The 55,311-nt window shown below is 71.9% G+C and carries 53 protein-coding genes and 5 pseudogenes (1 of these 58 only partly in view); 32 read left to right on the forward strand and 26 right to left on the reverse strand.

The features are described from left to right. The 4 genes and pseudogenes from GTW40_RS29450 to GTW40_RS29465 all read right to left on the reverse strand — a co-directional run. On the reverse strand, positions 1-1,103 hold a 1,103-nt coding region (locus GTW40_RS29450), incomplete at its 3' end, for a gala protein (RefSeq protein WP_161183181.1). Between the two features lie 73 nt (positions 1,104-1,176). Then, positions 1,177-1,249, reverse strand: a pseudogene (locus GTW40_RS29455). A gap of 62 nt (positions 1,250-1,311) precedes the next feature. Continuing rightward, on the reverse strand, positions 1,312-2,220 hold the full coding sequence (locus tag GTW40_RS29460) for a hypothetical protein (RefSeq protein WP_161183182.1): 909 nt from the start codon (positions 2,218-2,220) through the stop codon (positions 1,312-1,314). Continuing rightward, positions 2,217-2,696, reverse strand: a complete 480-nt coding sequence (locus tag GTW40_RS29465; protein WP_161183183.1) for a hypothetical protein — start codon at positions 2,694-2,696, stop codon at positions 2,217-2,219. Before GTW40_RS29465 ends, GTW40_RS29460 begins: the two co-directional genes overlap by 4 nt. A gap of 155 nt (positions 2,697-2,851) precedes the next feature. On the opposite strand from GTW40_RS29465, the gene GTW40_RS29470 reads away from it, so the two are divergent. Next, complete coding sequence (locus tag GTW40_RS29470; RefSeq protein ID WP_237525815.1) at positions 2,852-6,226, forward strand: CHAT domain-containing protein; 3,375 nt, start codon at positions 2,852-2,854, stop codon at positions 6,224-6,226. 91 nt (positions 6,227-6,317) lie between these two features. Beyond that, entirely contained in the window at positions 6,318-7,475 is a 1,158-nt protein-coding gene (locus GTW40_RS29475; RefSeq protein WP_161183185.1) for a tetratricopeptide repeat protein, read from the forward strand. Between the two features lie 43 nt (positions 7,476-7,518). Here GTW40_RS29475 and GTW40_RS29480 read toward each other — a convergent pair whose 3' ends face one another. After that, the gene (locus tag GTW40_RS29480; RefSeq protein WP_237525817.1) at positions 7,519-8,988 is read right to left on the reverse strand and encodes an MFS transporter; all 1,470 of its coding nucleotides are present in this window, start codon (positions 8,986-8,988) and stop codon (positions 7,519-7,521) included. A gap of 81 nt (positions 8,989-9,069) precedes the next feature. On the opposite strand from GTW40_RS29480, the gene GTW40_RS29485 reads away from it, so the two are divergent. The 10 genes and pseudogenes from GTW40_RS29485 (at position 9,070) to GTW40_RS29530 (ending at position 16,302) form a co-directional block, all read left to right on the forward strand. Continuing rightward, positions 9,070-9,447, forward strand: a complete 378-nt coding sequence (locus GTW40_RS29485; protein ID WP_202486580.1) for a helix-turn-helix domain-containing protein — start codon at positions 9,070-9,072, stop codon at positions 9,445-9,447. A gap of 165 nt (positions 9,448-9,612) precedes the next feature. Continuing rightward, positions 9,613-10,014: a PPOX class F420-dependent oxidoreductase gene (locus tag GTW40_RS29490; RefSeq protein ID WP_161183186.1), complete on the forward strand. Its 402-nt coding sequence runs from the start codon at positions 9,613-9,615 to the stop codon at positions 10,012-10,014. Positions 10,015-10,138: 124 nt separating this feature from the next. Beyond that, entirely contained in the window at positions 10,139-10,483 is a 345-nt protein-coding gene (locus tag GTW40_RS29495; RefSeq protein ID WP_161183187.1) for a hypothetical protein, read from the forward strand. Between the two features lie 202 nt (positions 10,484-10,685). Further along, positions 10,686-11,060: a hypothetical protein gene (locus tag GTW40_RS29500; RefSeq protein ID WP_161183188.1), complete on the forward strand. Its 375-nt coding sequence runs from the start codon at positions 10,686-10,688 to the stop codon at positions 11,058-11,060. A gap of 204 nt (positions 11,061-11,264) precedes the next feature. Next, positions 11,265-11,639: a metalloregulator ArsR/SmtB family transcription factor gene (locus GTW40_RS29505; protein WP_161183189.1), complete on the forward strand. Its 375-nt coding sequence runs from the start codon at positions 11,265-11,267 to the stop codon at positions 11,637-11,639. A gap of 95 nt (positions 11,640-11,734) precedes the next feature. Beyond that, a pseudogene (locus GTW40_RS29515) lies at positions 11,735-13,008 on the forward strand (ABC transporter transmembrane domain-containing protein); the annotation flags it as partial. 134 nt (positions 13,009-13,142) lie between these two features. Then, a pseudogene (locus tag GTW40_RS33790) lies at positions 13,143-13,440 on the forward strand (iron-siderophore ABC transporter substrate-binding protein); the annotation flags it as partial. 68 nt (positions 13,441-13,508) lie between these two features. After that, on the forward strand, positions 13,509-14,093 hold the full coding sequence (locus GTW40_RS29520) for a TetR/AcrR family transcriptional regulator (protein WP_161183191.1): 585 nt from the start codon (positions 13,509-13,511) through the stop codon (positions 14,091-14,093). Positions 14,094-14,172: 79 nt separating this feature from the next. Next, positions 14,173-15,519, forward strand: coding sequence for an MFS transporter (locus GTW40_RS29525; protein ID WP_161183192.1), 1,347 nt, complete (start codon positions 14,173-14,175; stop codon positions 15,517-15,519). A gap of 24 nt (positions 15,520-15,543) precedes the next feature. Then, on the forward strand, positions 15,544-16,302 hold the full coding sequence (locus GTW40_RS29530; RefSeq protein WP_161183193.1) for an SDR family oxidoreductase: 759 nt from the start codon (positions 15,544-15,546) through the stop codon (positions 16,300-16,302). A 47-nt stretch (positions 16,303-16,349) separates the two neighbouring features. Here GTW40_RS29530 and GTW40_RS29535 read toward each other — a convergent pair. From GTW40_RS29535 to GTW40_RS29560, 6 genes and pseudogenes are all read right to left on the reverse strand, one after another. Further along, positions 16,350-16,552, reverse strand: a pseudogene (locus tag GTW40_RS29535) (MbtH family protein). Positions 16,553-16,669: 117 nt separating this feature from the next. After that, a pseudogene (locus GTW40_RS29540) lies at positions 16,670-17,527 on the reverse strand (amidohydrolase family protein); the annotation flags it as partial. 61 nt (positions 17,528-17,588) lie between these two features. Further along, on the reverse strand, positions 17,589-18,353 hold the full coding sequence (locus tag GTW40_RS29545; RefSeq protein ID WP_161183244.1) for an alpha/beta hydrolase: 765 nt from the start codon (positions 18,351-18,353) through the stop codon (positions 17,589-17,591). Positions 18,354-18,430: 77 nt separating this feature from the next. Then, the gene (locus GTW40_RS29550; protein ID WP_161183194.1) at positions 18,431-18,877 is read right to left on the reverse strand and encodes a response regulator; all 447 of its coding nucleotides are present in this window, start codon (positions 18,875-18,877) and stop codon (positions 18,431-18,433) included. Beyond that, complete coding sequence (locus GTW40_RS29555; RefSeq protein ID WP_161183245.1) at positions 18,874-20,418, reverse strand: CHASE3 domain-containing protein; 1,545 nt, start codon at positions 20,416-20,418, stop codon at positions 18,874-18,876. Before GTW40_RS29555 ends, GTW40_RS29550 begins: the two co-directional genes overlap by 4 nt. Before the next feature lie 101 nt (positions 20,419-20,519). Beyond that, the gene (locus GTW40_RS29560; protein WP_161183195.1) at positions 20,520-21,737 is read right to left on the reverse strand and encodes a fused response regulator/phosphatase; all 1,218 of its coding nucleotides are present in this window, start codon (positions 21,735-21,737) and stop codon (positions 20,520-20,522) included. Positions 21,738-21,997: 260 nt separating this feature from the next. Between GTW40_RS29560 and GTW40_RS29565 the strand changes: the two genes are divergently transcribed. Further along, a complete protein-coding gene (locus GTW40_RS29565) occupies positions 21,998-22,201 on the forward strand; it encodes a hypothetical protein (protein ID WP_161183196.1) in 204 nt (67 codons plus the stop codon). A 49-nt stretch (positions 22,202-22,250) separates the two neighbouring features. On the opposite strand, the gene GTW40_RS29570 is transcribed toward GTW40_RS29565, so the two are convergent. The 7 genes from GTW40_RS29570 to GTW40_RS29600 all read right to left on the reverse strand — a co-directional run bounded on the left by GTW40_RS29570 (position 22,251) and on the right by GTW40_RS29600 (position 29,834). Next, positions 22,251-22,958 carry a potassium-transporting ATPase subunit C gene (locus tag GTW40_RS29570; RefSeq protein WP_161183197.1) on the reverse strand — a complete coding sequence of 236 codons (708 nt, stop codon included), beginning with the start codon at positions 22,956-22,958 and terminating at the stop codon, positions 22,251-22,253. A 4-nt stretch (positions 22,959-22,962) separates the two neighbouring features. Beyond that, the gene (gene kdpB / locus GTW40_RS29575; protein WP_161183198.1) at positions 22,963-25,062 is read right to left on the reverse strand and encodes a potassium-transporting ATPase subunit KdpB; all 2,100 of its coding nucleotides are present in this window, start codon (positions 25,060-25,062) and stop codon (positions 22,963-22,965) included. A 32-nt stretch (positions 25,063-25,094) separates the two neighbouring features. After that, positions 25,095-26,756 carry a potassium-transporting ATPase subunit KdpA gene (gene kdpA, locus GTW40_RS29580; RefSeq protein ID WP_161183199.1) on the reverse strand — a complete coding sequence of 554 codons (1,662 nt, stop codon included), beginning with the start codon at positions 26,754-26,756 and terminating at the stop codon, positions 25,095-25,097. Between the two features lie 8 nt (positions 26,757-26,764). Beyond that, positions 26,765-26,854 carry a K(+)-transporting ATPase subunit F gene (gene kdpF / locus GTW40_RS29585; RefSeq protein ID WP_161183200.1) on the reverse strand — a complete coding sequence of 30 codons (90 nt, stop codon included), beginning with the start codon at positions 26,852-26,854 and terminating at the stop codon, positions 26,765-26,767. Between the two features lie 200 nt (positions 26,855-27,054). Then, the gene (locus GTW40_RS29590) at positions 27,055-27,939 is read right to left on the reverse strand and encodes a carbon-nitrogen hydrolase family protein (RefSeq protein ID WP_161183201.1); all 885 of its coding nucleotides are present in this window, start codon (positions 27,937-27,939) and stop codon (positions 27,055-27,057) included. A gap of 11 nt (positions 27,940-27,950) precedes the next feature. Further along, entirely contained in the window at positions 27,951-28,508 is a 558-nt protein-coding gene (locus tag GTW40_RS29595) for a hypothetical protein (RefSeq protein WP_202486582.1), read from the reverse strand. Between the two features lie 12 nt (positions 28,509-28,520). After that, the gene (locus GTW40_RS29600; RefSeq protein ID WP_237525820.1) at positions 28,521-29,834 is read right to left on the reverse strand and encodes an MFS transporter; all 1,314 of its coding nucleotides are present in this window, start codon (positions 29,832-29,834) and stop codon (positions 28,521-28,523) included. A 139-nt stretch (positions 29,835-29,973) separates the two neighbouring features. On the opposite strand from GTW40_RS29600, the gene GTW40_RS29605 reads away from it, so the two are divergent. Genes GTW40_RS29605 through GTW40_RS29625 form a run of 5 tightly spaced genes read left to right on the forward strand, consistent with a single transcriptional unit; the run spans position 29,974 to position 33,012 of the window. Beyond that, on the forward strand, positions 29,974-30,450 hold the full coding sequence (locus GTW40_RS29605) for an NUDIX domain-containing protein (RefSeq protein ID WP_161183202.1): 477 nt from the start codon (positions 29,974-29,976) through the stop codon (positions 30,448-30,450). A 37-nt stretch (positions 30,451-30,487) separates the two neighbouring features. Then, positions 30,488-31,057 (forward strand): NUDIX domain-containing protein, encoded by a 570-nt coding sequence (locus GTW40_RS29610; protein ID WP_161183203.1) that lies wholly within the window; start codon positions 30,488-30,490, stop codon positions 31,055-31,057. 5 nt (positions 31,058-31,062) lie between these two features. Further along, a complete protein-coding gene (locus tag GTW40_RS29615) occupies positions 31,063-31,578 on the forward strand; it encodes an NUDIX hydrolase (protein ID WP_161183246.1) in 516 nt (171 codons plus the stop codon). Beyond that, the gene (locus GTW40_RS29620) at positions 31,557-32,243 is read left to right on the forward strand and encodes a M15 family metallopeptidase (protein WP_161183204.1); all 687 of its coding nucleotides are present in this window, start codon (positions 31,557-31,559) and stop codon (positions 32,241-32,243) included. The genes GTW40_RS29615 and GTW40_RS29620 overlap by 22 nt, the downstream gene beginning before the upstream one ends. Before the next feature lie 4 nt (positions 32,244-32,247). Further along, positions 32,248-33,012 carry a PIG-L family deacetylase gene (locus GTW40_RS29625; protein WP_161183205.1) on the forward strand — a complete coding sequence of 255 codons (765 nt, stop codon included), beginning with the start codon at positions 32,248-32,250 and terminating at the stop codon, positions 33,010-33,012. A 40-nt stretch (positions 33,013-33,052) separates the two neighbouring features. Here GTW40_RS29625 and GTW40_RS29630 read toward each other — a convergent pair whose 3' ends face one another. Then, positions 33,053-33,772 carry an SDR family oxidoreductase gene (locus GTW40_RS29630; RefSeq protein ID WP_161183206.1) on the reverse strand — a complete coding sequence of 240 codons (720 nt, stop codon included), beginning with the start codon at positions 33,770-33,772 and terminating at the stop codon, positions 33,053-33,055. 83 nt (positions 33,773-33,855) lie between these two features. Between GTW40_RS29630 and GTW40_RS29635 the strand changes: the two genes are divergently transcribed. Further along, on the forward strand, positions 33,856-34,437 hold the full coding sequence (locus GTW40_RS29635; protein WP_237525822.1) for a TetR/AcrR family transcriptional regulator: 582 nt from the start codon (positions 33,856-33,858) through the stop codon (positions 34,435-34,437). Positions 34,438-34,446: 9 nt separating this feature from the next. Here the strand turns inward: GTW40_RS29635 and GTW40_RS29640 are convergent, their stop codons facing one another. Then, entirely contained in the window at positions 34,447-35,355 is a 909-nt protein-coding gene (locus GTW40_RS29640; protein ID WP_161183208.1) for a UTP--glucose-1-phosphate uridylyltransferase, read from the reverse strand. A 208-nt stretch (positions 35,356-35,563) separates the two neighbouring features. Between GTW40_RS29640 and GTW40_RS29645 the strand changes: the two genes are divergently transcribed. From GTW40_RS29645 to GTW40_RS29660, 4 genes are all read left to right on the forward strand, one after another. Continuing rightward, positions 35,564-37,096 carry a M1 family metallopeptidase gene (locus GTW40_RS29645; protein ID WP_202486583.1) on the forward strand — a complete coding sequence of 511 codons (1,533 nt, stop codon included), beginning with the start codon at positions 35,564-35,566 and terminating at the stop codon, positions 37,094-37,096. 253 nt (positions 37,097-37,349) lie between these two features. Beyond that, positions 37,350-39,278, forward strand: coding sequence for an N-acetylmuramoyl-L-alanine amidase (locus GTW40_RS29650; RefSeq protein WP_161183209.1), 1,929 nt, complete (start codon positions 37,350-37,352; stop codon positions 39,276-39,278). A 109-nt stretch (positions 39,279-39,387) separates the two neighbouring features. Beyond that, on the forward strand, positions 39,388-39,750 hold the full coding sequence (locus tag GTW40_RS29655) for a DUF779 domain-containing protein (RefSeq protein ID WP_161183210.1): 363 nt from the start codon (positions 39,388-39,390) through the stop codon (positions 39,748-39,750). Between the two features lie 169 nt (positions 39,751-39,919). Next, positions 39,920-41,116 carry a phosphodiester glycosidase family protein gene (locus GTW40_RS29660; RefSeq protein ID WP_343245820.1) on the forward strand — a complete coding sequence of 399 codons (1,197 nt, stop codon included), beginning with the start codon at positions 39,920-39,922 and terminating at the stop codon, positions 41,114-41,116. Between the two features lie 33 nt (positions 41,117-41,149). Here GTW40_RS29660 and GTW40_RS29665 read toward each other — a convergent pair whose 3' ends face one another. The 5 genes from GTW40_RS29665 to GTW40_RS29685 all read right to left on the reverse strand — a co-directional run bounded on the left by GTW40_RS29665 (position 41,150) and on the right by GTW40_RS29685 (position 45,490). Then, entirely contained in the window at positions 41,150-41,344 is a 195-nt protein-coding gene (locus tag GTW40_RS29665) for a hypothetical protein (protein WP_018546599.1), read from the reverse strand. Between the two features lie 135 nt (positions 41,345-41,479). After that, positions 41,480-42,592, reverse strand: coding sequence for an acyl-CoA dehydrogenase family protein (locus tag GTW40_RS29670; protein WP_161183212.1), 1,113 nt, complete (start codon positions 42,590-42,592; stop codon positions 41,480-41,482). After that, the gene (locus GTW40_RS29675) at positions 42,589-43,770 is read right to left on the reverse strand and encodes an acyl-CoA dehydrogenase family protein (RefSeq protein ID WP_161183213.1); all 1,182 of its coding nucleotides are present in this window, start codon (positions 43,768-43,770) and stop codon (positions 42,589-42,591) included. Before GTW40_RS29675 ends, GTW40_RS29670 begins: the two co-directional genes overlap by 4 nt. After that, the gene (locus GTW40_RS29680) at positions 43,767-44,738 is read right to left on the reverse strand and encodes an NADPH:quinone oxidoreductase family protein (RefSeq protein ID WP_161183214.1); all 972 of its coding nucleotides are present in this window, start codon (positions 44,736-44,738) and stop codon (positions 43,767-43,769) included. The genes GTW40_RS29675 and GTW40_RS29680 overlap by 4 nt, the downstream gene beginning before the upstream one ends. A 128-nt stretch (positions 44,739-44,866) precedes the next feature. Further along, on the reverse strand, positions 44,867-45,490 hold the full coding sequence (locus tag GTW40_RS29685) for an XRE family transcriptional regulator (protein ID WP_161183215.1): 624 nt from the start codon (positions 45,488-45,490) through the stop codon (positions 44,867-44,869). Between the two features lie 70 nt (positions 45,491-45,560). Here GTW40_RS29685 and GTW40_RS29690 point away from each other — a divergent pair, with 70 nt between their 5' ends. From GTW40_RS29690 to GTW40_RS29725, 8 genes are all read left to right on the forward strand, one after another. Then, entirely contained in the window at positions 45,561-46,586 is a 1,026-nt protein-coding gene (locus tag GTW40_RS29690) for an NAD(P)/FAD-dependent oxidoreductase (protein WP_343245821.1), read from the forward strand. A gap of 58 nt (positions 46,587-46,644) precedes the next feature. Continuing rightward, the gene (locus GTW40_RS29695) at positions 46,645-48,183 is read left to right on the forward strand and encodes an ATP-dependent DNA ligase (RefSeq protein ID WP_161183217.1); all 1,539 of its coding nucleotides are present in this window, start codon (positions 46,645-46,647) and stop codon (positions 48,181-48,183) included. After that, on the forward strand, positions 48,180-48,653 hold the full coding sequence (locus GTW40_RS29700) for an NUDIX domain-containing protein (protein WP_161183218.1): 474 nt from the start codon (positions 48,180-48,182) through the stop codon (positions 48,651-48,653). Before GTW40_RS29695 ends, GTW40_RS29700 begins: the two co-directional genes overlap by 4 nt. Before the next feature lie 74 nt (positions 48,654-48,727). Continuing rightward, on the forward strand, positions 48,728-50,113 hold the full coding sequence (locus tag GTW40_RS29705; protein ID WP_161183219.1) for an NADP-dependent succinic semialdehyde dehydrogenase: 1,386 nt from the start codon (positions 48,728-48,730) through the stop codon (positions 50,111-50,113). A gap of 25 nt (positions 50,114-50,138) precedes the next feature. Next, positions 50,139-50,369, forward strand: coding sequence for a DUF6213 family protein (locus tag GTW40_RS29710; protein ID WP_161183220.1), 231 nt, complete (start codon positions 50,139-50,141; stop codon positions 50,367-50,369). Positions 50,370-50,595: 226 nt separating this feature from the next. Next, positions 50,596-51,648, forward strand: a complete 1,053-nt coding sequence (locus GTW40_RS29715) for a type III polyketide synthase (RefSeq protein ID WP_161183221.1) — start codon at positions 50,596-50,598, stop codon at positions 51,646-51,648. An 11-nt stretch (positions 51,649-51,659) separates the two neighbouring features. Then, positions 51,660-52,874: a cytochrome P450 gene (locus tag GTW40_RS29720; RefSeq protein ID WP_161183222.1), complete on the forward strand. Its 1,215-nt coding sequence runs from the start codon at positions 51,660-51,662 to the stop codon at positions 52,872-52,874. Positions 52,875-52,881: 7 nt separating this feature from the next. Continuing rightward, positions 52,882-53,400, forward strand: a complete 519-nt coding sequence (locus GTW40_RS29725) for a cupin domain-containing protein (RefSeq protein ID WP_161183223.1) — start codon at positions 52,882-52,884, stop codon at positions 53,398-53,400. 86 nt (positions 53,401-53,486) lie between these two features. Here the strand turns inward: GTW40_RS29725 and GTW40_RS29730 are convergent, their stop codons facing one another. After that, positions 53,487-54,713 (reverse strand): acyl-CoA dehydrogenase family protein, encoded by a 1,227-nt coding sequence (locus GTW40_RS29730; RefSeq protein WP_161183224.1) that lies wholly within the window; start codon positions 54,711-54,713, stop codon positions 53,487-53,489. Positions 54,714-54,885: 172 nt separating this feature from the next. On the opposite strand from GTW40_RS29730, the gene GTW40_RS29735 reads away from it, so the two are divergent. Then, positions 54,886-55,311, forward strand: partial view of a TetR family transcriptional regulator gene (locus GTW40_RS29735; RefSeq protein ID WP_161183225.1) — the 5' portion only. The gene runs 219 nt beyond the window's last position; only the first 426 of its 645 coding nucleotides appear in the window; its start codon is at positions 54,886-54,888; the stop codon falls past the right edge of the window.

The raw sequence follows: 55,311 nt of genomic DNA on the forward strand, positions 1-55,311 counted from the left end.
GTCGGCCGGGCCGGGCACATCCGCTCGGCGAAGGAGCGCTTGACCCGGCGGGGCAGACCGGGGCCGAGGCCGACGTACTCCAGGCGGTGACCGTCGGGCAGGGCGGCGAGCAGGGTCTTGGCTCCCCGGCCGGTGATGCCGGTGTGGCGCAGTTCGAGTCGGCGCAGCGCGCTGCCGGGCAGGGCGTCGGCGAGGGCCTGGGCGCCTTCGTCGCCGGTCGCGTTGCCGGGGGCGCCGAGGCTGCGCTCGGACATGGCGCGTCCGAGGTCGAGGTGTTCGATGCCGTCGAGGGCGTCGGCGAGGGCGCGGGCGCCGCCGGGTCCGATGCCGTTGCCGCCGAGGCCCAGGCGCAGGGGGTGGGCGGGGTCTGCCGCGCGGGCGAGGACGGCGGTGCCCTCGTCGCCGAGGTGGTTGGCCGTCAGGTACAGCTCGCGCACGCCCGCGTCCCGGACGAGGGCAGCGAGCAGCGGGGCCTCGGCGGCGGTCAGACCGTTGCCCCCGAGGAAGAGCCGCTCCAGCGGGGCCGGGCGGTCCAGCAGGGCGTCCACGAGGAGGCGTACGCCTTCGGCGCCGATGCCGGAGTTGACCAGGTCGAGGGTGCGCAGCGTGGTGTTGCGGCGCAGGAGTGCGGCGAGGGTGCGGGCGCCGTCCGTCATGACGGGGTTGCGCTTGAGCCAGAGGGCGCGCAGGGCGGTGTCGTCGGCGAGGGCTCCGGCGAGGGCGGTCACGCCGTCCGGGCCGATGCGGTTGCAGCCGAGGTAGAGGGTGTGCACACCGTGGGCGGCGGTGTCGCTCAGGGCGGCGGCGACGGAGCGGGCACCTTGGTCGCCGAGGGCGTTGGTGCCAAGCAGCAGGTGGGCGGCGTGCGGGGAGGCGGCGGCCACGGGCAGCAGCCGGGCGGCGCCGTCGGGCCCGAGGCCCTGCTTGCACAGGTCCACCCGACCGTCGGCGCGCAGGGTGCCGAGCGGGAACGTCTCGTCGGCGACCGGGGAAACCGGGTCCGCGAGGCGGTCGAGCAGCGGGCCGAGCGCCGCGGGGTCGGCCAGTGGCAGGTCGGGGTGCTCGATCGCCGGGCAGCGTACGGGCGTCGTCGGCTGGGTCATCACACTCCACCGGTCCTTCGCCGGGGACCGGCGGTCCGCGTCGGCACCAGGCCGACATGAGAAGAAGTAGGTGCAAGACCGGTCGGATTCGAACCGACGTCCTCCAGCTTGATGCGTGGGCGCGACGACCTCTGCGCTACGGCCTTGCACGAGCGATCTTAGCCGTGCGAGAACAGATTTTCGATCACTGGTTCGAGTGAATCCCGCCTCAATCCGGCTTGCTCAGCAGCCGCGTCACACTGTCGCCCACCTCCGCCGTGATCCGCCCCTCGCACTCCAACCCGACCGCCGTCGCCAGATCCCTCCCGTGCAAGTCCGCCAGGGCTTCCGCGAGTTCCGCGAAGGACGCGGCGGCGGTGCGGCTACGGGACAGGCCCGTCAGGGCGCTCGCCACTCCGACGAACGCGGCGGGCCACCACCAGACGGCGAGCAGCAGGTAGGCCACGCCCCAGGCGCTCAGCCGGGCCGCCGTGCTCAACGCGCCTCGCGCGGTGCCGAGTTCCGTACGGGTGCTGTCGGGCGCGAGAAGCCACAGGTGCGGCCAGGCGGTCGAGAGGTCGAGGCGGTAGGCGCGCCAGACGCGCTGGTCGGGGGCCGCGACCCGGTCCCCCGTCCAGAACGGGTGGCGGGGCCGGACCAGGGCGATCCGGTTGCGTTCGGCGTAGCGCGCTTCCGCCTCGTCGGTCAGAGCATCGGCGTCGCCGCGGCCGCTCAGCCTGGCGCGTCCGGCGGCGACCAGCGCCGTACGGTAGTCGGCGTCGGCGGTGCGCCACTGGCGCAACCGGCGTGCGGCCAACAGGCGGGTCAGCGGGCCCCGGGGCGCCATGAGCCAGGTCCGCTCGATCAGAGCGCCGAGCCCCTGCGCGGCCGTGCCGGTCAGCGCGGCCCCGGCGAGAACGGCGACCGCCGCGACCGCGAGGGCGCCCGGACTGTGGGCGCCGGGAGCCTCCGCCAGGGAGTCCAGTCGGGTCCGCAGCCGCCCGGTGTCGTACCAGTGGCGCTGGCCCAGGGTCACCGCCGTGGCCAGCGCCACCAGGTACACCAGTCCGGGGATGGCCAGCAGGGCGAGCCAGCGTTCGGCCATCTTGCCGCTCAGCGCGCCGAGGAACGCGTTCACGGACGGCGCACCCTGAACTCGCGCAGCGTCTCGCCGAAGATCCGGCAGGCCGGACGACCGTCGCCCTCGGACGGCGGTACCTCGACCCGGGCGCAGTGGCCGCGCGGACAGACGAGTGCGTGGAGCAGCGGGTGTCCGGGGCCGCTGCCGGGGAAACTCCGGTACGGGGGCGGGGCGTCGGTGCGGTAGGAACCAAGTCCGGAGCTGAGCCCGGAGACGAGGAGCAGATCCTCCAACTCGTCGAAGTCTTCTTCCAGTTCCTCGGGCGGACGGCCGCCGCGCACCTCCGAGGTGATGTACTCCGTCAGAAGGCGCACCGGCGGATCGAGGTCCTCCGTCCCCGGGGAGGTGGCCAGCCAATGGCACAGGGCCGCCAGCCGCTCGTGCCCGAACCCGTCCGCTCCCCCGTCCATACCGTCACCGAACACGCCCGCGTCGGCGCCGAGTCCACCCGCGCCGTCGCCGAGTCCGCCCATCGCCGCACCTCCATGGATCAGCCGGTCGTCGCAAGCTCACCACAACGAGCGTGACAGCGGGGCTTCGTGGGTAAAATCGGGCTTCGGAGTTCCCGCCGCGCACTACGGTCGAGAGCCCACAGTCAGCCGCACGGGGGCGGGCGATGCCAGACGTCATGGGACCGGACAGGGAGTCCCTCGAACGGGTCGTCGCGCTGGTCGGACAGTTCCAGCGCACCGGTGACCGCCGTCCCCTGGACAGCGGTACCGAGATCTGCCGGGCGGTGCTGAGCACCGAGCCCGCGGCCCCGCACGTGCGGACCACCTGGGAGTCGACCCTGCGGCTGACCCTGGTCCTGCGCTGGGCGGCCTTCCGCGACCGGCGCGACCTGGACGAGTCGATCGAGCTGGGCCGCCGGCTGGTGGTGCGCCAGACCGTACGCGAACAGGATCTGCGACTGCTGGGCCGTATGCTCGCGGACCGCTTCGAACTCGACCGGGACCAGGCCGACATGGAGTCCGCGATCGAGGTATTACGGCGTGCAGCCGATATGCCCGAGGACGGGACGAACCAGCTCTCGGCGACGCTCGACACCCTGTCGTCCTTACTGCGCGAACGCGCCAGGATCACCGGCAGCACGGCCGATCTGGCCGAGGCGGAACGGTTGCAGCGCCATGCCCTCAATCTGCTGGCCGATGTTCCCGAGAACGCGCAGGACATCGAGACACATCGCAACAACCTGGCGGCCACGCTCCAACTCGCCCTCAAGTTCGACCCCTCCCCCGCCGTCGCGCATGAGGCGGTGCACCTGCTGCGGGCAGTCCTCGCGGCGATGCCCGCAGACGCTCCCCGGCACACGGCGGCCCTGTTCAATCTCGCCACGGCATCCTTCGTACGGGCCGAACTCACTGGTGACGCCGCCGACATCGAGGAGATGATCACGGCGTGCCGGGCCGCCCGCGCCGCCACGCCCCGAGGTCATCCGTCGCACGCGCGCGGCCTGGCCGAATTCGGCGTCGCCCTGCGCCTCGCGTCCGAACACACCGAGGACACCGAACTGCTGGAAGAGGCCGTGACGTTGTTGCGTGAGGCGGTCGCGGGCACCGTTCCGGGCAGCCCGTCACACCCGCAACGGCTGAACAGCCTCGGCAACGCCCTGCAACGACTGGGTGAACGCAGAGGCGACGCACTGCTGTTGGACCAGGCGGTGAAGACCCTGCGGGAAGCCGTCGGGGGGCCGTCCCCGGAACTCCCGGACCACTTCGGCCGCTTGACCAACCTGGCCGTCGCCCTGCGCGAGCGCCACCACCAGACCGGCGACCTCGCCGCCCTGCGCGAAGCGGCCCAACTGGCCCGGCTCGCCCCGAGCTTCCCCCACTTCCCGCGCGAGTCCGCCCAGCAGTTGGCCAACCTCGGTGTCGTCCTCCAGACCTGGCACGACCGTACGGCGGACCCCGGTGCCGCCGTCGAGGCCGTCGAAGTGGCCCGGCAGGCCCTCGCCCTCACCCACGAGGACTCCCCCGAGCACGCCTCGCGGCTGAACCATCTCGGCAACGCCCTGCACCAGCGGTTCCGGAGCGGCGGCGACCCGGCCGACCTGGACGAGTCCGTCGACGCGCTGAACCTCGCGGTGGCGGGCACGGCGTACGGCAGCCCGGAGCACGCGAGTTATCTGCACAACCTGGGCCTCACCCTGCTCACCGCGGCCCGTCTGGCCGAGGACCCGGCGCTCTTGGACCGGGCGGTTTCCACGCTCGGCCGTGCGGTATGGGCATCCGCCACCGGCACGGCCCACACCGCCGGATATCTCCAGTCCTACGCCTCGGGGTTGCGCACCCTGCACCTCGTGACCGAGAACCCCGCCATCCTGCGCGCGGCCGAGGACGCCTACCGACAGGTGGCCCGGATCGAGGCGCTTCCGGCCGCGCGGCGCGTCCTGGCCGCCTGCGACTGGGGTGCCGCAGCGGCCGACGGCAGCCGGTGGCAGGAGGCGCTCGAAGGGTTCGAACTCGCCCTCTCACTGCTGCCGTTCAGCATCACCCGGCGGCTCGCCCGCGACGATCAGGAGCACGAGCTCGTCAGTGTGCAGGGGCTCGCCGCCGACGCCGCCGCCTGCGCCGTACGGCTCGGCAGGCTCGACCACGCCGTACTGCTCCTGGAGCAGGGGCGCGGGGTACTGCTCGGCCAGGCGATCGCCGAGCGCGCCGAGTTGGAGCGGCTACGCGCCGAACACCCCCTGACCGCCGAGCGGTTCGTGCATCTGCGCCAGCTCATCGAGTCGACCGATTCCGACGCGCCCGACGACGGAAGCATCGCCGATCTGCGGCACACCCTCGCGGCCCGCTGGGAGCAACTGGTCACCGAGATCCGCACGCTGCCCGGCTTCGCGGGTTTCCTCGGGGCGCCCACGTACGCCGAGGTCCTGGCCTGCTCGGAGGACGGTCCCGTCGTGGTCGTGTACTCCAGCGTCTACCGGAGCGACGCCCTGATCGTGCGGCCGGACGGTGTGACACCGGTGCCGCTGCCCGGGGTGACTCCCGAGGTGCTGGAGAGGCAAGTGGCGCTGCTGCATGGCGCGTTGGCCGCCGCCGCGATGCCTGGACAGGAGCGGGAAGCTCAGGGCGCGGTCGCGGAGGTGCTGGGCTGGACGTGGGACCGTGTCGCGGAGCCGGTGCTCCGCGAGCTGGGCCTGCTCGACCCGCCCGCCGACGACGCGTGGCCCCGGCTGTGGTGGTCGTCGGGCGGCGCGCTCGCCGCGCTTCCGCTGCACGCGGCGGGCCACCACGAGGAGCCGCCGGACCCCCAGCCCCGGACGGCCCCCCGTTCTCAGGCGGACCCCCGGCCGCAGGCGGTGCTCGACCTCGTCGTCTCGTCCTACACGCCGACCATCCGCGCCCTGTCCTACGCCCGCGCCCGCGCGGCCGGCCGCACCCCGGCGGGCGGCCTGCTCGCGGTGGTCGTGCCCGACGCGCCCGGCACCCGGCCCCTCGGCGGCGTCCGCCGGGAGATGCGGGAGTTGCGCGCGCTGCTCCCGGTCCCCGGCGTGCTCGCGGGCCCGCGTGCGACGCGCGGCAACGTGCTGGGCGTCCTGTCCGCGCACCCGTATGTGCACTTCGCCTGCCACGGGGTGAGCGACCCGGAGAATCCGTCGCGGGCCCGGCTGCTCGTGCACGACCACCGGGAGCATCCCTTGACGGTGCGTCACATCTCGCGTCTCGACCTGCCGTACGCCCGGCTCGCGGTGCTGTCCGCGTGCGACACGGCGCGGGGTTCGGACCTGCTGGCGGACGAGGCGATCCACATCACCTCGGCCTTCCAGATCGCCGGATATCCGCACGCGATCGGCACGTTGTGGCCCGTGCACGACGCGGTGGCGGTGCGCATGACCAGAAGCCTCTACCGCCATCTGCGGACCGGCATACCGGCCGCGTCCCTCGCCCTCGACACGGACCGGGCCGCGCTCGCGCTGCACCACGCCGTACGACAGTGCCGTACCGCCTTCCGCAACAGCCCGAGCCTCTGGGCGGCCCATGTGCACTCCGGGGCGTGACCCGGCGGAAGAGCCCGAAGCCCGGCGGAAGAACCCGAACCCCGGCCGAAGATCCCGAAGAGGAAGCCGACGAGAAGGAGTTGGTCGCGACATGGCCCCCCTGTGGCGCAGGAAGCGCGACGACGAACCACCGCAGCGGCCACCCACGGCTCCCGCCGATCCGGACCAGCCCCGGGCGGCCGACCTGGTGGTGACGATGCTGAACGACGACGGCGGGGAGGAGGAGATCGTCCGGGTCGGCCTTCCCCCGCACGAGTTCTACGGCATGAAGGCCAACGCCGCCTACGAACGGCTCGGCCCCGAACACCCCGACACACTACTGGCGTTCCGCGACTACGCCCGCGCACTGGCGGGAATGGAAGGCCGCCGTGAGGAGGCTCTCGAACGCCTCATGGATCTGGTGCGCCTCCAGACGCAACTGCTCGGCTTCGTGCACGCGGACACCTTGACCACCGCCGCCGACATCGCCGATCTGCTGCAGAGCATGGGTGATCCCGGAAAGGCGGAGGAGGTCTGGCGCAGCGTCTGGACGGCCCGGTCCGAACTGCTCGGCCGCGACCACCCCGACACCCTGAGCAGTGCGAGCGGCCTGGCACGCGCACTGGAGCAACTCCGGCGCGAACCCGAGGCGGTGGGGCTCCGCCGGGACGTACTGGAACGCCGCAAGCGGCAGCTCGGGATTGACCATCCCACGGTGCTGCACGACACCGGGCAGCACGCGGCCGCGCTGATCAGATGCGGCCGCTGGGCCGAGGGGGAGGCGGAACTGCGCGCTCTTCTGGCCCTGTTGGAGCGGCGTGGCGAGCGCGACGGTGAGATCGGTCTCTCCGCCCAGGCCAACCTCGGGGCCGCGCTGTGCCGGCTGGAACGGCTCGACGAGGCCGAGGCGGTGATGCGTACCGTGCTCGCCACCCAGCAACGGACCAACGGCTCCGCGCACTCGGACACGCAGTCCACCCGGAACAACCTCGCGGCCGTCCTGCACGCCCGGGAACGGTACGGGGAGGCAGTCGTGATCCTCCGCGAGGTGCTGTCCGAGGCCGCCGCGAGGAAGGGGGACGGCCACCCCGACACCGTCCATGCCCGCGACAACCTGGCCAACGTCCTGATCGACGCGGGCGAACGCATCGAGGCCGCCGCACTACTGCGCCGCTGCCAGTCCGACTACACCCGCGTCTACGGCCAGGATCACCCCCTGACCCGGACGGCGGCCGAACGTCTGGCGTGGCTTCGGGACAACCCCACTTAGAGAAAACCCAGTTGGACATCCGAGGCGCAACCCTCGGGCGGATTCAGCGGGAGGCGCTCTCCGCGACCGGCTTCTCCTCGACCGCCGCACTACGTCGAGCCGTGCCACCCGATCGCGACAGACCGACGGCGAGGAGCAGGGCGACGGCGACGAGGCACGCGCCGATACGGAAGGCGAGCTGGTAACCGCCCGTGAGAGCCGAGGCGTTGCTCGCGCCGTCGTCCAACAGGGCATCCGTGTGCGCGATGGCGAGCGTGCTGAGGGCCGCGAGGCCGAAGGCGCTGCCGATCTGCTGCATCGTGTTGAACATGCCGGAGGCGATCCCGGAGTCCTGGGGCGTGGCCGCCGACATGGCGAGCGTGGCCAGGGACGGCATCGCGAGGCCGAAGCCGATACCGAGGGGCAGCAGCGCGGGGAGGACGTCCACGGCGTAGCTCCCGTCCACCGGTACGCGGCCGAGCGCGGCGAGACCTCCGGCGATGAGCGCGAGTCCGGGGAGGAGTACGAGACGGGGGCCGAAGCGCGCGATCAGCCGGGGCGCGAGGCCGAGGGACAGCGCGCCGATCGAGACGGAGACCGGGAAGATGCCGAGGCCGGTGCGCAGTTCGTCGAAGCCGAGCACCTTCTGCAGGTAGAGCACGCACAGGAACTGGAAGCTGAACATCCCGGCCACCATGAGGGCCTGGATGACCATCGCTCCCGAGACGTCACGCGAGCGGAACACCCGCAGCGGCAGGAGCGGGTGGGGTGCCTTCGCCTGGCGGGCGACGAAGGCCAGGAGCAGGGCGAGTGCGGCGGCGCCGAAGCTCAGGGTGTGGGCCGAGGTCCAGCCGTGGCCGGGGATCTCGACGATCGTGCAGACGCCGAGCATCAGCGCGGCGGTGACCAGGAGCGCGCCCGCGGCGTCGGTCCCCTTGCCGAGGCCGATTCCGGGCTCGGGTGCGAGCACACGTCCGGCCGCCAGCGCGGCCACGATGCCGATCGGGACGTTGACGAAGAAGATCCAGTGCCAGCCGACGGTCTGGGTCAGGGCGCCCCCGGCGAGGAGGCCCAGCGAGCCACCGGCGGACTGGACGAAGCTGTAGACGCCGATGGCCTTGGCCCGCTCCTTCGGCCGTGGGAACAGGGTCACGACCATGCCGAGCGTGACGGCGGAGGTCACCGCGCCGCCGATGCCCTGGACGAACCGGGCGGCGAACAGCGTCGCCGGGTCCTGGGCCAGACCGCACAGCAGCGAGGCGGCCGTGAAGACGCTCAGGCCGGTGACGAAGACGCGCTTGCGTCCGACGAGGTCGCCGAGCCGTCCGGAGAGCAGGAGCAGCCCGCCGAAGGGGACCAGGTAGGCGTTGACCACCCAGGCCAGGCCGGACGAGGAGTAGCCGAGGTCTTGCTGGATGGCGGGGAGTGCCACGCTCACGACGGTGCCGTCGAGGATGACCATCAGCTGTCCGGCGCAGAGCACGGCCAGGGCCGACCACTGTGATGTCCGTGCGGATGTGTGGGTTCGCCACATGGGGGTTCCTTCCAATGGTGCACGTCTTGTTACAGCGGTCATCGTCTGTAACCATGGCGCGCGGCGGAAGGAGGCACTTTCATGTCACGCAGTCACACCGATGTGTCCGACCAGGTCAGCAACGAGGCGTGCCCGCTCACCGAGGTAATCGACCACGTCGCGGGCAAGTGGAGCATCGGCATCCTCGTCGCCGCCGCGCACGGGCCGGTCCGGTTCACGGAGCTGGAGCGCGCCATCGCGGGCATCAGCCGACGGATGCTCACCCTGAACCTGCGCAAGCTGGAACGCGACGGCCTCCTCGTCCGGACCGTCTACCCCACCGTGCCGCCGAAGGTGGAGTACACCCTCACCCCCATGGCCCGCGAACTCCACGCGACGCTCACCGGTCTCGTCGGCTGGGCGGAACGGCACCGGGCGGACATCACCGCCGCGCGGGCCGCGTACGACGCCGGTTCCTAGCCGGGCCGTACGACGCCGGATCCCAGCCGGGCCGTACGACGCCGGTTCCAGCCGGACCGTCCCGCTCGGCGCGGGCATTCCCACCCCGAAGGCCGGGCCTTTGCGGCACGGAAGGCGGCCCCGGATACCGTGGCCCCTTCAGCGAACAGACCCGGGAGTATCCCCATGCCCGTCCCCCTCGGCCAGGACCTGGTGGCGCTGCTGCGCCGCCCCAGCACCTGTTACATCGCCACCACGATGCCCGACGGCTCGCCCCAGCTCACCCAGACCTGGGTGGACACCGACGGCGAGTACGTCCTGATCAACAGCGTCGAGTCGCACCAGAAGACCCGCAACATCGAGCGCGACCCCCGGGTGGCCGTCGCGGTCTCCGACCCCTCGGACCCGTCCAGCTACGTCCAGATCCGCGGCCGGGTCGTGAAGGTGACCAAGGAGGGCGCGGTCGACCACATCGAGGCGCTGTCCCAGAAGTACCTCGGCGGCCCGTACCCGTGGTTCGGCGGCCGCGACCAGGTCCGGGTGATCTACGTGATCCAGCCGGAGCGGATCAGCAGCCCGCGCGGCTGACACCACTGGGCCCCGCAGCCTGCCGCACGAGGCTGCGGGACGCCCGGCTCGCTGCGGGACGCTCGGCTCAGAGTCTGCTCAAGTCGCTTGGCCCCCGGCCCGGTTGCCCAGCACCATGATCCGTATGACGGGAATCAAGCACCTCAAGTACCTCACCGGCAAAGGTGAGTTCGCCCTGATGGTCCGGGACACGGACCTGGTGTCGGCGGCACTCCGGCAGGCGCTCGCCGACGCCGGTCCCAACGAACGACCGGGCCTGGAGCGGGCGTTGGAGGTCCTCGCGACGGTCGAGACCGCCGACGACGACCAGCTGTGCGCCCGCTGGTACCGGGACCGGCTGGCGGCCACCGGATTCACGGGAGACATCGGCTCGGTCTCGGCACTGAAGGCGCTGCGCCAGTCGGAGCGGGGTCTGAGTCTGCTGACCGCGGTACAGCTGCAGAAGGCGGCCGTGGCTCACCCCGAGTGACCGTCGAGTCTCCGCCACACGTTCAACATCTGTCACTGACAGCTCGATTGCGGTCGATGAGCGATCGACATTCGACTTCTCTCGGTCAACAACTCTCACTCCCGAAGACCTTCGTACCGGCGCCGGTGCGGCTCGCCTAGCGTGCGGGCACCGGGCGGATCAAGTCGCGCCGGTTCGGACGACGTTCAAGGGGAGGATCACCATGGCGAGTGTGGAAGTTTCGCTCAAGGAGATGATGGCCGGGGTCGAGGGTGCCATGGGAGCGGCGGTGGTCGACTACACCAGCGGCATGGCCCTGGGCACGCTGGGCGGGGGCAAGGATCTGGACCTGAACATCGCGGCGGCGGGGAACACGGACGTGATCCGCGCCAAGGTCCGCACGATGGAGGAGCTGGGCCTCAAGAGCCAGATCGAGGACGTGCTGATCACGCTCGGTGCGCAGTACCACCTGATGCGGCTGGTCACCGGGCGCAACGGCAACGGGCTCTTCCTCTACCTGGTGCTGGACAAGTCGCGTTCCAATCTCGCGATGGCCCGCCACCAGCTCAAGCGCGTCGAAGAGCAGCTTGAGGTCTGACGCCTTCTCAGGTGCCGGGCCGACGCATGCCCATGATGTGAAGACTTCTTCAAGTCGCGACATCAGCATGATCCCAACTCGCGGTTGCGCGCGGCCCGGGACGAGAAGGATCGCCCGTACAGGGCGTATGGCACGCGGCGGCGCCCTCGGGCCGCCGCCGCGTCCTGGACCGACCGTCCCCGACGCGGCAGGGAGCGAGCCCCGATGCAAGTCCCCCTCTATCAGGCCAAGGCGGAGTTCTTCCGGATGCTCGGGCACCCCGTGCGCATCAGGGTCCTCGAACTGCTCCAGCACGGCCCCGTGCCGGTGCGGGACCTGCTGGCGGACATAGAGATCGAGCCGTCCAGCCTCTCCCAACAGCTGGGTGTGCTGCGGCGGTCCGGGATCGTCGTGTCCATCCGCGAGGGATCGACGGTGAGTTACGCGCTCGCCGGTGGCGATGTGGCCGAACTGCTGCGCGCGGCCCGCCGCATCCTCACCGAACTCCTGGCCGGACAGAACGAACTCCTCGCGGAGCTGCGGCAGTCGGACGAGGCCGCCGCCGACCGGCCCGCGATGTCCTCGCGCACCGCGCACTAGCCCCGGCCCGGCGCCCACCACCCTGCCGAAAGCATTGACGCGACCACTCTTACTTAGAGTAGCCTTGCCTAAGTTGACCGGTTCCGGAGGGTGGGCTGGCGGGAACAGGCAAGCCGTCGGGGCGGGACGTCCTGACACACGCCGTCCGGAGCCAGGGGCGCCGCCTCACTCTCGCCGTCCTGCTCGGCGCGGGCCATCAGCTGGGCGAAGTGGCGGCGCCGGTGCTCATCGGTGTCGTCGTGGACCGCGCCGTGGCCCGGTCGGACGAGCGCCTGCTGCTCCTCTGGCTCGGCGTCCTCGCCGTGGTCTACGTGGCCCTGTCCTGGAGTTTCCGGCTGGGCGCCCGCGCCGGTGAACGTGCCGCCGAGGAGGCCGCGCACGATCTCCGGGTGGCCCTCGTACGCCGGGTCCTGGACTCCCGGGGCGGAGCGGAGACGGGACGGCTGCCCGGCGAGCTGGTCAGCATCGCCACCGAGGACGCCAAGCGGGTCGGTGCGGTCAACATGGCGATGATGAGCGGGATTTGGGCCTTCGTCGGAGTGACGGCGGGCGCGGTGGCGCTGCTGTTCGTGTCCGTGCCGAGTCCTGGCAGACCGGCCTCGTCCTCACCCTCACCGGTGTCTTCATCGCGCTCATCGCCCTGGCGGGCGGCCGACTGGCCCTGAGCGGCGCCATCTCACTGGGCCAGTTGGTCTCCGCCGTGGGTCTGGCCCTCTTTCTTCTGGAGCCACTTGAGGTGTTCGCCTGGGTCAACGCCGAACTCGCCCAGGGCCGCGCCTCCGCCAACCGCGTCGCCGGCGTCCTCGCGGCCGAGCCCGACGTGCCCTCGGGTGACGCCGCCCTGCCGCGCCCACTGCGCGGCGGCCTCCGGCTGCGGGACGTACGGCTCAGCAGTCTCGCCGGGATGGACCTCGACCTGCGCCCCGGCGAACTGACCGGCGTCGCCGTCACGGACCCCGCCGACGCCCAGGCCCTGCTCCACTGCCTCGCCCGCGAAACCGACCCCGAGTCGGGCACTGTCGAGCTGGACGGCGTACCGCCCACCTCCCTGGACCCGGCGCTGCTGCGCACGGCGGTGCTGGTCGCGGCCCACGACGCGGCCCTGTTCGAGGGCACGTTGGCGGAGAACCTGGGCTCCTGGGCGGACGCCGACCAGAGCGACTCGGAACACCACACCACCCGCGTCCCCACCGCCTCCCGCGCCGACGAAGTCATCCGCTCCCTCCCCCACGGCCCCGCCACCCTCGTCGGCGAAGGCGGCCGCTCCCTCTCCGGCGGCGCGCTGGTCACCCAGGAGGTGCACGTCTTCGCCGGGCCGCTCGCGGACGACCTGCGCCTGGCCCGCCCGGACGCGACCGACGGGGAGCTTCTTGAGGCACTGGCCGCCGTGGGCACGCTGGACCGGGCCGAGGCGCTGCCGGAGGGGCTCGCCACGGTGGTGGGCGACGGCGGGCACCGGCTGACCCCCGACCGCGCCCAGCAACTGGCGTTGGCCCGCCTGTGGTTGGCCGATCCACCGGTCGCCGTGCCGGACGAGGCGAAGCAGCTGGTCAAGGGCGTGCAGGACAAGTTCAGCGCGGCCAAGAAGGCGCACCCGGACTTCGCCGGGAAGACGGCCGTCATGGCGACTCCGTACCAGGGCGTCTTCGTCTTCGGCAGCCAGGACCCGCGCTCCCGCCTCCTCGCGGACCTCGGCTTCTCGCTGCCGAAGGACCTGGACAAGCTGATCGGCGACCAGTTCGGCGCGAACATCAGCAAGGAGCGGTACGACCTGCTCGACCAGGACGTGGCGGTGTGGATCGCGCTCCTGAAGTCGGAACAGCTCACCATTATTTGACCGATCGTTCTAGATATGGTTCTGTCTTCGACATGGCCAGAACCAAGGAATTCGATCCGGACGCCGCGCTGCAGTCGGCCCTTGAGCTGTTCTGGCAGCGCGGCTACGAAGCGACGTCGCTGACGGATCTGGTCGAGCACCTCGGCATCGGCCGCGCCAGCATCTACGCGACCTTCGGCAGCAAGCACGAGCTGTATCTGAAGGCCATGGACCGGTACGCCGAGACGCGCGACCCGGTTCTCCTCACCGAACTGTCCCAGCCGGGCCCCGCGCTGCCCGCGGTGCGGGCGGTGGTACGCCGGTTCGCCGCGGAGGCCACCGCCCCCGAGGGCCGACTGAACGGCTGTTTCGTCACCAACACCGCGGCCGAGCTGGCCCCCCACGACCCCGCGGCGGCCCGCCGGGTCGAGATCAGCTGGGAGCACGTCGAGACCCTGCTGCACTCCGCGCTCGTACGGGCGCGGGCCCAGGGCGAGCTGTCCGAGGACCGCGACCCGCGCGCCCTGGCCCGCATGCTGCTCGTCCTGCTCCAGGGGGTACGGATCGTCGGCAAGGCGTCGGACGATCCCGCCCGGGTGCGGGACGCGGCCGAGCAGGCCCTGGCCCTGCTGGACTGACGCGCATCCGTCGAACCCACCGGGCGCCCTGCCGCATGCCCGAATAATGAACCGATCAGTCAAATATCAAGGGGATGGCATGACCGCCACGGGCACCGCCGGCGTCGCCACTGTGCGGCAACGATGTGCCTTCGTCCTCCTTGGTGGCGTCCAGGCCACTCTGATTTTCACGCTCGCCGCTCTCGCCATACCGCTGCCCCTCATCGGGCGCGAGTTCGGCCTGGACCGCGCCCACTTGATCCTGCTCAGCGCTGCCTACGGGCTGACCTTCGCCGGGCTGCTGCTCTTCGGCGGACGCCTCGCGGACCGCTGTGGCGGGCGGCGTGCCTTCACCGCGGGTCTGGTTCTCTTCGCCGCCGCCTCCGCGGCCGCCCCGCTCGCCCACGGCATGGCGACACTGCTCGTAGCGCGCTTCGCGCAGGGGGCGGGGGCGGCGCTGATCGCGCCCGCTGCCATGGCGGTGCTGCGCGCCGTCTTCCCCTCCCCCACCATGTACGGCAGGGAGATGGCCACCTGGGGCGGGCTCTCGGTACTCGGCGCGACCGCGGGCAATCTGCTCTCCGGCGTCATCTCGGCACTGTTGTCCTGGCGTTGGACCTTTGCCGTACCGCTCGTGGTGGCCCTCGCGGCCCTCGCCCTCGCACCCCGGCTGCTGCCGGACACCACACCGAGCCGGAGCAGGACGCTCGACCTGCCGGGTGCTCTGCTCGCCACCGCCGGGATCACCCTCGCCAGTTACGGGTTCATCGTCACCGACACCCGCCCCTGGTCGTCGGCCGGTGTGCTCGCGCCACTGCTCAGCGGGGCCGCGCTGCTGGCCGCGTTCTGGTACGCCGAGCGCCACGCTCCCGACCCGTTGCTGCCGCCCGGCTTCCTACTCGACCGGCAGCGGGCCGTCGCTCTCGCGGCCATCGCACTGAGCGCCTGCGGAACCGCGATGACCTTCGTGCTCCTCTCGCTCCAACTCCAGCAAACGCGCGACTGGTCACAGCTGCGGACCTCGGCGGCGTTCGTACCGTTCGCCGTCGTGCTGATGGCCTCCAGCCGGGCAGCGGGACCGCTCATCGGCCGGTACGGGGCCCGAACCGTCACCGCCGCCGGGCTCGGTACCGGCGCGGCCGGGCTCACCGTCCTCGCGCTCACCGGGATCGACGCACATATCCCCTACGGGTACGGCCTGTTGCCAGGCCTCGTGCTGCTGCCGGCCGGTGCGGCGGCCTCCTTCGCGGGAGCCACCGTGCTCGCCACCGAAGGCGTACCGCAGCCGCAGACCGGGCTGGCGGGCGGCGTGCTGAACACCGCGATGGAATTCGGCCCGACCCTCCTGCTCGCGGTCCTGCTCGCACTCGGCGGCGACGCCTCGTCCCTGGCCGCGACAGGGGCCGCTCTCGGCGCCGTCGCCCTTCTGAACCACCGCACCAGGTAATCCGTCACTCAAGGGAGCCACCGCATGAACCGCTTCACCGGCAAGACCGTCCTCGTCACCGGCGCGGGCTCCGGCCTCGGCCGCGCGATCGCACGCGCCTTCGCCGCCGAGGGCGCGTCCGTGGTCGCCGCAGGACGCACCGCTGCCTCCCTGGACGAGACGGTCGCTCTCATCGAGGCCACCGGCGGCACGGCCACCGCCGTCACCGCCGATGTCACGGACTCCGGACAGCTTCAGAGCCTCGTACGCGAGAGTGTCGCCCGCTTCGGCGGACTGGACATCGCGGTCAACAACGCCGGGATACTCCGCGGCGTCGGAGCCGTCGGTGACGTGAGCGAGGAGGACTGGGACGCGGTGCTGCGCACCAATGTCACCGGTGTCTGGCTGGCCATGAAGCACGAGATCGCGTACATGAAGGCCAACGGTGGCGGCGTCATCGTCAACATCTCCTCCAACCTGGGCGCACACCTCCGCATCCCGAACCTCGCCGCGTACATCACCTCGAAGGCGGCGGTCTCCGCACTGACCCGCGCCGCCGCTCTCGACCACATCCACCAGGGCATCCGCATCAACGCCGTCAGCCCCGGCGCCTCCGCCGCTCCCATGTCGCTGCGGCCCGGCGAGACCGAGGCCGACCGTGCCGAGCGGGTGAAGGCGGAAAACCCGCTCGGCCGGGTCGCGGAAGCCGAGGAAGTGGCGGCCTCGGTGCTCTATCTCGCCTCGCCCGCAGCCGGTTCAGTGGTCGGCGCCGACCTGGTCGTCGACTGTGGGTCCTCGGCCTGACGGTTCGCAGGCTTCGCCCCCCCCTTCCCCGACAAGAGACTTGACCCTCAGGACCGCTCGACCAGACTCTTGGGCCGCATGTCCGCCCAGTGGGTCTCCACGTAGTCCAGGCACTCCTGGCGTCCGGCCGGACCGTGCGCGACCGCCAGCCGGCCGGTACGTCGGCGAAGTCGGGCCAAAGGCTGTGCTGGCCCTCGTCGTTGACGAGGACGGTGTAGACGCCGTCGGGGTTCTCGAACGGGTTGGTCATGGGATGCCTTTCCGGGTCCGGGTCAGGGGGTCTCGGTGCGGGCCTCGGCCCGTCGTGCGAGGGCTTCCAGGGCGCGGAACCAGGTCCGGGCGAGGTCGTCCACCGCCTCTTCGACAGGGCGGTACGGGTGTTGAGCGAGCCGTCCGTGAACAGCTTGAGCGGGCCGACGCGCACGATTCCGGCGCCCCCGTCGACGGCGGAACCGGTGTGCAGCCCGCGCTCGATCGCCGCGTCGAGGTACGACGGGTAGACGGCGGCCGCCACCCGGACGAGCGGCCGCCCGGCCTCGCTCCGCCGCGCCCACTCCGCGACCGTGTCGCCGGACTGGAAGTCGATGATCCCGGTGACCCCGCGCGCGGCGGCCGCCCGGCAGGCCTCCTCGATCCGGCGGTCCTCGGTCTCGACGGGCGCCTTGGGCAGCACGGCGAGGGCCTCCAGACACTCGTGCTCGCGCAGCAGGCCGCTGAGATGCTCCGCACGGCCGATCAGCGCGAGGCAGGCCGAGTTGAGCCACGCGGTGTGCAAGTCCTGGCTGACCAGCGCCACGGGGACATGCGGGACGACCGCGTCGAGCACATCCTTGTGCGGGGCGTCGGGCCAGAGCCCGTCCCGGAAACCGAATCCGGTCAACACCCCGTCGTCCAGCGGTGCTTGAGCACGCTCGCGTACGGCCTCGGCGACCGCGCGGGCCGAGTCGAGCCCGGACACGTCGAGCCGGGTGCGGGCGACGGCCCACTCCCCCAGGTGCACATGGGCGTCCCACAGGCCGGGCAGCACGGTCCGCCCGGCCAGGTCGAACACGGGCTCGCCGGAACCGAGTTGGATGTCCTTCCCGGCCCGGATCCCGGTGATCCGGCCGCCCGCCACCCGGATGTGCGCGAGCGGTCCCCCGGCGCCGAGCCGTACCCGGGCGAGCCACAGCGGCGCCGCCCCCGTGCCGTCTGTCGCGGTGGACACGGCGGCAGTGCTCGTCATGGCGGGCTCCAGCGGAGAGACGGGGCGTCCGGCCACCGCACTCTACTTAGGCATACCTAACTCACGCCAGGGCGGCGGCCGTCTCGCGCACGAACGCCTCGGGGTTGTCGAGCATGATGTTGTGCCCGCAGTCGGGTACGGCGACGACCCGCACCCCTGCCTTCTCCAGCGCCTCCGTACCCGGGAACGGCCCGTCCGCCTCGGGGAACAGGAAGGTGCGCGGAATCGGCAGCTTCAGCAGCAGCTCGCGCATCGTGGGCGTCGTACCGCGCGTGAGCCGGACCGCGCTGCGGTGCAGGGCGGTGCGGTCGGCCAGGCGCATGGTGGACCACCAGTGCGGGCCCGCCGAGTCGCGGACCTTCTCCCAGCCGCCGTCCAGGAACTCCTGCTCCGAGAACGCGGTGATGCCCGAGCTTCCGGGGGCGCCGGGGACGGGTGTGATCGGATCCAGGTTGGCGTCGATCAGGACGAGCCGGGAGACCAGCCCGGGGTGGCGGGCGGCCAGGACGATCGCCACGGAGCCGCCCATACTGTGCGCGATCAGCTCGGCGCCGCTCACCCCGGCGGAGGTCAGCGCGGCGGCCAGGGTGTCGGCGTGGGACTCCAGGCTGTAGTCGAAGTCCGCCGGGCGGTCGCTGATGCCGTGGCCCAACAGGTCGATCAGCAGCGAGCGGTGACCGGCGAGCAGGGGGTGTACGGCGCTCTCGGTGAAGTACGCGGGCGAGGTGGCGCCGAGGCCGTGGACGTAGACGCGCGGGGCGTCCCGGCCGGGCAGCTCGACCCAGCGCATGAGGTCCCCTCGGGGCGTGACGGCGGCCTTGCGCATGTTCTGCTCCTTGATCACGACGAGCGGCCGAGTGTATCCGCCCGTGTGCGTCGGGTGCGCGGCGAGGAACGGCGCTCTCAAGCCTGCCGCGGCAGCCGCACCACCTGCACGAAGAAGTCGTCGATCTGGCGCACCGCCGCGATGAACTGGTCCAGGTCCACCGGCTTGGTGACGTACGCGTTGGCGTGCAGCTTGTAGCTGCGCAGGATGTCCTCTTCCGCGGCCGAGGTGGTGAGGACGACGACGGGGATGTGGGACAGCTCCGGGTCGGACTTGATCCGCTCCAGGACCTGACGGCCGTCGTACTTGGGGAGGTTGAGGTCGAGCAGGATCAGGTCGGGGCGGGGGGCGTCCGCGTGCTCGCCCTGCCGGTAGAGGAAGTGCAGCGCCTCCTCGCCGTCCCGGACGACATGGAGGGTGTTGCCGATCTTGTTGTCCTCGAACGCCTCCCGGGTCATCAGCTCGTCTCCGGGGTCGTCCTCGACCAGGAGTACGTCGATGGGGGTGGCGGCGGGGGTCGTCATGTCAGGGCCTTTTCCTGGAAGTCGGCGCCGGTCTCGTCCGGTACGGGGGCGGCCGGGGGAAGGGTGAGACAGAAGCGGGTGCCGTCCGTGCACGTGGTGTCCAGCCAGATCCTGCCCCCGTGATGTTCCACGATCTTCTTGCAGAGCGCCAGTCCGATGCCCGTACCGCCGTAGGCGTCCCGGCTGTGCAGCCGCTGGAAGATGACGAAGACCTTCTCCGCGAACTGCCCCGGAATGCCTATGCCGTTGTCCTTGACGCAGACCCTGACCATGCCGGGCTCGTCGGGATCGGGTTCACAGGTGACGGTGATGTGCGGGGCGCGTTCGGCGTGGCGGAACTTCAGGGCGTTGCCCACCAGGTTCTGCCAGAGCATGGTCAGCAGGGTCGGGTCGCCGACGACCTCGGGGAGCGTGTCCGGGCGGTCGATGCGGGCGCCGGACTCCTCAAGGGCCGTACCCAGGTTGGTCAGCGCCTTGTCCAGCGCCCGGTCGAGGCCCACCGGCACGCGGGCGTCGTTGAGGCGGCCGACGCGGGAGAAGGTGAGCAGGTCGTTGATGAGGACCTGCATCCGCTTGGCGCCGTCCACGGCGAAGTCGATGTACTGCCGTGCCCGGTCGTCGAGTTCGTCGCCGTAGCGCTTCTCGAGGAGCTGGCAGAAGGAGGCGACCTTGCGCAGGGGTTCCTGGAGGTCGTGGGAGGCGACGTAGGCGAACTGCTCCAACTCGACGTTGGACCGGCGAAGTTCGACCGCCTGAGCGTCCAGGTCGGCGGCCTGCCGGGCCAGGGTGCGCTCCTGCTCGCGGGAGGCGTCGAGTTCGGCGACGATGCGCCTGCGCATCCCCTCCACGTCGTCGGCGAGCGCGACCAGGTCGGCGGGGCCGCCGCCGGTGATGACGTGCGCGAAGTCGCCGCCCGCCACCCGGCGGGAGGCGGTGCCGAGGATACCGAGGGGGCGGGCGACCAGCATGCGCACGAGGAAGGCGAGGGCGATCCCGGTGAGCAGGAAGGCGGCCACCATGCCGCCCAGCACCGAGTTGCGCACGGTGCGCTCGTGGGCGATGCGGGCGTGGCCCTCGCGGACGGTCCGGGCGAGGTCGGCGTTCTGCTTGGCCCAAGTGGTGCGCAGACGGTCGAAGTTCCGCCGGCCGTGTTCGGCGGTGGTCTTGTCGACGGGCTTCGGGGCGCCGGGTGTGACGGAGGCGGCCATCGGCTCGGCGTAGGCGCGGCGCCAGCCGGCGGCCTGTCGCTCGACGGCGTCCAGGTCGGCGAGCAGGTCGGGGCGGTCCCCGATGAGGGTGCGCAGCCGGGCGGCCGAGTGGGCCTCGTCCTCCTTGCCTCGGGTGTAGGGGGTGAGGAACTGCCGGTCGGCGGCGATCGCGTAACCGCGAATGCCGGTCTCCTGGTTGACCAGGGCGGCCTGGAGCCGGTACGCCTCGGTCTGGGCGGGCTGGACGTGCTGGAGCAGCTCGTCGGTGGCGACGGCCGTGCGGCCCAGCAGGTCGGCTCCGATCACGGTACCGACCACCACGAGGAGGGCCATGAGTGCCAGCACCAGCTGGAACCAGCCCTGCACCGTCAGGCTGCTCCGGTGCGCGCCCTTGTCGTTCGTCACCGTGCGCTCCGACTCCGTTGGTTTCACTTCTAGTTCCAGCTCACATGGACGACGGCCACGTCGTCGGCGAGTCCGCCGCGTTCCTCGGCCAGCCCTTCGGCGCGGCCGATCAGGGTGTCCACGAAGTCCTCGGCGGGCAGCGTGGCCGACTCCCGGGCGAGGGCCAGCAGTCCGTCCTCGCCGAGGCGTTCGGGACCGCTGCTCACATGCCCCTCGAACAGGCCGTCGGTGAAGAGGACCACGGACGCGCCCGGCGGTACCGGCAGTTCGGAGGTCGGCCACCCGGCCACGCCGGGGACCACACCGAGCGCGGGTCCGCCGGGCACCTCCACCCAGTCCACCTCGGCGCCGGTGCGGCGCAGCAGACCGGGGTGTCCGGCCCGTACGACGCTGGCGCTGTGGGAGCCGGGTACGGCGGCGAGGCTCACCAGCGTCGCGAAGACCTCGTCCCGGGCGCGCTCGGCGACCAGCAACTCCTCCAGTCGGCCGACCTGTTCGGCGCCGGTGATGCCGCTGAGGACGAGGGTGCGCCAGGCGATGCGCAGGGCGACGCCGAGGGCGGCCTCGTCGGGGCCGTGCCCGGAGACGTCCCCGACCAGGGCGTGGACGGCGCCGTCGGCGCTCTGCACGATGTCGTAGAAGTCGCCGCCGAGGAGGGCCTGGGCGCGGCCGGGGCGGTAGCGGGCCACCACGTCGACGCCCTCGGCGCGCAGCAACGGCCTCGGCAGCAGCCCGCGTTCGAGGCGGGCGTTCTCCCTGGCCTGCATCTGACTGGCCTGGAGGGCGACGGCCGCCTGCTCCGCCTGCTTGCGCTGGATCGCGTAGCGCACGGCGCGGCCGAAGAGTTCGGGTTCGACGCGGCCCTTGACGAGGTAGTCCTGCGCGCCCGCCGCGACGGCGGCGAGGCCGGTCTGTTCCTCGGCGAGTCCGGTGAGGACGACGACGGCCACCTGGTCGGCGTGCGCCTGGACCATGGACAGGGCTTCCAGGCCCCGGGCGTCCGGCAGGTTCAGGTCGAGCAGGACGCAGTCGGGCAGCTCGGCGGCGAGCACGTCCGCGGCCTCGGTCATCGAACGCACCCAGCGCAGGCTCATCTTGAGGGCGCTGTCGGTGACCAGTTCCTCCACGAGGAGGGCGTCCCCGGGGTCGTCCTCGACGAGGAGCACCGACGGCTCCCGGCCGTCCCACTCCGACTCGTCCCGTGCCGTCGGCACGAGCCGTGCGGCACCCGTCCGCGACGTCACCATGGCCCCGCCCCTCCCACCACTATCCGTCGCCTACGCTCAGTGGACGCCGACCGCCAGGGGCCGAGCATACTCATCGCACCCATTGGATGGTCACCAGTCCCCTATGCCCAGGGAGCGGGGAAAACGATCCGGGCATCATGGATGTCATGGAGACACCGGGTGCTGAGTGGATCACCGTCGCGGCGTACGAGAACCTGCCGGGCGCCGTCCGGCCGATGGCGGCCGCGCGCGGTTGACTGCGCGACCGCGGCATCGACTGGATGCCCTTCGCCCCTGACGAGATCGGCTGGCACCATGCCTGCGGGATCGGCGCCGACGGTCACTGGCACGGCTGGTTCGACGTCCGTGTCGCCCCTGACGCGCTGCGGCGGCTCGGGCTGCATCCCGATCAGCGCACCGCCGGGGTCGACGGGGCGTCCCCGCCGGGGTGGTGGCACGCGGCGGCGGAGCGGCGCGCTCGATGAGCACGCCGCTCCGCCGGGCCGGGCCGGGCAACGTCCCGGGCCGCGCGGGTCAGTGCCGCGCCGCCTCCTCCCGCAGCGCCACGTTCAACTCCAGGACGTTCACCCGGGGTTCGCCGATGAAGCCGAGCGTCCGCCGCTCCGTGTGCGCGTCGACCAGTCGGCGCACCTCGGCCACGGACAGGCCGTTGTGCTCGGCCACGCGGCGGACCTGGAGCAGGGCATAGGCCGGTGAGATGTCGGGGTCGAGGCCGGAGCCGGTGGAGGTCACCGCGTCCGGCGGGATGTCGGCCGGGGTGACGGGGTGGCCGGGCACCGAGTTGTCGCGGGCGACTGCGGCGCGGGCGGCGAGGACCTGGGCGCAGAGCGTGCCCTCGGCGGGTGCGGCGGGGCAACGGCCGCGCACCGCACCGCTGTCGGCGGCGAGGTTGGTCGCACCGGACAGCAGCAGGTGGTACTGCGTGTTGACGCTGTTGGTGCCGAGCCCGTTCGCCGGGCGCCCCTGGAACCACTTCAGGTCGGGGCGCGGTGCGTCCTCCCCCTTCTTGAGCGGCAGGTCGTACGACTGCCCGATGAGGGAGGAGCCGACGGTACGGCCGTCCGCCCGGACCTCGGAGCCGTTCGCCGCACCGCGGAACAGTGACTGGGCGACGCCGGTGACCGCGAGCGGGTACAGCACACCCGTGAGCACGCTGAGCACCAGCAGCGCCCGCAGGCCCGCCCCGAACAACCGGGCTGTGTTGACAAGGGAGTTGTTCATGTCGTCACCCGATCCCGGGGATCAGCGAGAGAAGCAGGTCGATGAGCTTGATGCCGACGAAGGGCGCGACGAGGCCGCCGAAGCCGTAGACCGTGAGGTTGCGCCGCAGCATCCGGTCCGCGCCGACGGGCCGGTAGCGCACACCGCGCAGGGCGAGCGGCACCAGGGCGACGATGACCAGCGCGTTGAAGATCACGGCCGAGAGGATGGCGGAGTCCGGCGAGGTCAGCCGCATCACGTTGAGCGCTTCGAGGCCGGGGTACACCGACGCGAAGAGCGCCGGGATGATCGCGAAGTACTTCGCGACGTCGTTGGCGATGGAGAACGTCGTCAACGCGCCCCGGGTGATGAGGAGTTGCTTGCCGATCTGGACGACCTCGATCAGCTTGGTCGGGTCGGAGTCGAGGTCGACCATGTTGCCGGCCTCCTTGGCGGCCGACGTACCGGTGTTCATCGCCACGCCCACGTCCGCCTGGGCCAGCGCGGGGGCGTCGTTGGTGCCGTCACCGGTCATCGCGACGAGCTTGCCGCCCGCCTGCTCCCGTTTGATCAGGGCCATCTTGTCCTCGGGGGTGGCCTCCGCGAGGAAGTCGTCCACGCCCGCCTCCTCCGCGATGGCCTTCGCGGTCAGCGGGTTGTCCCCGGTGATCATGACCGTGCGGATGCCCATGCGACGCAGCTCCGCGAACCGCTCCCGCATCCCGTCCTTCACCACGTCCTTGAGGTGCACGACACCGAGGACGCGCGCCCCCTTCGCGTCGCGCACGGCGACGAGCAGCGGGGTGCCTCCGGCGCGGGAGATGCGGTCCACGACCGCCTCCGCGTCGTCGGCGACCGAGCCGCCGCGCTCGCGCACCCAGGCCACGACCGAACCGGCCGCGCCCTTGCGGACCTCGCGCCCCTCCACGTCGACCCCGGACATCCGGGTCCGGGCGGAGAAGGCGACCCACTCGGCGCCCGTCAGCTCGCCCTGGTGCCGCTCGCGCAGCCCGTACCGCTCCTTGGCGAGGATGACGACGGAGCGGCCCTCGGGCGTCTCGTCGGCGAGCGAGGAGAGCTGGGCGGCGTCCGCGAGTTCGGCCTCGGTGGTGCCGCGCACGGGGACGAACTCGGCGGCCCTGCGGTTGCCGAGGGTGATGGTGCCGGTCTTGTCCAGCAGCAGCGTGGAGACGTCACCGGCCGCCTCGACGGCCCGCCCGGACATGGCCAGTACGTTGCGCTGGACCAGCCGGTCCATGCCCGCGATGCCGATCGCGGAGAGCAGCGCGCCGATGGTGGTCGGGATCAGACAGACCAGCAGGGCGATCAGGACGACCATGGTGAGGTGGGTGCCCGCGTAGTCCGCGAAGGGCGGCAGCGTCGCGCAGGCCAGCAGGAACACGATGGTCAGCGAGGCGAGCAGGATGTCGAGCGCGATCTCGTTGGGCGTCTTCTGCCGGGCGGCGCCCTCGACCAGGCCGATCATCCGGTCGACGAAGGTCTCGCCGGGCCGGGTGGTGATCCGGACGACCACGCGGTCGGAGAGCACGCGGGTGCCGCCGGTGACGGCGCTGCGGTCACCGCCGGACTCACGGATGACCGGCGCCGACTCGCCCGTGATCGCGGACTCGTCCACGGAGGCGACCCCCTCGACCACGTCACCGTCGCCGGGCACGATGTCCCCGGCCTCGCAGACCACCAGGTCGCCGACGCCGAGCGCGGTGCCGGGCACCCGCTCCTCGCGCCCTTCGACCAGCCGGCGGGCCACCGCGTCCGTCCTGGCCCGGCGCAGACTGTCGGCCTGCGCCTTGCCCCGGCCCTCCGCGACCGCCTCCGCCAGGTTGGCGAAGAGCACGGTCAGCCACAGCCACGCGCTGATCGCCCAGCCGAACCAGTCGGTGGGGTCGGTGAGGGAGAACGCGGTGGTCAGGACCGAGCCGATCCAGACGACGAACATCACCGGCGACTTGACCATCACGCGTGGATCGAGCTTGCGGGCGGCGTCCGGCAGCGACCTGACCAGCTGCCGGGGGTCGAACAGGCCCGCACCGACCCGGTGTTGAGGGTCCCGTCTCGGGGTCGGCGGCTCTTGGGAGGCGGTGGGGGCGGAGGTGAGTGCGGACATCGAGGCCTCTTGCCTGTCCATACGAGTGGTCATCACGCCAGCCCTTCGGCGAGCGGACCCAGCGCGAGCGCCGGGAAGTAGGTCAGCCCGGTGACGATCAGGATCGCCCCGACCAGCAGTCCGGTGAACAGCGGCTTCTCGGTGCGCAGGGTGCCCGCGGTGACCGGCACCGGGCGCTGCGCGGCGAGCGAACCGGCGAGCGCGAGCACGAACACCATCGGCAGGAACCGGCCGAGCATCATCGCGAACCCGGTGGTGACGTTGAACCAGTCGGTGTTCGCGTTCAGCCCGGCGAACGCCGAACCGTTGTTGTTCGCCGCCGAGGTGAAGGCGTACAGCACCTCGGAGAAGCCGTGCGCCCCGGAGTTGAGCATCGAGTGGGGCGGGGTCGGCAGCGCCATGGAGGCGGCGGTGAAGACCAGCACCAGGGCCGGGGTGACCAGGATGTAGCAGGCGGCGAGCTTCATCTCGCGCGCCCCGATCTTCTTGCCCAGGTACTCGGGGGTGCGGCCGACCATCAGACCGGCCAGGAACACCGCGATCACCGCCATGACCAGCATGCCGTAGAGACCGGAGCCGGTGCCGCCGGGCGCGATCTCGCCCAGCATCATGCCGAGCATCGTCAGGCCGCCGCCGAGCCCGGTGAACGAGGAGTGGAAGGAGTCCACCGCGCCGGTCGAGGTGAGCGTGGTCGAGGCCGCGAAGATCGACGAGGCGCCGACCCCGAAGCGGACCTCCTTGCCCTCCATCGCCCCGCCCGCGGCCTGGAGCGCCGGGCCGTGGTGGGCGAACTCGATGGCCGTCATCAGAGCGGTGAAGCCGAGCCAGATGGCGCCCATGGCGGCGAGGATCGCGTACCCCTGCCGCACCGAGCCGACCATCACTCCGAAGGTGCGGGTCAGCGAGAACGGGATGACCAGGATCAGGAAGATCTCGAAGAGGTTGGTGAAGGGCGTCGGGTTCTCGAAGGGGTGGGCACTGTTGGCGTTGAAGTAGCCGCCGCCGTTGGTGCCCAGCTCCTTGATGGCCTCCTGGGAGGCGACGGCACCGCCGTTCCACTGCTGGGTGCCCCCCATGAACTGACCGACTTCATGGATGCCGGAGAAGTTCTGGATCACCCCGCAGGCGACCAGCACGAGCGCGGCCAGCACGGCGAGCGGCAGCAGGATCCGCACCGTACCGCGCACCAAGTCGGCCCAGAAGTTGCCCAGTTCGCCGGTACGGGACCGGGCGAAGCCGCGTACCAGGGCCACCGCGACGGCCATGCCCACGGCGGCGGAGACGAAGTTCTGCACCGCGAGACCGGCGGTCTGCACGACGTGCCCCATGGTCTGTTCGCCGTAGTACGACTGCCAGTTGGTGTTCGTCACGAAGGAGACGGCCGTGTTGAACGACTGCGTCGGCGAAACCGAGGCGAAGCCGAGCGAGCCGGGCAGTACGCCCTGGAGTCGCTGGAGCAGATAGAGGAAGAGGACACCGGCGGCCGAGAAGGCGAGGACCGCGCGCAGATAGGCGGGCCAGGTCATGCCGGTGCCGGGGTCGGCACCTATGGCCTTGTAGGCCCACCGCTCCACGCGCAGATGTCTGCGGGAGTCATAGACCCGGGCCATATAGGTGCCGAGGGGGACGTGGACGAGCGCGAGGGCGCCCGTCAGGGCGAGCAGCTGGAGCACGCCCGCGAGTACGGGACTCATGGCCGCGCTCAGAACCTCTCCGGGAAGATCAGGGCGAGGACGAGATAGCCCAGCAGGGCGACGGCCACGACAAGACCGACGACGTTCTCGGTGGTCACAGCTTCGTCACCCCCTTGGCGACGAGGGCCACCAGCGCGAAACCCGCGATGACGGCGAGTACGAGGGCCGTATCGGCCATCTTGGACTCCTGAAGGGCGAGGATTGATCGCTTGCCCTTCGAGCAAACCCCTCCCCCGACCGGTTCGGACCCCGCGTTGACAGCCCTCTTACGCCACCGGGCCCTGCCTTGACGAGGCTCTTACGGCGACGGCTCCGCAGGTCGGGCGGCGGTGTCGCCGGAGCCGCCTGAGCCGCCGCTGTCGTCGCCCGGCGTGGGCGCGGCCTTCCGCGCCGCGCGCAGCACCTCCGGGTCGAGGTCGACGACGACCAGCTCCCGCCGGTCGGGGCCCGCCTCGGCCAGGGCGCGCCCGTCCGGCCCCCACACGGCGCTGAAGCCGCAGGTGTGCCAGCCGCCCGTGGTGCCGATGTGGTTGGACAGGACGGTGTAGCAGGCGTTCTCGCGGGCGCGGGCCGGGAACCAGGTGCGCGACTCCTGGTAGCCGTTGCCGACACTGAACAGTGCGCCGACCACATAGGCGTGGCACCCGTCGAGGGCCGCCGCGCGGGCGTGCTCGGGGAAGCCGGAGTCGTAGCAGATGCCGAGTCCCAGCCGCCAGCCGTCGAGTTCGAGGGTGCGTCCGGCAGTGCCCGCGCGGTAGATCGGGGTTTCCGTCGGGAAGAGGTGCTGCTTGTCGTAGCGCGTGACGTGCTCGCCGTCCGCGCCGATGACGAACGCGGAGACGTACAGGTCGCCGTCCTCGTGGAACGCGGCGCCGACGACGGCGACGGCGCCGGTCTCCCGGCAGGCCGCGGCGACGGGGGCCAGGCGCGGATCCCGTGGCTGTACGGCGTGGCGGCGGGGGTCGGCGCGGATCAGCTCGGGCTCGTAGCCGCTGAGGAACTTCTCGGGGAAGACGACGAGGCGGGCCCCTGCGGCGGCCGCCTCGCGGATCATGGCCGCGACGGTGACGACGTTGGCCTCGATGTCACCGGCGACGGCCTGGGCCTGCGCGGTGGCGATGCGGAGCGGGTGCGCGGGGAGGGTGAGGGCGGTGCCAGGAGTCTGACCTGCGGATTCTTTCATGGATCTTGAGCTTATCCGCATGTCGGGAGCACATATGGTCCGCCCACATGTCCTCCGACTACGTATGCGAGTCGAACCACTCGATCGCGACCTCCGGTGTCCATGGCGGCCGTGTCCGGGCGGGACTTGGCGTAGCGCACCGAGCCGACCACGTCCCGGTACTCCAGCAGTCCGATGCCCACGGTGTCGCCGTTGGCCGCGCCGCTCAGGCCGAAGTTGCGGAGGTCGTAGGCGAGGATGTTGTAGCCCGCGTCGTGCAGGGCCTTGAACTCCGGGAGGAAGTTCACCTCGAAGCCGCCCAGTCCGCCGAACTGCGGCAACTGGCCCGGATATCCGCACCGGTTGCCCGGCAGGAAGTGGTTGTGGACGACCAGCCTGTCCGAGTCGGCCGGGATGAACCAGCCGTCGAGCGGCACGCCGTCCATGGACGGGAAGGACACGTCCTCGTACGGGAGCCCGACCTCACCCGGCCGGTGCAGCAGGGGGGCGCGGAGCCCTGCCGTCGTGCCGGTCACCCACATGTCGAGGAAACCGCTGAGCGCTTCCTGCGCCTGCTCGGTGTTCGGCATATCCGCACCCTCCTAAGTCCGAAGATGGGCGCATTCCTTATCAATCGCGTCACAGGCGACATCCTGGTCGCACGGGCACGGACGGCCACCGTCGGGGGGCGCAGGGGTACGGCGCAGCTCGGCCGTCGCGGCACCCACGGCGACCACCGCGAGCACACACAGCAGACCGCCGCTGACGAGCGCCGTCGTGCCGGTGGTGGCGGACGCGACGAGTCCGCCGCGCACGTTGCCGAGGTCGGGCCCGGCCCGGCCCACGATCTGCTCGGCCGCCCCGACCCGTCCGAGCAGCGCGGGTGGGGTGTGCGCCTGGACGACGGTGCCCCGGGCCACGACGGACACCGTGTCGGCGGCGCCCGCGACGACGAGGAAGGCCAGGCCGAGCCAGGGTTCGGTCGACAGCCCGAAGAGGATCAGCGCGGCTCCCCACCCGGCGGAGCCGACGAGCATGATCAGTCCGGGGCGCGGGCTCCGGGTGAAGGTCCCGGAGAACAGGGAGGCGGCCACGCCACCGGCGGCGATGGCGGCCAGGAACAGCCCGAGCGTGCGCGGGTCTCCGTCGAACCGTTCGGCGTTGACCAGCGGGAACAGGCTGATCGGCATGGACAGCACGGTCGCGGCCAGGTCGGTGAGCAGGGCCCCGCGCACGACGGGGGTGCGCACCAGGAAGGCCAGACCGTCCCCCACACCGCGCAGTCCGGGCCGGGCCGGCTCGGCGTCGCCGTCCGGGCTCATCGGGGGCAGGCCGAAGGCGCCGAAGAGCGCGGCGAGGAAGGTGACGGAGTCGATCAGATAGCACCCGCCGACCCCCACCCCGCCCACGAGCAGGCCGCCCAGCGCGGGTCCGGCCAGCATGGCGGCCTGGAAGGCGATGCGCCGCAGCGCGAGCCCGGCCGCGCGCTGCGGCTCGGGCAGCAACTGCGGGACGAACGTCCGCGAGGCCGGGGCCCCTCCGGCGACGAAGCAGGACTGGAGGGCGACCAGGCCCAGGACACCGGCGGGCGGCAGCTGCCCGAAGAACCCCTGGACCGCGAGGAGCAGCGCGCAGACGGCCTGGCCCGCGGTCGTCCACAGATAGAAGCGGCGGCGGTCCACCCGGTCGACCAGCGCGCCCGCGAAGAGCCCGAGCCCGATGAGCGGCACCGCCTGTGCCAGCCCGACGGCACCGGTCCACGCGGTGCTCCCGGTCATCTCCCAGATCTGGAACATCACGGCGACGACGGTCATCTGGCCGCCGAATCCGGACAGGGTCTGCCCCAGCCACAGCCGCCGGAAGACGGGTGAGGACCGCAGCGGGGTCACATCGAGCAACACGCGTTCCAGGCCCATGACCGGCCAGTCTGCCCCAACGGCAGCCGAGTTCGCGCCACCCGCCCCGAACCGGTCATCCCCTCGGCCGCCCGGCATGACCCCGCCCATGCCGGGGCAGTCTGAGCAAGCCCGCCGTATCCACCCGAGAGGTGCCGAAATGCCCGCCGACGCAGCCGACTTCGTACCAGCGACGGGCGGCCGGACCCTGAACGTCATCGGGGTCCACCTCTACGCGGAGGACCCGGAGGGACGCGTACTGCTCGGCCTGCGCCATCCCGACTCCGCCTACGAGGGCGGGAGTTGGCACTTCCTGGCCGGACACTGCGAGCAGGAGTCGGCCGTGGCGTGCCTGGTGCGGGAGGCGTACGAGGAGGGCGGGCTGGTGATCGACCCCGCCGATGTGGACTTCGCGCACGTGGTGCATCTGCTGGACGCCCCGGGGAGACGGCCGCGCATGCAACTGGTCTTCCGAGTGCGGGGGTTGAAGGGTGTCCCCGAGGTGCGGGAGCCGGACAAGTGCCTGGCCTGGCGCTGGTGGCCCCCGGACGGCCTCCCGGACCCGGTCGTCCCCTACGCCCGTGCGGCGATCGAGGGCATCCGCGCCGGACGCGCGTACACCGAGATGGGCTGGTGAACCGGATGAACACCAAGTCACACGCACGGAGCCGCCGTTGAGCACCGGCCGCCGTCACACCGAGCCCGTCGACGTCCATCTGATCCTGCGCCGCGAGGGCACCCGCGGCACCGAGGTGCTGATGTCGCGGCGAGCCGGGCGGGTCTACGCGGCCGGGCTGTGGCACCTGCCGTCCGGGCATCTGGACGGCCCGCACGAGGACGTGGTGACGGCGCTGATCCGGGAGGCGCGGGAGGAGACCGGGGTGCTCATCGCGGCCACTGACGTGCGGGCCGCCCTCACCGTGCACCATCGCGGCCCCGGCGGCGACGCGCGTATGGGGCTGTTCTTCGAGGTCCGCCGCTGGTCGGGCGAGCCGAGGGTCATGGAGCCCGAGGTGTGCGACGCGATGACCTGGGCCCCCGTCGACGCGCTGCCCGCCCCGGTCGTGGCGTACTGCCACGCGGGTCTCACCGCCTACCGCGCCGGTGCCCAACTGGCCCTGCACTTCCAGGAGCCGGGCGACACCGTCGCCCACGATCCGGCGGCGGAGCGGCTCCGCGTCGTGCCTTCGCGGTTCGACGGTGCCGTCAACGAATCGAATTCCCCTCTCACGGAGGCTCGTTGAAACAGATGCCCGCCCGCAAGAAAGTCTGGCTGCCGCCGGAGGAGTACGCCGAGACGGTCATGAAGGCCACCGGTTTCGCCTGCGTCTTCTTCACCGACGAGCACGACCGCCCGCTGCAACTGCACGGTGTCCACAACACCACGCACCCCTGGCAGTTCCCCGGCGGCACGATGGAGCCCGGGGAGCGGCCGTGGGAGACGGCGGTCCGGGAGTGCGAGGAGGAGACCGGTATCCGGGTGGCGGGGCCGCCCCGGCTGCTGGCGACGGTGTTCGGGCTGCCGGGCTCCCCGTGGCCGTACAGCACCATGGGGCTCGTCTTCGACGGCGGTCGGCTCGGCGCGGCGGAGATCCGGGGGCTCGTGCTGGACCCGGAGGAGCACGACGAGGCGCGGGTGTTGCCGCTCACCTCCTGGCAAACGATCATGCCGGCAAGGGATTTCGCGCGGCTGAGCGCGGTGATGGAGGCCCGTTCCACCGGTGTGGCGGCCTACTTCGACTCATGGGACTGGGAGACCGAGTGAGCATCGTGCTGATGTCCGACGACCGGGTGGCGCGGATACCCGTCAGGGAGTGCGGGGAGCGGCTGGTCGACGTGCGCGTCGGCGACACGCTCCGCGTGGACGCCCGGCGGTGGGACGCGCCCGGCGCCTTCGCGCATCTGCGGGAGGGGGTCGTGGAGCGGCTGGTGCACGCGGGGTCGCTGCTGCCGGACGGGCTCGGGCTGCTGCTCGTGGAGGGGTACCGGCCACCGGCCCTGCAGCGGCGTTACTTCGCGGACTACGCGGGCGAACTCGCCCGGGACAACCCCGACTGGCCGGCGGACCGCCTCCGCGATGCCGCCAGCCGCTATGTCTCGCCGCCGGAGATCGCCCCGCACAGCGCGGGCGCGGCCGTCGACCTCACCCTGGTCGACAGCGACGGCGTCGAACTCGACATGGGCACCCGCATGAACGCCACCCCGGAGGAGAGCGGGGGCGCCTGCTACACCGACGCCGCCAACATCGGCGACCGGGCCCGCGAGCACCGCACCCTCCTCTCGACCGCCCTGACCTCGGCGGGCCTGGTCAACTACGGCACCGAGTGGTGGCATTGGAGCTGGGGCGACCGCTACTGGGCCTTCCGGACGGACCAGCCCGCCGCGCTGTACGGCCCGATAGAACACCAGCAACTCGCCCCGGAGCACTGAGCCCATGACACCGCCCAGCCTCCTCGCCGTATTCGCCCACCCCGACGACGAGTCCCTGGTCTCCGGCGGTGTCATCGCCCGGCACGCGGCGGCGGGCGCCCGGACGACGGTCGTGACCGCCACCTGGGCCCCCGGCACCTACCGCACCCGTGAACTCGCGGACGCCGTACGGGCCTTGGGCGCCGAGCCGCCCCAACTGCTCGGCTACGCCGACGACCGCGTCCCCGACTCGGCGCCGGGACAGCCGCGTTGGTGCGACGTGCCGCTGGACGAGGCGGTCGCCCATGTGGTGGCCGCCATCCGCGCGGTCCGCCCGGACATCGTGCTCACGCACGACGCGTACGGCGGCCTCACCGGCCATCCGGACCACCGCCGCACCCACCAGGTCACCCTGCTCGCGGCCGCCGCCTCCGGGCTCGGGGACCTCCACCCCGAGGCGGGCGAGCCGTGGCAGCCGGGCGCCGTGTACCTGGCCACCCATCCGGACACGGCGGTGGCCGACCTCGGCCCCCTGATGACCCGGGCCCGCAAGTCCGTCCTGGCGGTGCCGCACCGCCAGGTGAGCGCGGTGGTGGACGTACGCCCGTGGCTGGACCGGAAGTGGGCGGCGATCCTGTCCCACCGCAGCCAGGTGGAACGCGAACGCCCCCTCCCCGGCATCCTCGCCCGCCTCCCCGCCGAGGCACGGCACCGCATCATCGGCACGGAGTACTACATGCGGGTGGGTCTGACCTCGGCCGCACCGCCCCTGACCCAGCTGACGGTCTGAACCGCCGGACGCTCTGAACCCCCGTGCCCCGCAAGGCGTTTCACCCGAGCGTGACCAGCCGCGCCCCGCCGTCCGCCTCCAGCACCGTCCCCGTGAGGTTGCCGTTCGTCGCCGCGAGGGCCACCACCTCGGCCACCTCCTCGGCCGTGGCGACGTGCCGTACCGGCAGGGCGGCGGCCGCCTGGGCGAAGTAGCCCTGCCGTGCCTCCTCCGGGAGCCCGTCCCACCAGGGGGTGTCCACCAGCCCCGGAGAGACGGCGTTCACTCGGATCGGGGCGAGTTCCACGGCGAGGGGCCGGACGAGCGCCTCGACCGCGCCGTTGACGGCGGCGAGTCCGGCGGTGCCCGGCATTCCGGTGCGGGCGCTGACGGCGCCGAGCAGGGTGACCGAGCCGTTCGGGGTCAGGTGGGGCAGGACCGCCTGGAGCGTGGCGAGGTGCGCCCAGAGCTTGGCGTCGAACGCCCGGCGCAGGACGGTGAGGTTCAACTCGGCCAGCGGGCCCGCGCCTTCGCCGCCACTGGCCGCGAGGACCAGCCAGTCGATCTTGCCGATGCCCTCGGCGACGGCACGGATCGCGTCGCCGTCGACGGCGTCGGCCTGGTGGCCGACGAGGGCGGGGTCGGTGGCGGCGACGGCGTCGAGCCGTTCCTTGCCGCGGCCGACGATGTGCACGGCCACACCGCGCGCCGCGAGCAGGCGCGCCGTGGCGAGCCCGATCCCGGACGTGCCGCCGACCACCAGAGCTGTGTGTGGGGACATGAGCAGATCTCCTCAACGCGAGCCGTCATCGCGGCCCGCAAATTTCGAACCGTCGCGTCTCGATTAAGCTAGCCTCCATGGTCATGGACAGGCAACCCCCACCCCGACGAGGCCGCAGACGCAGCGAGGAGAGCCGGACCGCGATCCTGGCCGCGGCCTACGAACTCGTCGCCGAGGCCGGGTACGCCGACCTCACGATCGAGGGCATCGCAAGTCGCGCCGGCTGCGGCAAGCAGACGATCTACCGCTGGTGGCCGTCGAAGGCGCACGTTCTGCTGGAGGCGCTCGCGGCGAAGGCAGGCCTGTTCGTGTCCAACGCGGACCACGGCTCCTACGCGGCGGACCTGCGAGAGTTCCTCACGGACACCTTCACGCTCAGCCGCCGGCGCCCGGTCGCCGACATCCTGCGCGTGCTGATGGCACAGGCCCAGATCGACCCGGAGTTCGGCCAGGTCTTCCGCACCGACCTGCTCCAGCGCAGACGGGAGGCGCTCCAGGTCGTCCTGGACCGTGCCCGCACCCGGGGTGATCTGCCGTCCTCCCCCACGCCGGAGACGGTCCTCGACCTGGTCTTCGGCGCCCTGTGGTACCGCCTGCTGGCCACCGGCCGCCCGGTGGACGACGCCCTCGCGGACGACCTGGTGGCCACACTCACCCGACCCTGAGACCGGCGGTCAGCCGTCGATCCTGCGCACCAACTCCCGCAGCACCGGCCCGTACTCCGGGTGGGCCAGGGCGTGGGCCATCTGGGCCACCAGGTAGTCGGCGGGGTTTCCGGTGTCGTACCACTCGCCCCGGATGACCTGGCCGTAGACCGCGTGGTGGGCGGCGTAGGCGTTGAGGGCGTCGGTGAGGTAGACCTCGCCGGCCGGGCCGCCCCGCCGTTCGGCCTCGTACCAGAGGCGCGTCTGTTCGCGGAGCTCGTCGACGATGCCGGGGGTGACGACATAGCCGCCGATGGCCGCGTACGCGGAGGGCGCCGCCTCCGGCTCCGGTTTCTCCACCAGGCCGGTGATGCGCAGCATGCCGTCGCCGAGGTCCTCCTTGACGACCGGGACGCCGTAACGGCGGGAGTCGGCCGGGTCCATGGGGAGGAGGGCGAGGACGGGACAGCCGGTCTGTTCGTAGGCGCGGATGAGCTGCTGGGCGCGGGGTACCTCGGCCACGAACACGTCGTCGGGCCACAGGACCAGGACGGGTTCGTCGCCGAAGCTGCGGGCGGCGTTGAGGACGGGGGTGCCGTTGCCGTACGGGCCGTGCTGGTCGAGGTAGGTGATGTGGCCCCGGCGGGCCAGCTCGGCGACCTCCTCCACGGCGTCGGCGTAGGCGACCTTGCCGTCCTCCCTGAGCTGCCGTACGAGAGCCGGGTTGGGGCGGAAGTGATCCTGGATCAGGGACTTGCCGCCGGAGACGACGATGGTGATGTCGGTGATGCCGGAGTCCACCAGCTCGCGCACGGTGTGCTCCACGACGGGTTTGTCACCGACCGGCAGCATCTCCTTGGGCGTGGCCTTGGTCAGCGGCAGCAGCCGCGATCCGAGCCCGGCGGCGGGGATCACGGCCCGGCGGATGGTGGGGGGCATCAGCGCTCCAGGGGTTGTTCCGAGGGAGTGTCACAACAGGCACCGACGCTAACGACGAAGACTGTGCGGGGTTGACATCTCCCGCACAGGCCGGGGACAGGAGAGTTCCGCGCGGGCAGCACACGGGAAGGCCGCAGGCATCAGGGAAACCCCCACCGAACCACCACCAAAACCCCCATATCGCCCCTCACCCTGACATAGTGCCGCCATGCCTCTCCCCCGCCGCACTCTCCCCCTCCTCGCCCTGACCGGTACCGCCGTCGCCCTCACCGCCACCGCCTTCCTCGTCCTCGAACCGCGCTCCAGGACACCGGGCCCCCACCCGGCCGCCCCCGGAACGACCAGCACCACCACGCGGCAGGCCGCCCAGGCGCCCGCTCCCGGCGCGCCCGGCATCGGTGACCCGCTCGTGCCGCTCGACGGCAACGGCGGGTACACCGTCGACCGCTACACCCTCGACTTCGACTGGCGGGCGCCCCGCACCCCCTTCCCCGCCACCGCGACCCTCGCCGCGACCGCCACCCAGGCCCTGTCCCGGTTCGACCTGGACTTCGCCGGGAACACGCTCCGCTCCGTCACCGTGGACGGCGCCCCGGCGAGGACCGAGCGGAAGGGGGACGAGCTGGTCGTGACACCGGGGCGGCCCCTCGCGCGCGGGCACCGGTTCACCGTGCGGGTGGCGTACACCGCCGACCCGACCCAGCGGCGCCATCGCGACGACGCGATCCAGGACTACGGCTGGGTGCCCACCGACGACGGCACACTGCTGTCGCCCCAGCCCGACGGCGCCAGGATGATCTTCCCGGCGAACGACCACCCCAGCCTGCGCGCGCCGTACACCTTCCACGTCACCACCCCGCCGGGCATCACGGCCGTCGCCAACGGACGGCTCGTCAAGCGCGAGGCCCGCCCGGACGGGCGGACCCGGTGGACCTACGACTCGGAGCAGCCGCTCGCCGCCCAGCTGGTCCAGCTCGCGATCGGCAGGCTGACCGTGATCGACGGCAAGGGCCCGAACGGGCTCCCGGTGCGGGACGTGGTGCCGGACTCCCTGGTGGCCGACACCAAGGCGTACCGCTCCCTGACGCCGGACCATCTGGCCTGGCTGGAGCAGCGGCTCGGCCCGTACCCGTTCCGCCGCTACGGCGTCCTCGTCGGCACCGGCGATCTGCCCGTGGCGCTGGAGACCCAGTCGCTGTCGACCGTGCCGAGCGCCGATCTGCTGGGGGATCAGGTGACCGCCGAGCGCAACCTCGTCCACGAACTCACCCACCACTGGACCGGCGACAGCGTGGCGATCCGCCGCTGGTCGGACCTGTGGCTGAGCGAGGGTCACGCCCGCTTCTACGAGCTGCTCTACGCCGACACCCACGGCGGCCGGAGCATGGCGGACATGATGCGTTCGGCCTACGAGCAGCACGACCAGTGGCGCCACGACGACGGCGCCCCGGCGGAACCGACGGAGCCGACGCTGTTCCGGCAGATCCGCTACGACGGCTCCGCGCTGGTGCTGTACGCCCTGCGGGAGAAGGTCGGCGCGGACACCTTCGGGCGGATCGAGCGCTCCTGGGTGACGGAGTACCAGGGGCGGACGGCCGGTACCCGAGACTTCGTCAGGCTCGCCTCGAAGGTCGCGGGCGAGGACCTGACACCGTTTCTGGAGCCCTGGCTGTACGGCGCGCACACCCCGCCGATGCCGGGTCACCCGGACTGGCACACCGACCCCGTGGAGGACGACTGAGCCCTCCCCCGCCGGGCGGGACGCGCTGCCGCCGACCGGGTGGCCTCGGCGCGGGTGATGGTCCACGCGGTTGACGCTCGGCGCGACGTGGCGCGCGAGGCAAGGAAACGTACGAGGGGTGACGTACAGGGCGAACCCCTGTGCCCTGGTCGCATTCTCTGGCCACGCCGACCTCGTTGGAGCTCCCCGTATGAGAAAACGCGTCGCCCCCCGCGTCTCCGGTTATGTGCGCGGACACCGGCGAATCGTCTGTGTGAGCGCTTCGGCAGCACTGCTGCTGCCACTGCTCCTGCTCGACCAGTCGGACGACGGCGGCGGCCCGTCCGACAATCGCCTCCAGGACGACTACACCGCCGCCGCGGCCGAGTACCACGTGCCCCGCAGCGTCCTGATGGGCGTGTCCTACCTCCAGTCGCGGTGGGACTCGCACCCCGGCGTCGCGAGTGTCGTCGGCGGCTACGGCCCGATGCACCTGGTGGACTCCGCGGGGCTCCCGGCCCAGCAACTGCCGCACCATGTGACACCCCGGCCGCAGACGCTGACGCCGAGTCCGGCCGTCTCCCACGGGACCGCCTCCCGGAACGCAGTCGGGCAGGCGGACCTGCGGCGGGCCGCCGGACTCCTCAGGCTTCCGCCGGAGCGGCTCCAGAAGGACGACGCCGCGAACGTGCGCGGTGGCGCCGCCCTGCTCGCCGAGACCCAGCGGAAGCTCGGCAAGCCGCTCAGCGCCGACCCGGCCCAGTGGTGGGAGGCGGTGGCGAAGTTCGCCGGGACGGCCGACACGGCCCAGGCCGAGGCGTACGCCAACGATGTCTTCGACGTCATCCGCAAGGGCGCCGACCGTGTCACCGACGCCGGTCAGCACGTGGTCCTGGCCGGGAGCCCCCAGGTGCGCCCGCGTGCCGCCACCGCACAGGGCGCGCAGCGCTCGAAGAACGTCGAGTGCCCGCCGGAGCTGAACTGCTCCTGGCTGAGCGCGCCGTACGTGCGGATCAACGAGGACGCCTACGGCAATCACGACCTGGCGAACCGCCCCAAGGACCAGCGGATCGAGTACATCGTCATCCACGACACCGAGGCACCGCTGGCCTCGATGCTCGCGACCATCCAGGACCCGGAGGAGGCGTCCTGGCACTACTCCATCCGCTCCAGCGACGGCCATGTCACCCAGCACGTGAAGACCAAGGACGCGGCCTGGCACTCGGGCAACCAGTTCGTCAACGGCCGCTCGATCGGCATCGAGCACGAGGGCTTCCTGCGCCAGCCGGACGCCTGGTACACCGAGCAGATGTACCGGTCCTCGGCCCGCCTCGTGAAATATCTGGCGAAACGTTACTCCATCCCGCTGGACCGGCAGCACGTCTTCGGCCACGACAACGTTCCCTCGCCGACCGAGGGCACCATCCCGGACATGCACGACGACCCGGGCCCCTTCTGGGACTGGCGGCACTACTTCGACCTGCTCGGCGCCCCGCTGAAGGCCACGGCCGGGCCGGACAGCGACATCGTGATGATCCTTCCGGACTACGGCAAGCACAAGCCCGTCTTCACGGGCTGCACCGAGAGCGGCGAGACCTGCGCCCCGCACGGTTCGAGCGCCGTCCGGCTGCACACCGAGCCCTCCGAGGACGCGCCGCTGATCCAGGACCCGGGACGGCGCCCCGACGGCGAGGACACCACGGTCGACGTGGACGACCTGGGGTCGCGGGTCTCGGCGGGCCAGGACTTCGCGGTCGCGGAGCGCAGGGGCGACTGGACGGCGATCTGGTTCCAGGGCCACAAGGCGTGGTTCAAGAACTCCAAGGACCGGCCGACGGCGGTCGGCGCGCGCGGCCACATGATCACCCCCAAGGCGGGCCAGAGCGAGATCCCCGTCTTCGGCCGCGCGCTCCCGGAGCAGGCCGCCTACCCGGACGGCGTGGACGAGGCGCAGGAGGCCCCGCTGCCGTACACCATCAAGGCGGGCCAGCGGTACGTGACCGGGGCCCGGGTCTTCGGCTCGTACGTGGACCGCTCCTCCTTCCAGGACATCCCGGCGCCGGTGATCAAGGGCCAGGTGCCGTACTACGAGATCCAGTTGGACCACCGGCTCGCCTACGTCCGGGCGAGCGACGTGGACGTGCTCTCGACGCCCGGCGCGGCGGGCGCCCCCGCGCACGCGGGCCCGACACCCCAGCGCTGACCGCGCCTTGAGGGCCGATCCCCCCGACCGGGGTCGGCCCTCACCCGTGAAGTACGCGTGCTGGACGTGCTGTTGGGGAGCCCGCAGACTGAAGTCATTGGAGGAAGCGATGGCAGACGAAGAGGTCCCCCGCGTCCGGCTCACACCGCAGGCGGCCGAGCTGGTGCGCAAGCTGCGGGCCGCGCACGGTCCGCTGATGTTCCACCAGTCCGGCGGCTGCTGCGACGGCAGCGCGCCCATGTGCTACCCGGCCGGCGAGTTCCGCACCGGCGGCTCCGACGTCCTCCTGGCCGAACTCGCCGTGGAGGACGTCCCGGAGCCGGTGCCGTTCTGGATGTCCAGGTCCCAGTTCGAGGTCTGGAGCCATACGCGCCTGACCGTGGACGTGGTGCCGGGGCGCGGCAGCGGCTTCTCCCTTGAGGCACCCGAAGGGGTGCGGTTCCTGATCCGCTCGCACGTGGTCGAGGGCTAGGGTCTTTCGTTTGGATCAGGCTGGATCAGGGAGCGGGGTCTGGTGCCGTGCATCGCAAGGCGGAGGAGGGCGTCATGGCGGAGCCATGGCAACCGACGACAACGCGGCGAGGCATGGTGCCAGACCCCGCGAGCCCGGCCTGATCCAAACGAGAGGCCCTAGCTCCGCCGTGAACCGCCGGTCGGCGGTGGTCGCCTCGTGCGGGGCGGTGCTCGCGCTGCTCACCGTGTTCGTGGCCCCCGCGGGGGCCGCGCCGGACGACGGCTCGGTCGTACGCGGCGTGCGGTACCGGCAGTTCGACGTGGCCGGGGCGGCCGGGACCGCGCGGGTGCATCTGCTCACCGTCGACCTGGGCGACCGGCATGTCCGGGTCCGGCTGCTGCAGCCGGGCGCGGTGGCCGCGCGCGAGACCGTCTCGCGGCTCGCCGACGCGGCGGGGGCGGTCGCGGGGATCAACGGGGACTTCTTCGACATCACCGAGACCCAGCACCCGGGCATCGAGGCCACGGGCGCGAGCGTGGGACCGGCGGTCGCGGACGGACGGCCCCTGAAGGCGGCGGTCCCGCTGGGCCAGCGGTTCGGGCCCACGCCGCCGCCCGGCACGACAGGGCGCGAGGTGTTCGGCGTGGGCATCGACCGCAGGGCCCGGCCGGGACGGCTGCGGCTGATCGGCTCGGTCCGCACGGCGGCGGGCACGTTTCCGCTCGGCGGCCTCAACCAGTACGCGCTCCCCCAGAACTCCATAGGCGCCTTCACCATGTGGTGGGGCACCACCTCCCGGGCGCGCGCCGTATGCGGCACCGACACCAACCGGGCGGCCGGCTGCGACACCGACGCCCGGGAGGTGGCGGTGCGCGGCGGCCGGGTGGTGACCGTGTCCGAGGGGACCGGCGGCGGACCGATCGACCGGGGCACGACGGTACTGCTCGGGCGCGGCAGCGGCGCGCGGCAGCTGGGCGGGCTGTCCGTGGGCGACCGGGTGCGGGTCCGGTACGGCCTGGCGGCGGGCTCGGTGCCGTACGCCTTCGCGCTCGGCGGCTTCCCCGTCCTCAGCCGGGGCGAGCCGCTGCCCGGACTGGACGACACCGTCTCGGCCGTGCGCACGGCGGTGGGCGTCACCCCAGACGGGCGCGGACTCCTGCTGCTCGCGCTGGACGGCTCCCCCGCCTACCGGAGCGGGCTGACCGTCGCCGAGGAGGCCGCGACGCTGCGGAAGCTGGGCGCGGCGGAGGGGTTCAACCTGGACGGCGGCGGATCGACCGAACTGGTCACACGGGACCAGGACGGCATCGTGATCCGCAACCATCCGAGCGGCGGCGCGGAACGGCCCGTGCCGAACGGGATCGGGGTGTTCGCGGCGCCGTGAGCCGGTGAGGTGCGCGCCGCCCGTGCCCGAGCGTCAGGGCCGCAGCCCGCTCACCAGCTCCGCCGTCGCCGTGAGCCCGCTGGAGATGCTCGGACCCATGCTCGTACCCGCCAGGCAGAAGCCGAGCAGGACACAGGTCAGGGCGTGGGAGATCTTCAGTGCGCCGTTGCGCAGGAAGACCACCGCCAGGATCAGGAGCAGCAACATCACCGAGATGGAAACGGCCATCGGAAACCTCCTCCGCGCGCGCCCGTTGGGCGGCGTTCGGCCGCAAGTGTGGCGTAGCGGAGGGTTCGTCCGGGCAGCTGACGTGTCCCCCGTCCGGGTGATGTCGCGCGGACGGGGGTTGTCACGGGTGCGGTGTCAGGGCGCCTGAAGATCGACCAGCGCCGCCAGGTTCTCGCGATGGGCGCCCGCCGTGCCGTGGGCGAGCGAGTCGGCCTTGGCGCGCTTGAGGGACAGATGCGCGGGGTGCTCCCAGGTCATGCCGATGCCGCCGTGGAGCTGGACCGCCTCCTCGGTGGCGTGCACGGCGACCGGAGAGGCGTACGCCTGGGCGACGGCCACGGCGACCTCGGTGTCCACGCCCGTGGCCAGCGCGTCGGCGGCGGCACGGGCGGCGGCACGGAGGTTGACGACCTCCAGCCAGAGCTGGGCGAGCCGGTGCTTGACCGCCTGGAACCCGCCGACGGGCCGGTTGAACTGCCTGCGCTCCTTGAGATAGCGCACCGTCTCGGTCAACGCCCAGTCGGCGACGCCCAGTTGCTCGGAAGCCAGCAGCCCCGCGGCGGCGGTCAGAGCGCGTCGTACGGCGGGTTCGGCGGCGCCGACACGGCGGCCCGGCGCACCGGCGAGGGTGACGGTGGCGAGCGGGCGCGTCAGGTCGAGCGAGATCTGGGGGGCGACGGTCACCGCGTCGGCGTTCACCGCGTAGAGGCCGCCGTCGTCGGCCGGGACGAGCAGTACGTCGGCGGCGGCCGCGTCCGCGATGCCGGTGAACTCGCCGTGCAGCACGCCCTCTTCGAGGCGGGCGACGGGGAACGCGGCACCGGGGGCGTGGTGCAGGCCGACGGCGAGGGCGGCGACGACGCGCCCGGAGGCGAGGCCGCGCAGCAACTCGGCGTCCGCACAGGCGAGCAGCGCCTCGGTGGCGGTGACCGCGCTGGTGAGGTACGGCACGGGCGCCACGGAGCGGCCCAACTCCTCCAGGACCACGGCGACTTCGCGGTGCGTGGCACCCTGGCCGCCGAGTTCCTCCGGGATCAGCAGCCCGGCCAGGCCCATGCCGTCGGCCAGCAGCTTCCAGAGGGCAAGGTCGTGCGGGGTGTCCGACTCGATGCGGGCGAGCACGGACTCCGGCGCGCAGTGGTCGCCGAGCAGGTCGCGGACGGCGGCGCGGAGCGCCTCCTCCTCTTCGGAGTAGAGCAGATCGGGTTCGGTGGCGGGCGTCCGCTCACCGGTGTTCGTCGTGCTCATCGGGCGAGGTCCTTCCAGGCGACGTCCTTGTCGGTGCGCGGTTCGGCGGGCAGGCCGAGGACGCGTTCGGCGACGATGTTCAGCAGGACCTCGCTGGTCCCGCCCTCGATGCTGTTGCCCTTGGCGCGCAGATAGCGGTACCCGGCGTCGCGGCCGGTGAAGTCGACCAGCTCGGGGCGGCGCATGGTCCACTCGTCGTACAACAGCCCCTCTTCGCCTCGGAGTTCGACCTCCAGGCCGCTGATCTCCTGGTTCAGGCGGGCGAAGGCGAGCTTCATGCCGGAGCCCTCGTAGCCGGGCTGTCCGGCGACGAGTTGCTGGCGCAGGCGTTCGGCGGTGAGGCGGGAGACCTCGGCCTCGACCCAGAGCCCCAGCAGGCGCTGGTGGAGGTCGTGGGTGCGCAGTTCGGGGCGTTCGCGCCAGGTCTTCGCGACCGGGCCGATCATGCCGCCCTCGCGGGGCAGCCGCATACCGCCGATGGAGACGCGCTCGTTCATGAGCGTGGTCTGCGCGACCCGCCAGCCGTCGCCGACCTCGCCGAGGCGGCGGGAGTCGGGTATGCGCACGTCGGTGAGGAAGACCTCGTTGAACTCGGCCTCGCCGGTGATCTGGCGCAGCGGCCGGACCTCGACACCGGGGTCGCTCATGTCGCAGATGAAGTACGTGATGCCCGCGTGCTTGGGCACGTCCGGGTCGGTGCGGGCGATGAGGATGGCCCAGCGGGCGAGATGGGCGCTGGAGGTCCACACCTTCTGCCCGTTGACGACCCAGCCGTCGCCTTCACGCACGGCGCGGGTGCCGAGCGCGGCCAGGTCGGACCCGGCGCCGGGCTCGCTGAAGAGCTGGCACCACACCTCCTCGCCGGTCCACAGCGGGCGCAGGAAGCGGGACTTCTGCTCGTCGGTGCCGTAGCGCAGGATCGTCGGCGCGGCCATGCCGAGGCCGATGCCGATGCGCCGGGGGTCGTTGTCGGGAGCGCCCGCGGCCTCCAACTCGGCGTCCACGACGGCCTGGAGGGCGCGCGGGACACCGAGTCCGCCGAGGCCCTCGGGGTAGTGCACCCAGGCGAGTCCGGCGTCGAAGCGGGCGCGCAGGAAGTCGAGGCGGTCGGTGGCGGCGGGCGGGTGCGCGGCCAGCAACTCGGCTGTGCGGCGGCGCAGTTCCTCGGCGTCGGTCATGCGGCGGCTCCGTTCTCCAGGACCACGGCGATACGGCCCGTGGTCGTACCGTCGGCGACCCGCTGCACGGCGTCCGCCGCGCCGCTCAGGGGCACGCGCTCGCTGATCAGCGGCTTGATGGCGCCGCGCGCGGCGAGTTCGGTCAGTTCCTCGTGGCAGCGCAGGACCAGCTTGGGGTCCTTGGTGTTGTACAGGCCCCAATGCAGGCCCACGATCGAGTAGTTCTTCACCAGGGCGTGGTTGAGGGCGGGGCTCGGGATGGTGCCGCTGGCGAAGCCGACGACGACGATCCGGCCCTCGAAGGCGACCAGCTTGGCGGACTGCGCGTAGGCGGCGCCGCCCACGGGGTCGTAGATCACGTCGGCACCCCGGCCGCCGGTGGCCTCCTTGACGGCGGCAACCACGTCCTCGCTGCGCCGGTCCACGACCACGTCGCAGCCCAACTCGCGTGCCACAGCGGCCTTTTCGGCGCCGCCGACGACGCCGATGACCCGCGCCCCGGCCGCCTTGCCGAGCTGGACGGCCGCGCTGCCGACACCTCCGGCGGCGGCGTGCACGAGCAGGGTCTCGCCCGCCTCCAGGTGCGCCCTGCGGTGCAGCCCGAACCAGCCGGTCTGGTAGCCGATGTGCAGGGCGGCGGCCTCGGCATCGTCCAGCGAGTCGGGGGCGGGCAGCAGCGCGCGGGCGTCGGCGAGCGCGTACTCGGCGAAACCGCCGTACGGCAGCGCGGGGTTGGCGATCACGCGGCGCCCGTCCTCGGTCTCGCCGCAGATCTCGACGCCGGGCGTGAAGGGCAGCGGGGGCCGGATCTGGTACTGGCCCCGGCACAGCAGCGCGTCCGGGAAGTTGACGTTGGCGGCGCGCACCCGGAGCAGTACCTGCCCCTCGCCGGGCACCGGCCGGTCCACTTCCGCGAGGCGCATCACCTCACCCGGCTCGCCGTTCTCGTGCACCTGCCATGCCTGCATGTGAAGCCTCCACGGGACTGCCTCGTGCGACCGGGGTCCTCGGCATACTAAGCGGTCGCTTGCCGGTGAGGGAAGGGCGGTCGCGCGCCGCTCGCCACCGATCACGCGGACCCCGGGCCGCCCCCGGCTCACTCCTTCTCGCCCTGCCGCCCCGTCCGTGCCCGAACATGCATCCGTTCGCCCTGCGGTCCGAACAGGCTCAGGAACTCCACCGGCCCCTCCCCCGTGGACCCGAACCAGTGCGGCACCCGGGTGTCGAACTCGGCCGCCTCCCCCGGCCCGAGCACCACGTCATGGTCGCCCAGCACCAGCCGCAGCCTGCCGGAGAGGACGTACATCCACTCGTAGCCCTCGTGGGTGCGCGGGTCGGGCTCGCGGACGCGCTGCGGTTCGAGCACCTTGAACGCCTGGAGGCCGCCGGGGCGCCGGTTCAGCGGCAGAAAGGTGCGCCCGTCCCGCATCAGTGGCTTCGCCCGCACCCGGGGATCACCGACCGGTGGCGCGCCGACCAGCTCGTCCAGCGGGACCTGGTGCGCCTGCGCGATGGGCAGCAGCAGTTCCAGGCTGGGGCGGCGCAGCCCCGACTCCAGCCGGGACAGGGTGCTGACGGAGATGCCGGTGCGCTCGGAGAGGGCGGCGAGGGTGACGTCCCGCTGCTTGCGGATGCGGCGCAGGCGTGGCCCGACCCCCGCGAGCACCTCCTCCGTGCTCTCCTCGGTGCTTTCCCCGGTCCCCTGGTGGCTGTGGTCCATGTCCTTCATTGCAGAATCGGCAAACAGATTTGTCAACACGGCAGGGAGCGCGCGACCGTCGGACTCGGAGGTGGTCACCTTGACCGAGAGTTTCGGGAACGAGTACGGCAACCGGGACGGTTACGACGTGATCGTCGTCGGAGGCGGCGCGGCCGGGCTGTCCGCGGCCTTGGTGCTGGGCCGGGCCAGGCGGCGCACGCTGGTGGTGGACGCGGGCGAGCCGCGCAACGCGCCCTCGGCCCATATGCACGGCTATCTGTCGCGCGACGGCATGGCACCGGCGGACTTCCTGGCCGTGGGCCGCGAGGAGATCGCCCGGTACGGCGTGGAGCTGGTGCGGGACCGGGCGGTGACGGCGAGCCGTGCCGCAGACCTGACATTTGACGGCCGCGCGCCCGGCGGCTTCACCCTCACCCTCGCGAGCGGCCGGACCGTCCACGCCCGGCACCTGGTCGTCGCCACCGGCCTCAGGGACGAACTCCCGCCCGTCCCCGGTCTGGCCGAGCGCTTCGGCCGGGACGTGATCCACTGCCCGTACTGCCACGGCTGGGAGGCCCGCGACCTGCCCACCGGCGTGCTCGCCACCAGCCCGCTCAGCGCGCACCAGGCGCTGATGGTGACGCAGTGGTCCGACGACGTACGGCTCTTCCTCAACGAGGTGCCGGAGTCGGACCTGGCGGCCGAGGACCGGCGCAGGCTGGCCGCCGCCGGGGTCGAGGTCGTACCCGGCGAGGTGACCGGCCTGGTGGTGACGGACGACCGGCTCACCGGGGTCCGGCTCGGTGACGGCACGGTCCACGACCGCGCGGTCCTGTACGTCGCCCCGCGCGCCGTACCCCGCGACGAGCTGCTGACCGCGCTGGGCGCCGAGATGCGCGAGACGCCGTTCGGCCGGTACCCGGTGATCGACGAACGGGGTCTGACGAGCGTGCCGGGGCTCTGGGCGGCGGGCAACGCGAGCGGTTTCGCGGAACAGGTGGTGAACGCGGCGAGCCGGGGCTACCGCGCGGGCGCCACCATCAACGGCGAACTCCTCTTCGCCGACCTGGACGCGAAGGCGGCGGACCTGGACGCGAAGGCGGCCGAACCCGCGTAACCCACGAGCCATCCGCACACCGGGTGTGGCGCGGCCTCCCCCGATGCACCATGGCTGCATGCTGCTGACCCGCCTCGCGGAGGTCTCCCGGGAGGTCGCCGCCACGGCGTCCCGCAACCGCAAGACCGCCCTGCTCGCGGAGCTGTTCCGGGAGGCGGAGCCGGCGGACGTGCCCGTCGTCATCCCGTATCTGGCGGGGCGGCTGCCGCAGGGGCGGATCGGTGTCGGCTGGAAGGTGCTGGGCGAGCCGGTGCCGCCCGCCGCAGCGCCCTCGCTCACCGTGCGGGAGGTCGACGCCCGGCTGACCGAGCTGGGCGCGGTCTCCGGCGCGGGCTCGCAGAAGGAACGGTCCCGGATTCTCGGCGAGCTGATGGGCGCGGCCACGGAGGTCGAGCAGCGCTTCCTGCGGGCCCTGCTCACCGGCGAGGTACGGCAGGGCGCCTTGGACGCGGCCGCCGTGGAGGGGCTGGCCGCCGCGACCGGCGCGGACCCGGCGGAGGTGCGCCGGGCGGTGATGCTGGCCGGGTCGCTCCAGCCGGTGGCCGGGGAGCTGCTCGCCGAGGGTCCTGCGGCGCTGGAGCGGTTCCGGCTCACGGTGGGGCGGCCGGTGCTGCCGATGCTGGCGCGCAGCGCGTCCTCGGTGGCGGAGGCGGTGGAGAAGCTGGGGGCGTGCGCGGTCGAGGAGAAGCTGGACGGCATCCGGGTCCAGGTGCACCGTGACGGCGACGCGGTGGGCGTCCACACCCGCACCCTGGACGACATCACCGACCGGCTGCCGGAGGTGGTGGCGGCCGCGCTGGCGCTGCCGGGCGAGCGGTTCGTGCTGGACGGCGAGGTGATCTCGTTCGGCCCGGACGGGCGGCCGCGCTCCTTCCAGGAGACGGCGGGCCGGGTGGGCTCCCGGGTGGACGTGGCGCGGGCGGCCGAGGAGGTGCCGGTCTCCCCCGTCTTCTTCGACGCGCTGTCCGTCGACGGCCACGATCTGCTGGACCTGCCCTTCGCCGAGCGGCACGCGGAGCTGTCCCGGCTGGTGCCGGAACCCATGCGGGTGCGCCGGGCGCTGGTGGCGGGTCCCGAGGAGACCGGCGAGGCGGAGGCGTTCCTCGCGGCGACGCTGGCGCGCGGCCACGAGGGCGTGGTGGCCAAGGGGCTGGACGCGCCGTACAGCGCGGGGCGGCGCGGGGCGTCCTGGCTGAAGGTGAAGCCGGTGCACACCCTGGACCTGGTGGTGCTGGCCGCCGAGTGGGGGCACGGCAGGCGCACCGGCAAGCTCTCCAACCTGCACCTGGGCGCCCGCACCGCCGACGGCGGTTTCGTGATGCTCGGCAAGACCTTCAAGGGCATGACCGACGCGATGCTCGCCTGGCAGACCGAACGCCTCGGGGAGCTGGCCGTCGAGGACAATGGCTGGGGGGTGACCGTGCGGCCCGAACTCGTCGTGGAGATCGCCTACGACGGTCTCCAGCGCTCCACCCGTTACCCGGGCGGTGTCACCCTGCGCTTCGCGCGCGTGGTCCGCTATCGCGAGGACAAGCGGCCCGAGGAGGCCGATACGGTGGAGGACCTGCTCGCGGCCCACCCGGAGGTCATGGCGTGACAGTACGTGCGACGAAGCGCAGCGCGGGACTGCTGGTGTTCCGCCACACAACTGACGGACTCGAAGTATTGCTGGGCCATATGGGCGGCCCCTTCTACGCGAAAAAGGACGCGGGCGCCTGGACGGTCCCCAAGGGCGAGTACGAGCCGGACGAGCCCGCGTGGGAGGCGGCCCGGCGGGAGTTCCGCGAGGAGCTGGGTCTTGAGCCGCCGGACGGCGAGGCCCTGCCGCTGGGCGAGATCGCGCAGCGCAACGGCAAGATCGTCACCGCCTGGGCGGTCGAGGGCGACCTCGATCCCGGGACCATCTCCCCCGGCACCTTCACGATGGAGTGGCCGCCGCGCTCGGGACGTACCCAGGAGTTCCCCGAGCTGGACCGGGTGGCCTGGTTCACCCCCGGGCGGGCGCGGGAACTGCTCGTCGCCGGACAGGGGGCGTTTCTCGACCGGTTGGCGGAGCACTCGGGCTGAGACGGACGACCACGCGTTGCGCTGCCCCGCGCCGCGCGCGAAGGTCGAGGAAAAACCGCTCAGGGAGGCCAGCCATGCCCATCGCGACGGTGAACCCGGCGAACGGCGAGACGCTCAAGACGTACGAGCCGATGGACGACGCCGAGGTGGAGCGCAGGCTCCAGCTCGCGGAGGCCACCTTCCGTACTTATCGCACGAGCCCGTTCGCCGAGCGCTCCCGGCTGCTCAACCGGGCCGCCGACCTGCTCGACGAGGACCGCGACGAGGTCGCTCGGGTCATGACCCTGGAGATGGGCAAGCCGATCGGCCAGGCCCGCGCCGAGGCCGCCAAGTGCGCCAAGGCGATGCGCTGGTACGCCGCCCGCGCCGCGGAACTCCTCGCGGACGAGGTCCCGGACCCGGCGGACGTACGGGACTCCGGCGCCCTCGGGGTCCGGGTCGTCTACCGTCCGCTGGGCCCGGTCCTCGCGGTGATGCCGTGGAACTTCCCGCTCTGGCAGGTGATCCGCTTCGCCGCGCCCGCGCTGATGGCGGGCAACGTCGGCCTCCTCAAGCACGCCTCGAACGTCCCCCAGACCGCCCTGTACCTGGAGGACCTCTTCCACCGTGCGGGCTTCCCAGAGGGCTGTTTCCAGACCCTGCTGATCGGCTCCTCGGCCGTCGACGCGATCCTGCGCGACGACCGCGTGAAGGCCGCGACGCTCACCGGCAGCGAACCGGCCGGCCGCGCGGTCGCCTCCACCGCCGGCGAGATGATCAAAAAGACGGTCCTTGAGCTGGGCGGCAGCGACCCCTTCCTCGTCCTCCCCTCCGCCGACCTCGACCGCGCCGCGCGCACGGCGGTGCTCGCGCGGACGCAGAACAACGGCCAGTCCTGCATCGCCGCCAAGCGGTTCATCATCCACCGGGACGTCTACGACGCGTTCGTGGCGGAGTTCGTCGCCCGCATGAAGGACCTCACCGTCGGCGACCCGCTGGACGAGAACGTGAACATCGGCCCGCTCGCCACCGAGCAGGGCCGCAACGACGTGGAGGAACTGGTCGACGACGCGCGCCGGAGCGGGGCCGAGGTGCTGTGCGGGGGCGAGCCGCCCGAGGGTGCGGGCTGGTTCTACCCGCCGACCGTCCTCGGCGGGATCACCCGCGAGATGCGCATCCACCGCGAGGAGGCGTTCGGGCCGGTGGCCACGCTGTACCGCGCCGACGACCTGGAGGAGGCGATCCTGATCGCCAACGACTCCCCGTTCGGCCTCAGTTCGAGCGTGTGGACCCACGACCCGGACGAGATGGCGCACTGCGCGCGGGACATCGAGGCGGGGGGCGTCTTCATCAACGGGATGACGGCCTCTCACGCGGCGTTCCCCTTCGGCGGTGTGAAGCGCTCGGGGTACGGACGTGAGCTGTCCGGGCAGGGAATCCGGGAGTTCTGCAACATCACGACGGTTTGGCAGGGTGCGTGAGGGTAGCCGGACTACGATCCGGACTGTGACCCGCGAAGTGACGTTGCCCTTGATCGTGGACGACCGTGGCGCGCTGTCGGTTTCAGCGGCCGATGTGAGTGCGTTGCTGCGCAGTGTGGGGGCGCGGTGGGTGCATCTCGTCGAGGCGGGGGAGAGGCTGGACGAGGATACGGTTGCCGCGTTGACCATTGAGTTGGCGAAATTGGCGGACCGGATTGATGTGGCGTGCATTGCGCATAGCAGTGGGGCGCCGTAGGGGTTCTGTCGTCGTTTGGGTGCGGGCCGTCGGGGGCTGATCGCGCAGTTCCCCGCGCCCCTAAGGAAGTTGTCCCTGGCCTGCGATTATGGGCTCTCGTTACTCTCTGTTCTCGCCGGTTCGGCGTAACACCGCGCGAGTTCGTCGCTCTCTCGGGTGAGTGTGGGTGGACCACCTTCTGACCGGCGGACGAAGGCCCGCCGGACGGCGAAAGCAGGGACCGCTCATGGCGACTTTGTGCAGACCCTCGGTGTCCGTGCCGGAGCATGTGATCACGATGGAGGAGACGCTGGAGCTGGCGCGTACGCACCACGCGGACAACCCCCAGCTCCCGCTGGCCCTCCGGTTGATCGAGAACACCGGAGTGCGCACCCGGCACATCGTGCAGCCCATCGAGGAGACCCTGAAGCACCCGGGGTTCGAGCAGCGCAACAAGCTCTACGAGTCGGAGGCCAAGGCCCGTGTCCCCGCGGTGATCCGCGAGGCGCTCGACGACGCGGAGCTCCTCACCTCTGACATCGATGTCATCATCTACGTGTCGTGCACGGGTTTCATGATGCCCTCGCTCACCGCGTGGCTGATCAACGAGATGGACTTCTCCAGCACCACCCGGCAGCTGCCCATCGCCCAGCTGGGCTGTGCGGCGGGCGGTGCGGCCATCAACCGGGCGCACGACTTCTGTTCGGCCTACCCCGACGCCAACGCCCTCATCGTGGCCTGCGAGTTCTGCTCGCTGTGCTACCAGCCCACCGACCTCGGCGTCGGATCGCTGCTGTCCAACGGCCTGTTCGGCGACGGCATCGCGGCCGCCGTCGTACGCGGAGTGGGCGGCCGGGGTGTCCAGCTGGAGCGCAACGGTTCGTACCTGATCCCCAAGACCGAGGACTGGATCTCGTACGACGTGCGGGACACCGGGTTCCACTTCCTGCTGGACAAGCGGGTGCCGACCACGATGGAGCCGCTGGCCCCGGCGCTCCAGGACCTCGCGGGCACCCACGGCTGGAACGCCTCCGACCTGGACTTCTACATCATCCACGCGGGCGGCCCCCGAATACTCGACGACCTCAGCAAGTTCCTGAACGTCGAGCCGCACGCGTTCCGGTTCAGCCGGTCCACGCTCACCGACTACGGGAACATCGCGAGCGCCGTCGTCCTGGACGCGCTGCGCCGGCTGTTCGACGACGGCGGTCCCGAGCACGGGGCGCGGGGGCTGATGGCCGGGTTCGGGCCCGGGATCACCGCCGAGATGACCGTCGGCCGCTGGTCCGAGGGCAGTTGAGAGGAGGCGCCATGTCCGAGGAGACACTCACCGAGACCCAGCCTCCCGTCCGGCAGTGGCCCGCGCTCGACCTGGCCGGGACGGACTTCGACCCGGTGCTCACCGAGTTGATGCGCGAGGGCCCGGTCACCCGCATCCAACTGCCCAACGGCGAGGGCTGGGCGTGGCTGGTCACCCGGCACGACGATGTGCGCCTGGTGACCAACGACCCCCGGTTCGGCCGGGAGGCGGTCATGGACAAGCCGGTCACCCGGCTCGCCCCGCACTTCATCCCGGACCGGGGAGCGGTCGGCTTCCTGGACCCGCCCGACCACACCCGGCTGCGCCGCTCGGTCGCCGCCGCGTTCACCGCGAAGGGCGTGGAGCGGGTCCGGGAGAAGTCCCGGCACATGCTGGAGGAGCTGGTCGACGAACTCCTACAGGACGGCCCGCCCGCCGACCTCACCCGGTCGGTGCTGAGCCCCTTCCCCATCGGGGTCATCTGCGAGCTGATGGGCGTCCCGGCCGCCGACCGGCACTCGATGCACGAGTGGACCCAGCTCATCCTGTCCTCGGCGCACGGCAAGGAGGTCAGCGAGCAGGCCAAGCGCGAGATGGGCGCCTACTTCTCCGACCTGATCGCCCTGCGCGAGGGCAGCACCGGCGAGGACGTGACCTCGCTGCTGGGCACGGCCGTGGGCCGGGCCGAGGTCACCCTGGAGGAGGCCGTCGGGCTCGCCGTACTGCTCCAGATCGGCGGCGAGGCGGTCACCAACAACAGCGGGCAGATGTTCTATCTGCTGCTGACCCGGCCGGAGTTGGCGGACCGGCTGCGCCGGGACCCGGCGATCCGCCCGAAGGCCATCGACGAGCTGCTGCGCTACATCCCGCACCGCAACGCCGTCGGCCTGTCCCGGATCGCCCTGGAGGACGTGGACATCAGGGGTGTGCGCGTGCGGGCGGGCGACGCGATCTACGTCTCCTACCTGGCCGCCAACCGCGACCCGGAGGTCTTCCCGGACCCGGAGACGATCGACTTCGAGCGCAGCCCCAATCCGCACGTGGCCTTCGGCTTCGGCCCGCACTACTGCCCCGGCGGAATGCTGGCCCGGCTGGAGTCCGAACTCCTGGTGGACACGCTCCTCGACCAGGTGCCCGGCCTCAGGCTCGCGGTGCCGCCGGACCAAGTGCCCTTCCGCAAGGGTGCGTTGATCCGGGGTCCCGAGGCGCTTCCGGTGACCTGGTGAGCGCCCCATGACCACCGAGGGACTGCTGGTGCCGCCGGGCCAGGGCCGGGTCGTGGAAACGGCCGCCCAGCGGGTCACGTTCAAGGTCACCGGCACCCACTCGCGGACGGCCTCCACCTTCGAGGTGGAGGTCCCGCCCGGGTTCGACGTCGGCGCCCATGTCCACACGCGCAGCGAGGAGTTGTTCTACGTCCTGGACGGCGAACTGGACGTCCTCGCCTTCGAGCCGCGCGTCCGCACCCCCGACAACTGGCAGAAATGGGAGTCGACTTCGGGCACGAGAGTGGTACGAGCCACCCCGGGCACCCTCATCGTCGTACCCCCCGGCTGCCCCCACGCCTTCGCCAACCCCACGGACACCCCGGCGAAGATGTTCTTCCAGGCCTCTCCCCCACCGGACCACGAACGCTATTTCGAGGAACTCCTGGAGATCCTGGACAGCGGAGGTCCGCCGGATCACGAGGCGATAGAAGCGCTGAGAAGGCGCTACGACATAACCCAACTCACACCCTTGAAACACCGGTGAGTTGACCAACCTCAAAGGGGCGCGGGGAACTGCGCGACAAGCCACAGACGACCGGCACTCCGCAACGCACCCGCGCCCCCACGGCGCTACCGAATCGGCACCCCCGCGAGCGTCCGCGCAATAACGAGCCGCTGAATCTCGCTCGTCCCCTCAAAGATCGTGTAGATCGCCGCATCCCGATGCATCCGCTCAACGGGATACTCCCGGGTGTACCCATTCCCCCCAAGAATCTGAATCGCCTGCCCAGTGACCTTCTTGGCCGTCTCGGAGGCGAACAACTTCGACATGGACCCCTCCGCCGCAGTGAACGGCTTCCCATTGACGGCCATCCAGGAAGCCCGCCACACGAGCAACCGAGCCGCGTCGATGGAAGTCCGCATGTCGGCCAACTGGAACGCAACCCCCTGGTTGTCCACGATGGCCCGCCCGAACTGCTCCCGAGTGACGGCGTAATCGAGAGCCACCTCGTAGGCAGCCCGAGCCGTACCGACAGCCATGGCCCCGACGGCAGGTCGAGACGCCTCGAACGTGGCCATCGCCGCGTTCTTCACGCGCTCGCCCCCGCTACGGGCCCGCTCCCGCGCCCGAGCCAGCCGCTCGTCCAGCTTCTCCTTGCCCCCGAGCAGGCAGGACCCGGGAACACGGACATTGTCGAGCACGACCTCGGCCGTATGCGAGGCACGAATCCCGTGCTTCTTGAACTTCTGCCCCTGGGACAGCCCCGCCGTGCCGGGCGGGACGATGAAGGAGGCGTGGCCCTTGGAGCCGAGGTCCGGGTCGACCACCGCGACGACGACGTGGACGTTGGCGATGCCGCCGTTGGTGGCCCAGGTCTTGGTGCCGTTCAGCACCCACTCGTCCTTGGCCTCGTCGTATACGGCACGGGTCCGCATCGAGGCGACGTCGGAGCCCGCGTCGGGCTCGGAGGAGCAGAAGGCGGCGACCTTCACGTCACTGGCGTCGCCGTACATCTGGGGGATCCAGGTGCCGATCTGTTCCTCGGTGCCGTTGGCGAGGACGCCGACGGCGGCGAGGCCGGTGCCGACGATGGAGAGGGCGATGCCCGCGTCACCCCAGAACAGCTCCTCCATGGCCATGGGTATGCCGAGGCCGGTGGGGTCGAAGTACTGCTGGGCGTAGAAGTCGAGGGAGTAGATGCCGACCTTGGCGGCCTCCTGGATGACCGGCCAGGGAGTCTCCTCACGCTCATCCCATTCGGCGGCCGCGGGGCGGATGACGTCGGCGGCGAAACCGTGCAGCCAGTCCCGGACCTCCTTCTGTTCGTCGTTGAGCTCCATGGTGAACTCGGCCATGTCCCCTCCAGCGGCGGCGCGTACTACTGTTACTAGCGGTAACCAGAGTCTGTTACCGACCGGTAGAGGAAGTCAACTCCGTATGGCCTCTCGGTATCCCGTTCGATGTCAGGGGGCCTTTCAGTGTTACTTTGCGCAGGCGTCACCGAATCAGCACAGGTGGGGAGAGCACATGGACACCACGCAGCGGACCGATCAGCAGCGGTCCGCCGACCGCCGACGGCGCGAGTTGCTGGAGGCCGCCGACCGGGTGGTGCTGCGCGACGGCCCGCAGGCGTCGATGAACGCCATCGCCGCGGAGGCGGGCATCACCAAGCCGATCCTCTACCGCCACTTCGGCGACAAGGGCGGCCTCTACGCCGCGCTCGCCAAACGGCACACCGACGCCCTGCTCGCCTCGCTGCGGGCGGCCCTGGACGCGCCCTCGGACCGGCGCGAGCGGGTGGAGAACACTCTCGACACCTACCTCGCCGCCATCGAGGCCCGGCCGCAGGTCTACCGCTTCCTGATGCACCCCGCCGAGGGCACCCCGTCCGGCGACCCGGGCTTCGACGTGGGCAAGCACAGCGTGCCGCTGCTGCGGCGGATGGGCGAGGAG

This window comes from Streptomyces sp. SID4985 (assembly GCF_009863025.1).
GTDB lineage: Bacteria > Actinomycetota > Actinomycetes > Streptomycetales > Streptomycetaceae > Streptomyces.

Excerpts from the sequence above, each read along its gene's own strand:
- GTW40_RS29465 (WP_161183183.1), bottom strand. The coding sequence starts at position 2,696 with ATGGGCGGACTCGGCGACGGCGCGGGTGGACTCGGCGCCGACGCGGGC.
- GTW40_RS29470 (WP_237525815.1), top strand. The coding sequence starts at position 2,852 with ATGGGACCGGACAGGGAGTCCCTCGAACGGGTCGTCGCGCTGGTCGGA.
- GTW40_RS29475 (WP_161183185.1), top strand. The coding sequence starts at position 6,318 with ATGGCCCCCCTGTGGCGCAGGAAGCGCGACGACGAACCACCGCAGCGG.
- GTW40_RS29480 (WP_237525817.1), bottom strand. The coding sequence starts at position 8,988 with ATGTGGCGAACCCACACATCCGCACGGACATCACAGTGGTCGGCCCTG.
- GTW40_RS29485 (WP_202486580.1), top strand. The coding sequence starts at position 9,070 with ATGTCACGCAGTCACACCGATGTGTCCGACCAGGTCAGCAACGAGGCG.
- GTW40_RS29490 (WP_161183186.1), top strand. The coding sequence starts at position 9,613 with ATGCCCGTCCCCCTCGGCCAGGACCTGGTGGCGCTGCTGCGCCGCCCC.
- GTW40_RS29495 (WP_161183187.1), top strand. The coding sequence starts at position 10,139 with ATGACGGGAATCAAGCACCTCAAGTACCTCACCGGCAAAGGTGAGTTC.
- GTW40_RS29500 (WP_161183188.1), top strand. The coding sequence starts at position 10,686 with ATGGCGAGTGTGGAAGTTTCGCTCAAGGAGATGATGGCCGGGGTCGAG.
- GTW40_RS29505 (WP_161183189.1), top strand. The coding sequence starts at position 11,265 with ATGCAAGTCCCCCTCTATCAGGCCAAGGCGGAGTTCTTCCGGATGCTC.
- GTW40_RS29520 (WP_161183191.1), top strand. The coding sequence starts at position 13,509 with ATGGCCAGAACCAAGGAATTCGATCCGGACGCCGCGCTGCAGTCGGCC.
- GTW40_RS29525 (WP_161183192.1), top strand. The coding sequence starts at position 14,173 with ATGACCGCCACGGGCACCGCCGGCGTCGCCACTGTGCGGCAACGATGT.
- GTW40_RS29530 (WP_161183193.1), top strand. The coding sequence starts at position 15,544 with ATGAACCGCTTCACCGGCAAGACCGTCCTCGTCACCGGCGCGGGCTCC.
- GTW40_RS29545 (WP_161183244.1), bottom strand. The coding sequence starts at position 18,353 with ATGCGCAAGGCCGCCGTCACGCCCCGAGGGGACCTCATGCGCTGGGTC.
- GTW40_RS29550 (WP_161183194.1), bottom strand. The coding sequence starts at position 18,877 with ATGACGACCCCCGCCGCCACCCCCATCGACGTACTCCTGGTCGAGGAC.
- GTW40_RS29555 (WP_161183245.1), bottom strand. The coding sequence starts at position 20,418 with ATGGCCCTCCTCGTGGTGGTCGGTACCGTGATCGGAGCCGACCTGCTG.
- GTW40_RS29560 (WP_161183195.1), bottom strand. The coding sequence starts at position 21,737 with ATGGTGACGTCGCGGACGGGTGCCGCACGGCTCGTGCCGACGGCACGG.
- GTW40_RS29565 (WP_161183196.1), top strand. The coding sequence starts at position 21,998 with ATGCCCTTCGCCCCTGACGAGATCGGCTGGCACCATGCCTGCGGGATC.
- GTW40_RS29570 (WP_161183197.1), bottom strand. The coding sequence starts at position 22,958 with ATGAACAACTCCCTTGTCAACACAGCCCGGTTGTTCGGGGCGGGCCTG.
- kdpB (WP_161183198.1), bottom strand. The coding sequence starts at position 25,062 with ATGTCCGCACTCACCTCCGCCCCCACCGCCTCCCAAGAGCCGCCGACC.
- kdpA (WP_161183199.1), bottom strand. The coding sequence starts at position 26,756 with ATGAGTCCCGTACTCGCGGGCGTGCTCCAGCTGCTCGCCCTGACGGGC.
- GTW40_RS29590 (WP_161183201.1), bottom strand. The coding sequence starts at position 27,939 with ATGAAAGAATCCGCAGGTCAGACTCCTGGCACCGCCCTCACCCTCCCC.
- GTW40_RS29595 (WP_202486582.1), bottom strand. The coding sequence starts at position 28,508 with ATGCCGAACACCGAGCAGGCGCAGGAAGCGCTCAGCGGTTTCCTCGAC.
- GTW40_RS29600 (WP_237525820.1), bottom strand. The coding sequence starts at position 29,834 with ATGGGCCTGGAACGCGTGTTGCTCGATGTGACCCCGCTGCGGTCCTCA.
- GTW40_RS29605 (WP_161183202.1), top strand. The coding sequence starts at position 29,974 with ATGCCCGCCGACGCAGCCGACTTCGTACCAGCGACGGGCGGCCGGACC.
- GTW40_RS29615 (WP_161183246.1), top strand. The coding sequence starts at position 31,063 with ATGCCCGCCCGCAAGAAAGTCTGGCTGCCGCCGGAGGAGTACGCCGAG.
- GTW40_RS29620 (WP_161183204.1), top strand. The coding sequence starts at position 31,557 with ATGGGACTGGGAGACCGAGTGAGCATCGTGCTGATGTCCGACGACCGG.
- GTW40_RS29625 (WP_161183205.1), top strand. The coding sequence starts at position 32,248 with ATGACACCGCCCAGCCTCCTCGCCGTATTCGCCCACCCCGACGACGAG.
- GTW40_RS29630 (WP_161183206.1), bottom strand. The coding sequence starts at position 33,772 with ATGTCCCCACACACAGCTCTGGTGGTCGGCGGCACGTCCGGGATCGGG.
- GTW40_RS29635 (WP_237525822.1), top strand. The coding sequence starts at position 33,856 with ATGGACAGGCAACCCCCACCCCGACGAGGCCGCAGACGCAGCGAGGAG.
- GTW40_RS29640 (WP_161183208.1), bottom strand. The coding sequence starts at position 35,355 with ATGCCCCCCACCATCCGCCGGGCCGTGATCCCCGCCGCCGGGCTCGGA.
- GTW40_RS29645 (WP_202486583.1), top strand. The coding sequence starts at position 35,564 with ATGCCTCTCCCCCGCCGCACTCTCCCCCTCCTCGCCCTGACCGGTACC.
- GTW40_RS29655 (WP_161183210.1), top strand. The coding sequence starts at position 39,388 with ATGGCAGACGAAGAGGTCCCCCGCGTCCGGCTCACACCGCAGGCGGCC.
- GTW40_RS29665 (WP_018546599.1), bottom strand. The coding sequence starts at position 41,344 with ATGGCCGTTTCCATCTCGGTGATGTTGCTGCTCCTGATCCTGGCGGTG.
- GTW40_RS29670 (WP_161183212.1), bottom strand. The coding sequence starts at position 42,592 with ATGAGCACGACGAACACCGGTGAGCGGACGCCCGCCACCGAACCCGAT.
- GTW40_RS29675 (WP_161183213.1), bottom strand. The coding sequence starts at position 43,770 with ATGACCGACGCCGAGGAACTGCGCCGCCGCACAGCCGAGTTGCTGGCC.
- GTW40_RS29680 (WP_161183214.1), bottom strand. The coding sequence starts at position 44,738 with ATGCAGGCATGGCAGGTGCACGAGAACGGCGAGCCGGGTGAGGTGATG.
- GTW40_RS29685 (WP_161183215.1), bottom strand. The coding sequence starts at position 45,490 with ATGGACCACAGCCACCAGGGGACCGGGGAAAGCACCGAGGAGAGCACG.
- GTW40_RS29695 (WP_161183217.1), top strand. The coding sequence starts at position 46,645 with ATGCTGCTGACCCGCCTCGCGGAGGTCTCCCGGGAGGTCGCCGCCACG.
- GTW40_RS29705 (WP_161183219.1), top strand. The coding sequence starts at position 48,728 with ATGCCCATCGCGACGGTGAACCCGGCGAACGGCGAGACGCTCAAGACG.
- GTW40_RS29715 (WP_161183221.1), top strand. The coding sequence starts at position 50,596 with ATGGCGACTTTGTGCAGACCCTCGGTGTCCGTGCCGGAGCATGTGATC.
- GTW40_RS29720 (WP_161183222.1), top strand. The coding sequence starts at position 51,660 with ATGTCCGAGGAGACACTCACCGAGACCCAGCCTCCCGTCCGGCAGTGG.
- GTW40_RS29725 (WP_161183223.1), top strand. The coding sequence starts at position 52,882 with ATGACCACCGAGGGACTGCTGGTGCCGCCGGGCCAGGGCCGGGTCGTG.
- GTW40_RS29730 (WP_161183224.1), bottom strand. The coding sequence starts at position 54,713 with ATGGCCGAGTTCACCATGGAGCTCAACGACGAACAGAAGGAGGTCCGG.